The 41,539-nt window shown below is 61.3% G+C and carries 42 protein-coding genes and 1 pseudogene (1 of these 43 running past the window's edge); 20 read left to right on the top strand and 23 right to left on the bottom strand.

Annotated features, from left to right (window positions below; all coding sequences use genetic code 11):
- Both AB4Y85_RS15375 and AB4Y85_RS15370 read right to left on the bottom strand, forming a co-directional pair.
- Window positions 1-218 (bottom strand): annotated as a pseudogene (locus AB4Y85_RS15375) (methylmalonyl-CoA mutase); the annotation flags it as partial.
- 311 nt (window positions 219-529) lie between these two features.
- Complete coding sequence (locus AB4Y85_RS15370) at window positions 530-916, bottom strand: DUF2267 domain-containing protein (RefSeq protein WP_441985781.1); 387 nt, start codon at window positions 914-916, stop codon at window positions 530-532.
- 137 nt (window positions 917-1,053) lie between these two features.
- Between AB4Y85_RS15370 and AB4Y85_RS15365 the strand changes: the two genes are divergently transcribed.
- The 3 genes from AB4Y85_RS15365 to AB4Y85_RS15355 all read left to right on the top strand — a co-directional run bounded on the left by AB4Y85_RS15365 (window position 1,054) and on the right by AB4Y85_RS15355 (window position 5,030).
- Window positions 1,054-2,595: a helicase HerA-like domain-containing protein gene (locus tag AB4Y85_RS15365; protein ID WP_441985789.1), complete on the top strand. Its 1,542-nt coding sequence runs from the start codon at window positions 1,054-1,056 to the stop codon at window positions 2,593-2,595.
- Window positions 2,596-2,830: 235 nt separating this feature from the next.
- Window positions 2,831-3,574 (top strand): SGNH/GDSL hydrolase family protein, encoded by a 744-nt coding sequence (locus AB4Y85_RS15360; protein ID WP_441985780.1) that lies wholly within the window; start codon window positions 2,831-2,833, stop codon window positions 3,572-3,574.
- Between the two features lie 73 nt (window positions 3,575-3,647).
- On the top strand, window positions 3,648-5,030 hold the full coding sequence (locus AB4Y85_RS15355; protein WP_441985779.1) for a M20/M25/M40 family metallo-hydrolase: 1,383 nt from the start codon (window positions 3,648-3,650) through the stop codon (window positions 5,028-5,030).
- 89 nt (window positions 5,031-5,119) lie between these two features.
- On the opposite strand, the gene AB4Y85_RS15350 is transcribed toward AB4Y85_RS15355, so the two are convergent.
- A complete protein-coding gene (locus AB4Y85_RS15350; protein ID WP_441985778.1) occupies window positions 5,120-5,791 on the bottom strand; it encodes a haloacid dehalogenase type II in 672 nt (223 codons plus the stop codon).
- Between the two features lie 169 nt (window positions 5,792-5,960).
- Between AB4Y85_RS15350 and AB4Y85_RS15345 the strand changes: the two genes are divergently transcribed.
- Together AB4Y85_RS15345 and AB4Y85_RS15340 are read left to right on the top strand one after the other, a co-directional pair.
- A complete protein-coding gene (locus AB4Y85_RS15345) occupies window positions 5,961-6,836 on the top strand; it encodes a branched-chain amino acid aminotransferase (RefSeq protein ID WP_441985777.1) in 876 nt (291 codons plus the stop codon).
- Window positions 6,837-7,048: 212 nt separating this feature from the next.
- Window positions 7,049-7,810 (top strand): DUF1194 domain-containing protein, encoded by a 762-nt coding sequence (locus AB4Y85_RS15340; RefSeq protein ID WP_441985776.1) that lies wholly within the window; start codon window positions 7,049-7,051, stop codon window positions 7,808-7,810.
- Here the strand turns inward: AB4Y85_RS15340 and AB4Y85_RS15335 are convergent.
- From AB4Y85_RS15335 to AB4Y85_RS15325, 3 genes are read right to left on the bottom strand one after another with little or no spacing between them, the layout of a single operon-like run.
- Window positions 7,782-8,237: a hypothetical protein gene (locus tag AB4Y85_RS15335; protein WP_441985775.1), complete on the bottom strand. Its 456-nt coding sequence runs from the start codon at window positions 8,235-8,237 to the stop codon at window positions 7,782-7,784. The two genes, AB4Y85_RS15340 and AB4Y85_RS15335, sit on opposite strands and share 29 nt — an antisense overlap.
- A gap of 6 nt (window positions 8,238-8,243) precedes the next feature.
- The gene (gene murJ, locus AB4Y85_RS15330; protein WP_441985774.1) at window positions 8,244-9,770 is read right to left on the bottom strand and encodes a murein biosynthesis integral membrane protein MurJ; all 1,527 of its coding nucleotides are present in this window, start codon (window positions 9,768-9,770) and stop codon (window positions 8,244-8,246) included.
- A 3-nt stretch (window positions 9,771-9,773) separates the two neighbouring features.
- A complete protein-coding gene (locus AB4Y85_RS15325) occupies window positions 9,774-10,760 on the bottom strand; it encodes a glycosyltransferase family 2 protein (protein WP_441985773.1) in 987 nt (328 codons plus the stop codon).
- A gap of 93 nt (window positions 10,761-10,853) precedes the next feature.
- Here AB4Y85_RS15325 and AB4Y85_RS15320 point away from each other — a divergent pair, with 93 nt between their 5' ends.
- Window positions 10,854-11,699, top strand: a complete 846-nt coding sequence (locus AB4Y85_RS15320) for a ChbG/HpnK family deacetylase (protein WP_441985772.1) — start codon at window positions 10,854-10,856, stop codon at window positions 11,697-11,699.
- Between the two features lie 202 nt (window positions 11,700-11,901).
- Here AB4Y85_RS15320 and AB4Y85_RS15315 read toward each other — a convergent pair whose 3' ends face one another.
- Entirely contained in the window at window positions 11,902-12,501 is a 600-nt protein-coding gene (locus tag AB4Y85_RS15315; RefSeq protein ID WP_441985771.1) for a superoxide dismutase, read from the bottom strand.
- Window positions 12,502-12,685: 184 nt separating this feature from the next.
- On the opposite strand from AB4Y85_RS15315, the gene AB4Y85_RS15310 reads away from it, so the two are divergent.
- The gene (locus AB4Y85_RS15310) at window positions 12,686-13,675 is read left to right on the top strand and encodes a hypothetical protein (RefSeq protein ID WP_441985770.1); all 990 of its coding nucleotides are present in this window, start codon (window positions 12,686-12,688) and stop codon (window positions 13,673-13,675) included.
- On the opposite strand, the gene AB4Y85_RS15305 is transcribed toward AB4Y85_RS15310, so the two are convergent.
- Genes AB4Y85_RS15305 through AB4Y85_RS15295 form a run of 3 tightly spaced genes read right to left on the bottom strand, consistent with a single transcriptional unit; the run spans window position 13,668 to window position 18,771 of the window.
- Window positions 13,668-14,222, bottom strand: a complete 555-nt coding sequence (locus AB4Y85_RS15305; RefSeq protein ID WP_441985769.1) for a hydrolase — start codon at window positions 14,220-14,222, stop codon at window positions 13,668-13,670. The genes AB4Y85_RS15310 and AB4Y85_RS15305 overlap by 8 nt on opposite strands.
- A gap of 7 nt (window positions 14,223-14,229) precedes the next feature.
- Window positions 14,230-16,638: a PAS domain-containing protein gene (locus tag AB4Y85_RS15300; protein ID WP_441985768.1), complete on the bottom strand. Its 2,409-nt coding sequence runs from the start codon at window positions 16,636-16,638 to the stop codon at window positions 14,230-14,232.
- 21 nt (window positions 16,639-16,659) lie between these two features.
- A complete protein-coding gene (locus AB4Y85_RS15295; protein WP_441985767.1) occupies window positions 16,660-18,771 on the bottom strand; it encodes a S9 family peptidase in 2,112 nt (703 codons plus the stop codon).
- A 51-nt stretch (window positions 18,772-18,822) separates the two neighbouring features.
- Between AB4Y85_RS15295 and AB4Y85_RS15290 the strand changes: the two genes are divergently transcribed.
- The 3 genes from AB4Y85_RS15290 (at window position 18,823) to AB4Y85_RS15280 (ending at window position 21,124) form a co-directional block, all read left to right on the top strand.
- Window positions 18,823-18,996, top strand: coding sequence for a hypothetical protein (locus AB4Y85_RS15290; RefSeq protein ID WP_441985766.1), 174 nt, complete (start codon window positions 18,823-18,825; stop codon window positions 18,994-18,996).
- Between the two features lie 195 nt (window positions 18,997-19,191).
- Window positions 19,192-19,620 (top strand): MucR family transcriptional regulator, encoded by a 429-nt coding sequence (locus AB4Y85_RS15285; RefSeq protein ID WP_441985765.1) that lies wholly within the window; start codon window positions 19,192-19,194, stop codon window positions 19,618-19,620.
- A 541-nt stretch (window positions 19,621-20,161) separates the two neighbouring features.
- Window positions 20,162-21,124, top strand: a complete 963-nt coding sequence (locus AB4Y85_RS15280) for a DUF6456 domain-containing protein (protein WP_441985764.1) — start codon at window positions 20,162-20,164, stop codon at window positions 21,122-21,124.
- Between the two features lie 139 nt (window positions 21,125-21,263).
- Here the strand turns inward: AB4Y85_RS15280 and AB4Y85_RS15275 are convergent, their stop codons facing one another.
- Window positions 21,264-21,695, bottom strand: coding sequence for a SufE family protein (locus AB4Y85_RS15275; protein WP_441985763.1), 432 nt, complete (start codon window positions 21,693-21,695; stop codon window positions 21,264-21,266).
- A gap of 121 nt (window positions 21,696-21,816) precedes the next feature.
- On the bottom strand, window positions 21,817-22,137 hold the full coding sequence (locus AB4Y85_RS15270; protein WP_441985762.1) for a hypothetical protein: 321 nt from the start codon (window positions 22,135-22,137) through the stop codon (window positions 21,817-21,819).
- 366 nt (window positions 22,138-22,503) lie between these two features.
- Between AB4Y85_RS15270 and AB4Y85_RS15265 the strand changes: the two genes are divergently transcribed.
- Window positions 22,504-23,337, top strand: coding sequence for a peptidoglycan-binding domain-containing protein (locus tag AB4Y85_RS15265; RefSeq protein WP_441985761.1), 834 nt, complete (start codon window positions 22,504-22,506; stop codon window positions 23,335-23,337).
- Window positions 23,337-23,678, top strand: a complete 342-nt coding sequence (locus AB4Y85_RS15260; RefSeq protein ID WP_441985760.1) for a DUF1491 family protein — start codon at window positions 23,337-23,339, stop codon at window positions 23,676-23,678. Before AB4Y85_RS15265 ends, AB4Y85_RS15260 begins: the two co-directional genes overlap by 1 nt.
- Here AB4Y85_RS15260 and AB4Y85_RS15255 read toward each other — a convergent pair.
- Entirely contained in the window at window positions 23,675-24,685 is a 1,011-nt protein-coding gene (locus AB4Y85_RS15255) for a DUF2336 domain-containing protein (RefSeq protein ID WP_441985759.1), read from the bottom strand. The two genes, AB4Y85_RS15260 and AB4Y85_RS15255, sit on opposite strands and share 4 nt — an antisense overlap.
- A gap of 235 nt (window positions 24,686-24,920) precedes the next feature.
- Here AB4Y85_RS15255 and AB4Y85_RS15250 point away from each other — a divergent pair, with 235 nt between their 5' ends.
- Window positions 24,921-25,124, top strand: coding sequence for a hypothetical protein (locus tag AB4Y85_RS15250; RefSeq protein WP_441985758.1), 204 nt, complete (start codon window positions 24,921-24,923; stop codon window positions 25,122-25,124).
- 39 nt (window positions 25,125-25,163) lie between these two features.
- Here the strand turns inward: AB4Y85_RS15250 and AB4Y85_RS15245 are convergent, their stop codons facing one another.
- Genes AB4Y85_RS15245 through AB4Y85_RS15230 form a run of 4 tightly spaced genes read right to left on the bottom strand, consistent with a single transcriptional unit; the run spans window position 25,164 to window position 29,140 of the window.
- Window positions 25,164-25,667, bottom strand: a complete 504-nt coding sequence (locus tag AB4Y85_RS15245) for a GNAT family N-acetyltransferase (RefSeq protein WP_441985757.1) — start codon at window positions 25,665-25,667, stop codon at window positions 25,164-25,166.
- A gap of 7 nt (window positions 25,668-25,674) precedes the next feature.
- Window positions 25,675-26,238 (bottom strand): DUF1254 domain-containing protein, encoded by a 564-nt coding sequence (locus AB4Y85_RS15240; RefSeq protein ID WP_441985756.1) that lies wholly within the window; start codon window positions 26,236-26,238, stop codon window positions 25,675-25,677.
- Window positions 26,235-26,852 (bottom strand): DUF1214 domain-containing protein, encoded by a 618-nt coding sequence (locus AB4Y85_RS15235; RefSeq protein WP_441985755.1) that lies wholly within the window; start codon window positions 26,850-26,852, stop codon window positions 26,235-26,237. Before AB4Y85_RS15235 ends, AB4Y85_RS15240 begins: the two co-directional genes overlap by 4 nt.
- 47 nt (window positions 26,853-26,899) lie before the next feature.
- Entirely contained in the window at window positions 26,900-29,140 is a 2,241-nt protein-coding gene (locus AB4Y85_RS15230) for a transglycosylase domain-containing protein (RefSeq protein ID WP_441985754.1), read from the bottom strand.
- 215 nt (window positions 29,141-29,355) lie between these two features.
- On the opposite strand from AB4Y85_RS15230, the gene AB4Y85_RS15225 reads away from it, so the two are divergent.
- Window positions 29,356-29,850, top strand: a complete 495-nt coding sequence (locus tag AB4Y85_RS15225) for a YcgN family cysteine cluster protein (protein WP_441985753.1) — start codon at window positions 29,356-29,358, stop codon at window positions 29,848-29,850.
- A 9-nt stretch (window positions 29,851-29,859) separates the two neighbouring features.
- On the opposite strand, the gene AB4Y85_RS15220 is transcribed toward AB4Y85_RS15225, so the two are convergent.
- The 5 genes from AB4Y85_RS15220 to AB4Y85_RS15200 all read right to left on the bottom strand — a co-directional run bounded on the left by AB4Y85_RS15220 (window position 29,860) and on the right by AB4Y85_RS15200 (window position 35,065).
- Window positions 29,860-30,951, bottom strand: a complete 1,092-nt coding sequence (locus tag AB4Y85_RS15220; RefSeq protein WP_441985752.1) for an AI-2E family transporter — start codon at window positions 30,949-30,951, stop codon at window positions 29,860-29,862.
- Between the two features lie 376 nt (window positions 30,952-31,327).
- The gene (locus AB4Y85_RS15215; RefSeq protein ID WP_441985751.1) at window positions 31,328-31,897 is read right to left on the bottom strand and encodes a DUF2939 domain-containing protein; all 570 of its coding nucleotides are present in this window, start codon (window positions 31,895-31,897) and stop codon (window positions 31,328-31,330) included.
- Between the two features lie 181 nt (window positions 31,898-32,078).
- Complete coding sequence (locus AB4Y85_RS15210) at window positions 32,079-33,167, bottom strand: TRAP transporter substrate-binding protein (RefSeq protein ID WP_441985750.1); 1,089 nt, start codon at window positions 33,165-33,167, stop codon at window positions 32,079-32,081.
- A gap of 133 nt (window positions 33,168-33,300) precedes the next feature.
- Entirely contained in the window at window positions 33,301-34,779 is a 1,479-nt protein-coding gene (locus tag AB4Y85_RS15205; protein ID WP_441985749.1) for a PAS domain-containing sensor histidine kinase, read from the bottom strand.
- Window positions 34,780-34,906: 127 nt separating this feature from the next.
- Window positions 34,907-35,065, bottom strand: a complete 159-nt coding sequence (locus tag AB4Y85_RS15200) for a hypothetical protein (protein ID WP_441985748.1) — start codon at window positions 35,063-35,065, stop codon at window positions 34,907-34,909.
- Between the two features lie 153 nt (window positions 35,066-35,218).
- On the opposite strand from AB4Y85_RS15200, the gene AB4Y85_RS15195 reads away from it, so the two are divergent.
- From AB4Y85_RS15195 to AB4Y85_RS15175, 5 genes are all read left to right on the top strand, one after another.
- Window positions 35,219-36,241, top strand: coding sequence for an endonuclease/exonuclease/phosphatase family protein (locus tag AB4Y85_RS15195; protein ID WP_441985747.1), 1,023 nt, complete (start codon window positions 35,219-35,221; stop codon window positions 36,239-36,241).
- 473 nt (window positions 36,242-36,714) lie between these two features.
- Window positions 36,715-37,263, top strand: coding sequence for a hypothetical protein (locus AB4Y85_RS15190; RefSeq protein WP_441985746.1), 549 nt, complete (start codon window positions 36,715-36,717; stop codon window positions 37,261-37,263).
- A 58-nt stretch (window positions 37,264-37,321) separates the two neighbouring features.
- On the top strand, window positions 37,322-38,524 hold the full coding sequence (locus tag AB4Y85_RS15185) for a DNA-packaging protein (protein WP_441985745.1): 1,203 nt from the start codon (window positions 37,322-37,324) through the stop codon (window positions 38,522-38,524).
- A 117-nt stretch (window positions 38,525-38,641) separates the two neighbouring features.
- Window positions 38,642-38,953, top strand: a complete 312-nt coding sequence (locus AB4Y85_RS15180; RefSeq protein ID WP_441985744.1) for a putative quinol monooxygenase — start codon at window positions 38,642-38,644, stop codon at window positions 38,951-38,953.
- A gap of 321 nt (window positions 38,954-39,274) precedes the next feature.
- Window positions 39,275-40,432: a phage portal protein gene (locus AB4Y85_RS15175; protein ID WP_441985743.1), complete on the top strand. Its 1,158-nt coding sequence runs from the start codon at window positions 39,275-39,277 to the stop codon at window positions 40,430-40,432.
- Window positions 40,433-40,490: 58 nt separating this feature from the next.
- Here AB4Y85_RS15175 and AB4Y85_RS15170 read toward each other — a convergent pair whose 3' ends face one another.
- Window positions 40,491-41,300, bottom strand: a complete 810-nt coding sequence (locus tag AB4Y85_RS15170; protein WP_441985742.1) for a hypothetical protein — start codon at window positions 41,298-41,300, stop codon at window positions 40,491-40,493.
- 89 nt (window positions 41,301-41,389) lie between these two features.
- On the opposite strand from AB4Y85_RS15170, the gene AB4Y85_RS15165 reads away from it, so the two are divergent.
- A protein-coding gene (locus AB4Y85_RS15165; protein WP_441985741.1) for a hypothetical protein crosses the window boundary here: on the top strand, window positions 41,390-41,539 show its 5' portion. The gene runs 51 nt beyond the window's last position; 150 of the gene's 201 nt are visible here — the first part of the coding sequence; its start codon is at window positions 41,390-41,392; its stop codon lies off the right edge, out of view.

Here is a 41,539-nt window from a genome sequence, read left to right as displayed (position 1 = left end):
TCGACCCGCTGCGACACGCGCCAGCGGCCCGGCTCCTCCCGCGCGATCAGGCCGGCGCCTTCCGCCTTGGGATAAAGCGGCTGAAGCGCGATGCCGTCATGGGTGCGCCCGACGAGTTTCTTCGAGAAGTCCGCGCCCTTGAGCACGCCCTCGACAAGCGTCAGCCATTGCTCGCGCGTCGCGGCAGGAAAATCGGCGGCAAGAGACAGATCGTCCATCTTCATCCTCTGGCGGAGGGCAATTCGCGTTGCGCGGAAGATAGCGGGTGGGAGGGGGCGTGGGAATGCGCAAAAGGGCGGGGAACGGTGAATATGGCGCGTCATCCCGGACGGCGTAAGCCGATCCGGGATCGTTGGCAGGTAAGGTGCTTGAAACTCTCCCGTCATCACCAGCCTTGTGCCGGTGATACCGATGCCTTGAAACGTGGCGCTCTTCAGATCGGGATGGCCGGGACAAGCCCGGCCATGACGAGAACTATTCTGATCCCGGATTCTGCTGCGCAGCCCCGGGATGACGTTTGCGGATGGCCTCAGACGAACTGCGACAGGCCGGGGATGGAGCCCATGATCGCGCCCATCGTGTCCTCACCGGCCTTTTCGCGGCCATAGGCGAAGAGTTCCTTGCCCAGCGGCTGCATCTGGCCCATCGACACGCCGATGCCCATGAGCTGGCCGCCCAGCGCCATTACGCCGCCGCCCATGGAGCCCATCATGCCCATGAGGCCGCCGCCTCCACCGGCGCCGGAATTGCTCTCGGCAATCGCCTCTTGAGCGCCGGGAAGGGCATCGATGAGCTGGTTCACCTCGTTGGCAGGGCCCTCCTTCTGGAGGTAGCCGAGAATGAGCCCGATGGCTTTGCGGGCCGTAGCCTGATCGAGGCCTGTCTTCTGCGTCACGCGGGCGAGGAGCTCATCCATCTATATCTCCTGGTACTGGATGGGTGGAATGGTTTAGCTCTAAACTATATAATCGCCAAACCCCAAATAAAAAGTCTTCCAGTAGAAACTGGCGACAGGGCTTCTAAGATCCTTGAATAGGATTCGGGAGAGACGTGATGCTCGTGGACGGCAAGATCTTCATCGGCAAAGGCACCAAGCCGGAATATCTCGACTTGAGGCTCGCCAACCGACACGGCCTCGTCACCGGCGCGACGGGCACGGGCAAGACCGTGTCGTTGCAGGTGCTGGCGGAAGGCTTTTCCAGCGCGGGCGTCCCGGTTTTCGCAGCCGATATCAAGGGCGATCTCTCCGGCATGGCTGCTCCCGGCAACGGCAAGGAGCCCCTGGTCAAGCGAGCCGCCGAGATCGGCATCGAATACAAGCCCGACAAATTCCCCGTCGTGTTCTGGGACATCTTCGGCGAGCAGGGACATCGCGTCCGCGCGACGATCTCCGAAATGGGGCCGCTGCTCCTCTCCCGTCTTCTCGAACTCAACGACACGCAGGAAGGCGTGCTCAACATCGTCTTCCGCATCGCCGACGAGCAGGGTTTGCTGCTGCTCGACCTGAAGGATTTGCGCGCGCTGCTTCAGCTCGTCTCCGACAATGCCAGCGAACTCACGACGAGTTACGGCAATGTGTCGAAGGCCACCATCGGCACCATCCAGCGCCAGCTGCTCGTGCTTGAAAACCAGCAGGGCGACGAGTTTCTCGGTGAGCCTGCGCTCAACATCAAGGATTTGATGCGTAACGATCGCGACGGGCGCGGCGTGGTGAACATTCTGGCCGCCGACAAGCTCATGAGCAATCCGCGCCTCTACGCCACGTTCCTATTGTGGCTCATGTCGGAGCTGTTCGAGGAGCTGCCGGAAGTAGGCGATCTCGATCAGCCCAAACTCGTGTTCTTCTTCGACGAGGCGCATCTTCTGTTCAACGACGCCCCGAAGGCGCTTGTCGAGACGGTGGAGCGCGTCGTGCGCCTCATCCGCTCCAAGGGCGTCGGCGTCTATTTCATCACGCAGAACCCGATCGATGTGCCGGAGAGTGTTCTCGCGCAGCTCGGCAATCGGGTGCAGCATGCGCTTCGTGCCTATACGCCCCGCGAGCAGAAGGCGGTGCGCGTGGCGGCGCAGACATTCCGGCAGAACCCCGCCTTCGATACCGAAAAGGCGATCACCGAGCTCGGCGTCGGCGAGGCCCTGGTCTCGACACTCGAAGGCAACGGCACGCCCTCCATGGTGGAGCGCACGCTGATCGCGCCGCCCATGGCACAGGTCGGGCCCATCGAATTGTCGGAGCGACAGCAGATCCTGGCATCGAGCCCCATGAAGGGGAAATACGACCAGCCCATCGACCCAGAATCTGCCTACGAGATGCTGGCGAAGCGCGCCGAACAGGCGGCTGCCGAAGCCAAGGCGGCGGAAAGTGGGGGAGGAATCCTCGACATGATCGGCGGACTCTTCGGCACCGGCGGGCCGCAGCGGAAAGGCAGCCTGACCACGGGTCAACGCGTCACCCGCGAGGTCACGCGCACCATCGTCAACCAGACGGTCGGCAGCCTCGCTGCGGAGATCGGCAAATCCATCGGCGGTCGCCAGGGCGGCTCCATCGGCCGCGCCATTGTACGCGGGACGTTGGGCGGGTTGCTGCGGCGGTAGGGCGCTGTTCGTTTACAGGATGAAGCGACTGTCCTCTCACGTCATGGCCGGGCTTGTCTCGGCCATCGCGATGCGAAAAGCGCAGCGCCTCAATCCATCGGGATCACCGGCACAAGGCCGGTGATGACGTAAGAGTGCGACGAACGGCAAATTTCAGTTGCCATCAGCGGGCAGATTGTTAGGACCTTACGCTCAAAGGCGGCGATCCTGCGGCCTCGGGCTTGTCTTCAGTACCATGTCGTCTCGCGCTGCTGTTCTCTCATCCCAGACCAAGTCCAAGAGCGGCTTGCTCCTCGGCATCGCAGCCGCTCTCATCGTATGCAGCGGCGCGGCGTTCTGGATCGGGACCGAGACGCCGCGTGAGCTGACCTCCGAGGCCTATGCCGACCAGCGTCTGCCGCTCATCAATTCGCAGCTGAACGAGGCGAAGCCCGGCTTCATCTTCCTTTCGGGCGATTCCCATTCCGAGTTGCTGAACACGACCTACAGGCTGTGCGGCAGGGAGCTGGTGAATGGCGGCGTCAGCGGCGCGAAGGCCGAACTCTACCGCGACTTCGTCAACCGGCTCGCCTTAGACGCCGCGCCCGCTGCTGTGGTTTACTCCATCGGCACGAACAACCTGCTGCGCAAGAAGAAGCCCTTGTCGGCTGCGCCCACGCGCTCGTTCGAGGACAACGTGGCCCGCACGGTCGCAGCTTTCCGCAGGAAGGCCCCCCGCGTGATCGTTCTCGCGGTTCCGCCGATCAGCACGGAGTTGAAGGACAAGTTCGAGATCGCTGCGGTGAGTGCTTATTCTCAGGTCCTCCAGAGTGCCTGCAAGCGCGCGGGCTGCGAGGTCATCGACCCTTATGATTTCGCCCGCGAGTCTGACGGCAACACCGCGCGTCCGCAGGCGACCCGCGACGGCATCCACCTGTCCTCCTACCGCGCGGTCCACGAGCGGATGGAGCAACTCCTCTGCCCCGGCGGGACGCTCTGAGATAGGGGCTAGGCTTGCCAAGCGCGCTGATCGGGAGCATGGAGACCATGTTCCTCGAAGCGAGAAGTCTTTCATGTCCCAGCTCGACCAAGTCCTGTCCAAGATCGACGCCGATTCCGATGCCGCCCTGGAGCGCCTGTTCCAGTGGCTGAAGGTGCCTTCGATCTCTACCGATCCCGCCTATAAGGACCATTGCCGCAAAGCCGGCCAATGGCTTGTGGACGAGCTGAAGACCATGGGAATCGAGGCTTCCCTGCGCGAGACCGGCGGTCATCCCGCTGTTGTTGCTCACGCTAAGGGTGAGACGAAGCCGCATGTGCTGTTCTACGGCCATTATGACGTGCAGCCCGTCGATCCGCTGGAGATGTGGGGCCGTCCGCCCTTCGAGCCGGCCATCATCACTTTGCCGGATGGCCGCAAGGCCATCAGCGCCCGCGGTTCCGCCGACGACAAGGGCCAGGTCATGACCTTCGTGGAGGCCTGCCGCGCGTGGAAGGCCGTCACCGGCTCGCTGCCGATCAATATCACCTTCCTCGTCGAGGGCGCGGAGGAGGACGGCTCTAAATTCCTGCCTGAGTTCATCGAGGCCAACAAGGATGAGCTGAAGGCCGATGTCGCTCTTGTCTGCGATACCGGCATGTGGGACCAGGATACGCCGGCTATCACCTCATCGCTGCGCGGCATGGTCTATGAGGAAGTGATCGTGCGCTGCGCCGACCGCGACCTGCATTCCGGCTCCTTCGGCGGCGCGGCCCGCAATCCGATCCATGTGCTCTCGAAGATCATCGCCGCCATCCATGACGACAATGGCCGCATCACGATTCCGGGCTTTTATGATGGCGTTCCCGAGACGCCCACGCAGATCCTCGAGCAGTGGAAGGGCCTCAACCTGACGGAGGAGGATTTCCTCGGGCAGGTGGGCCTGAAGCATTCCGCCGGCGAGAAGGGCCGCATGCTCATTGAGCAGATTCAATCGCGCCCCACCTGCGATGTGAACGGCATCATCGGCGGCTATACGGGCGAAGGCACGAAGACCGTGATCGCGGCGGAAGCGAGCTGCAAGATCTCCTTCCGCCTCGTGGGCGATCAGGACCCCGCGAAGATCTCCGAGAACTTCCACGCCTTCGTGCGCGAGCGCATTCCCGCCGATTGCTCGGTGGAGTTCATCATGCACAAGGGATCGCGCGCGCTCGCCCTGCCGCACGACTTCCCGGCGCTCACCGTTGCGAAGGCGGCCTTGCACGACGAATGGAAGAAGGAGCCCATCGTCATCGGCATGGGCGGCTCGATCCCGGTCGGCGGCGATTTCAAGCGCACGCTCGGCCTCGACACGCTCTTCGTCGGCTTCGGTCTCGACGACGACCGCATCCACTCGCCGAACGAGAAATACGACCTCAAGAGCTTCCATAAGGGCACCCGCTCCTGGGCGCGCATTCTGGCGGCTTTGGCGAAGTAAATTCGCTCGTCTTCATCTGCGCATGTCACGGCCGGCACAAGGCCGGCCATGACGTCGAGAGTGAGAGAGGGGGGGGCCTGAAGGCTCCCTCACACCAGCTTGTCGAGCGACGCGATGATGGCGTGAGGTTCGAGTTCCGGATATTCATCCGGCATGTTGAACCGGTTCACCCAGATCGGAATGAGCCCGAAGGCGGCAGCTCCGGCGACGTCCCAGCGGTTCGCGGACACGAAGACGATTTCATCGGCGTTCAGGGACAGCGCATCGAGAGCGAGGTGATAGGCGTCGGGGCTGGTCTTGAACACCTTCGCAGCATCGACGGAGAGAACGGTGTCGAGGTCGCTCGCGAGACCCGCCGAATTGACGGCGGCGCTCAGCATGGCGTGGTCGCCGTTGGAGAGGATGCCGGTGCGAAGGCCTGCATTCCGGAGAGAGGCCAGGGCGGGCTTCACATCGCCATAGGCGTCGAGCGAGCGGTAGGAATCGAGGAGGAGGGGCCTGATCGAAAGATCCACGGTCGGGCAGCGGGCGATGGCGTAGTCCAGCGCCCGCTCGGTCAGCGACCAGAAAGTCTCGTATCGTTCGGCCAGGGACAAGACCCAGGAATATTCGAGCTGCTTGGCGCGCCAGATTTCCGAGAGGCGCGCCGCCTCGGGGCCGACCTGCGCCGAATGCCGGGCGACCGCGGAGTGAACATCGAACAAAGTACCGAAAGCGTCGAACACGACGGCCTTGGCGCGAATGGGAATGATGGCGGACATAGTGCCTTTAGCCCTGCATGCGAGGGGAAACCTACTTTCATTGAATCGATCATCCTCTTTCATGCATTTCATCACAAGTCTTCATGATGCCGATCCGGACGTCCAATTGACGCCAGCCGCGTGAAGGGATTCGATACGCGTACTTTTTGACCTGCAAGGATGAAGACAAGTGGCCTGGTATTCACAGACATGGAACTGGTTCAACGGTGAGTGGCACGAGGGCAATCCGTCCCTGATCGGACCGCGTTCCCATGTATCCTGGCTTGGATCGTCCGTTTTCGACGGGGCGCGGGTCTTCGAGGGCGTGATGCCCGACCTGGACCTGCATTGCGAGCGCGTGAACCGCTCCGCCCTGTCCATCGGCCTCAAGCCCACCATGGACCCCAAGGCCATCGCCGAGCTGGTCAGGGAAGGCGTGAAGAAGTTCGCACCCGGCACGGCGCTCTACGTGAAGCCCATGTACTGGGGCGAAGCCGAGGGCTTGGGCACGATCGCCCCCGATCCGGATTCCACCCAGTTCTGCCTCACCCTCTTCGAGGCGCCGATGCCAGTGCCCGGCGGCATGAGTGTGATGAAATCGAGCTTCCGCCGCCCGACGCTGGAATCCATGCCCACCGATTCGAAAGCCGGCGCCCTCTATCCCAACAATGCCCGCGTGCTCCGCGAGGCGAAGGAGAAGGGTTTCGACAACGCGCTCGTCTGCGATGCGCTCGGCAACGTGGCGGAGACGGCCACCTCCAATGTGTTCATGGCCAAGGACGGCGTGGTCTATACGCCGTTTCCGAACGGCACCTTCCTCAATGGCATCACCCGCCAGCGTGTGATCCAGCTGCTGCGCGACGACGACGCCAAGGTTGTCGAGAGCACCTTGCGCTACGAGGATTTCGCCAGTGCGGACGAGATCTTCATCTCGGGCAATTATTCCAAGGTGATGCCGGTCCTTCGCATCGACAGCCGCGATCTCCAGCCCGGCCCGTTCTACAGCCGTGCCCGTGAACTGTATTGGGCCTTCGCCCACGGAAAGATCGGAAGCAAGGCTGCTTGAGTTCTCCACGTCATGCCCGGGCTTGTCCCGGGCATCCCGATCAGAATAGCACTATGCTTCACCTTATCGGGATCACCGGCACAGGGCCGGTGATGACGTGAGTGGGCATGCAGTCCTCCCGCCTCTCAACCAAGTGTGATCCCGCCATAGGGCGGCGCTCGTCCACTCGCGCCCTAAATGGTTCCAGCATTGTGCCAAAGCTGGAGCCCGCGATGCGCCTGATCCTGACGAGCTTTCTCGCCTTGAACCTCCTGGCGGCGCCGGTCGCTGCGGAATCCGTCGATATCGAGCTCGTCTTCGCGGCGGATGGGTCCGGCTCAATCGACACCGACGAGCTGCGCCTCCAGCGCAAGGGCTGGGCCGATGCGCTGACGAGCCCGGAGGTCCTGGCGGGCATCGGGGACGGGCCCATCGGCGCCATCGCGGTGGCGTATATGGAATGGGGCGGACCGGATTCCCAGGTGCTCATCGTGGGCTGGCATGTGATCCAGGATGAGGCGAGCGCCAAGGTCTTCGCCGACAAGCTGCTGAGCGCGCCGCGTGGGGCCACCGGCTACAACTCGATCTCCAACGCCATCGATTTCTCCGTGAAGCTCGTCGAGAACAATGCCCATGAGGGCACCCGCAAGGTGATCGACGTATCGGGCGACGGTCCCAACATGAACGGGCGTTCGCTCGAAAGCGCGCGGGCGGATGCCCTGGCCAAGGGCTTTACCATCAACGCGCTGGCCATCCGCCGCCCCGGCAGCGGACGCCCTGGCGGGCCGGGCGGCATGTCGCTTGAGGATTACTACGGGCAGAACGTCATCGGCGGGCCGGGTTCGTTCGTGGAAATTGCCGACGAGACACGGCCTTTCGCCCTGGCCGCACGGCGCAAGCTTCTGACCGAGATCGCCGGAACGGGCGGCGGCGCAATTCAATACGCCGAGCATGAACTTAAACGCATTAGACCTCGAAAACGCTTATTCCAGTAGAGCCATATCCTTCGAGATCTTCAGCGAACCACGACTCCTCATGCCTTTTGAGGTGGAATTTAAGTTGCGTACTGGTCTCGTCTGTGGCGAGCAGAAGCAAGGCCGGGCGGTGAAATTTAGATCTCTTCCACTTCCTGATAAGCTTGGCTGCAAAAATGAAAGCGACTTGAAGATGATCTTCATTCTCTTCGCTATCAATGCGGATATCATTAACCCAGCACTCTATACCCGTGCTGTCATAGAGGTGTTTGGTGGCGCTCTTGACGTCTGATTTCGGTGCTCGCTTCTGAAAGGCTTTAAGGAAGCAATGATCTTCCCGCTCTACGAAGCCGGAATTGAGAATTTTGACCAGCTTTGGTGGAAGCTCATGCGTCAGCTCGAAGATTGCAGCCATCCTATCAAGCATGGCTTCATTGATCTTAGACATTCTTGATCACCTTCGCGCGAGCCTGATGCCTGCCGCCTTCATGCCGCCCAGCAGAACGATGCCATAGATCAACGCGCCGATGACGCCGATGATGCCGAGCGTGATCTCGTTGCGCCAAACCGGAAGAGATGCTGTCCAGCCCGCGATGGGAGCAGGCCCGAACCAGGCGAAGGCGGCGAGCAAAAGGCTCGCGATGGCGACCACGAGCGTGGTCTTGCCGAGAGAGCGGTTTGGCGCTGTCCATCCGCGGCGATAGGCGAGCACGAAAAGCAGGATCAGGTTCACCCACACGCCGATGGCCGTGCCGAGCGCAAGGCCGACGACGCCGTAGGTGCCCATCAATGCGACCTTCACGACGATATTGACGCCCACGGCCGTCAGCGAAGCGATCAGTGGCGTCGCGGTGTCCGAGCGGGCGTAGAAACTGGATACCGCCGAGCGGATCAGTACGGCAGCCGGAAGGCCGAGGCCGTAGGCGGCGAGCACAGCGCCTGCGCGCTGCGCCGCTTCAGCACTGAAGGCGCCGCGCTGGAAGAGGGCGGACATGATGAGGTCCGGCATCACGAGGAAGGCCACGAAGAAGGGTGCGGCCAGAGCCAGCGTCAGGCCGATTGTACGGTTCTGCGCGGCATAGGCGCCTGCTTCGTCGCCTGCTGCGATGCGCCGGCTCATCTCGGGCAGGAGCACGGTGCCTGCGGCGATACCGATCACACCGAGAGGGAGCTGATAGAGCCGGTCGGCGTAATAGAGCGAGGACACCGCGCCGGTCGGCAGGAAGGACGCGATGATCGTGTCCGCAAAGATCGCGAGCTGCACGCCGGCGGAGCCGATCACGGCAGGACCGAGAGCCTTGAAAAAGGTCTTCATCGGCTTGTCCATGCGCGGGCGCTCGATGGTGGGAGAGGCGGCGAGCTTCCTCGTGTCCCACCAAACGAGCACAAGTTGCAGCACACCGGAGATCGTGACGCCCCAGGCTGCAGCGTAGCCCGCATTCGGGAACAGAAACACGACGGCAAGCGCCACGACCATTGCAACGTTCAGCAGAACGGGTGCAGCGGCAGCGGCCCAGAACCGGTCATGCGCGTTCAGGATCGCCGAATAGATCGTGACGACCGTGATCATCAGCAGATAGGGAAACGTGATCCGCGTCAGCGAGACAGCGAGATCGAATTTCGCGGGATCGTCCACGAAACCGGGAGCGAGGAGCCTCACGATAAAGGGCATGGCGAAAAACGCCACGATCAGCAGCGCGATCTGGACGATCAGCATCAAGGTGGTGATGCGGCTTGCAAAGGATTTCGCGGCTTTTTCGCCGTCCGCTTCCAGCACCTGCGCGTAGGTGGGAAGGAAGGCGTTGTTGAATGCGCCCTCTCCGAAGATGGCGCGGAAATGATTGGGAATGCGGAAGGCGACGAAGAACGCGTCGGCGATCGGCCCAACGCCCATGACGGCGGCGATCACCACGTCGCGGATAAAGCCCGTGAGGCGCGAGATCAGAGTCCAGCCGCCGACGGAGAGAATCTTCCTGAACATCGATCAGACCCGGCGCATCAGATAGTTGTCGGGAACAAGGCCGGTCGAGACTTCCGCCGCGTTGCCTATGCGCTCCGACACCACATAGAGTGGGCGCCGTTTCACCTCGGCGAAGATGCGGCCCACATATTCGCCGATGATGCCGAGCGACATGAGCTGGATACCGGAGAAGAACATGATCGACACGATCAGGCTCGGGAAACCCGGCAGGTCGGTGCCGAAGAGCATCGTCCTGATCATGAAGAAGATGGCCGTGGCGATGGATAGAAACGAGATCAGGAAGCCGAGATAGGTCCACACGCGCAGAGGCACCGTCGAGAAGGCGGCGATGCCGTCGAAGGCGAAGCGGAAGAGCGTGCGGAAGCTCCACTTGGATTTTCCGTAGCGCCGCTCCTCCACTACGAAGGGCACGCCGGTGCCCTTGAAGCCGACCCAGGCATAAAGCCCTTTCGAGAAGCGGGCCTTCTCGCCCATCGTGCGCAGCACATCAACGCCCCGCCGGTCGATAAGCCGGAAATCGCCCGCACCTTCGGGCAGGCTGATTTCGCCGAAGCGCGAGAAGAGGCGGTAGAACAGATGGGCGAAGCCGCGTTTGGCCCGTGTCTCGTCCGAGCGGTCGGTACGCTGGCCGTAGACCATGTCGTAGCCCTCCTGCCAGCGCGCCACGAAGGCCTCGATCATTTCCGGCGGGTGCTGGAGGTCGGCATCCATGATGATCACCGCGTCGCCCCTGGCATGGTCGAGGCCGGCGGCGATGGCGATTTCCTTGCCGAAATTGCGGCTGAAGGAGACAGCGCCGAAGCGGGGATCCTCGCGGCTGACATTCCGGACGATCTCCAGGGTATCGTCGCGGCTGCCGTCATCGACGAAGACGACCTCCCAGGACAGGCCGATCCCGTCGAGCACCGGCACCAGACGTGCCCGCAGGGGCGCGATATTGGCGCTCTCGTTATGAACCGGGATGATCACGCTAAGCTTCGGCGACGCCACGGAGGAAACCCTTTGTTGTCGAGGGCATCAAGAGCCGAGTTTGCAACTTTCCTCAAGGGCTTTAGCGTGCGGCAAAGCTGATTTGGTGAGTGAATGAGTCCTTTCCGTAACGTCGTTCTTTGCGCCGATGACTATGGCCTCAGCGATAGCGTGAGCCGGGGCATCGTGGAATTGGCGCGAATGGGCCGCCTTTCCGCCACCGGTGCCATGACCAACATGCCCGGCTGGAGGCGGAACGTCGCCGCGTTGAAGCCTTTGCAAGATCGCATCGGCATCGGCCTCCATCTCAACCTCACCACGGGTGTGCCGTTGGGGCATATGCCTAATGTGGCGCCAAACGGGAAGTTTCCTTCCTTGGGAAGGCTGCTGGCGCAGGCTTTGAGGGGGCGACTCCCTGTCCATGAAATCCAGGAAGAAATCGCCCGCCAAATCGATGCGTTCACGGATGTCCATGGCAGGCCACCATCCTTCGTGGATGGGCATCAGCATGTACATATTCTGCCCGGTATCTGGCCCGCCTTGCTCATGGCGCTGACAGAGAGAGGCTATGCCAACCATGTCTGGTTGCGAAACCCGTCAGACCGTACCGCTTCAATTCTCCGTCGCCCCGTCGGTCGAAACAAGGCACTCCTCGTGAAGGGCCTTGCCCGAAGCTTCTCTCGGCATGCCTGGGCAGCGGGGTTCAGGATGAATGAAGGCTTCTCCGGATTTGCTCCGTTCGATCTCTCGATCCCACCTGAGCGCATCTTTGCAACGGCATTCTCCTTTTTGGGGCCGTCGCCTGTCGTGATGTGCCATCCGGGTTATGTGGACGATGAGCTGCGTGGGCTCGATCCAGCCGTCGAGAGCCGGTTGAAGGAGCTGGAATACCTGAAATCCGATACCTTCGGCGCGTTGCTGGAGGCGAGGGGTGTCAGGCTGGTTTCAGGGATTGACTGAGGGCGTAGCCCTCACCGTCATGGCCGGGCCTGTCCCGGCCATCCCGATTGTTTGAAACGTCGCGCTTTTCCAATCGGGATCACCGGCACAAGGCCGATGATGACATGGGGTGGCACCAGTGTCTCTAAATCAGACCCCCACGTACCCCACAAAACAAAACGGGCCTCCGAAGAGGCCCGCCTGAAACTCTATCGACGCCGCTTTACTTTGTTGTGGTCTCGAACATCTGTTCCACGTGTTCCCAGTTCACGAGGTTTTCCAGGAACGCCTTGAGGTAGTCGGGACGGCGGTTGCGGTAATCGATGTAGTAGGAATGCTCCCACACGTCGCAGCCGAGAATCGGCTGGGCGCCATGAACGAGCGGGTTCTCGCCGTTGGGGGTCTTCATGATCGCGAGCTTGCCATCCTTCACGGCAAGCCAGGCCCAGCCGGAGCCGAACTGGCCGACGCCGGCTTGGATGAAGTCTTCCTTGAACTTTTCGACGGAGCCGAGATCCTCGACGATCTTCTTCTCGAGCTTGCCGGGAAGCGCGCCGCCGCCATTGGGCTTCATCCACAGCCAGAAATGGATGTGGTTGTAGTGCTGGCCCGCATTGTTGAAGAGAGCTTGGTTCTTGCCGTAGGAGCCCTTCACGACCTCCTCGACGCTCTTGCCTTCGAATTCCGTGCCTTTCAGCAGATTGTTGCCGGTGTTGACATAAGCAGCGTGGTGCTTGTCGTGGTGAAACTCGAGGGTTTCCTTTGACATGTAGGGCTGCAGCGCATCATAGGCGTAAGGCAGTTCGGGCAGAGTGAACGACATCGGTGTCTCCTTCGGATTGAGCGACTTGAGGACCTACTCGAGGGTTAGTTAAAGCGCCGAGGGCCCAAGAGCAACGGCCACGCTGCGGACTTTTTTCTGCTCAAGCTTTTCAGCGGGTTGTCTTTCGCCTATAGAGGCATAGCTTTGCCTTGGAAAACTTTGGTTTGCGTATGATGGAGATGGCATGATCATCGCTCTTATGGCCCTCGCTTTTGCGATGATCGTCGGCGGATTACTGGCTGCTTTCTTCGGATGGGACATCGTTCTGATAGAACGTGGCTGGACCATGGTCATCGCCGGCAGCTTCACCGCTGCAAGTGGCGCGCTACTGCTTGGCATTACTGCGGTAGTGTCCAGACTTTCCCAGATCCAGTCTGAAATCGCGCGCCTGCAGCTCAGCCTCGATGAGGAAGCGGCGGTCGATGCCCCCGTGGGTCCCACCGGCATGTCGATGGCGGCCCTTTCGGGCGGTTTGCTCGCCGGCAAGATGTTCGGCCGCGGCGAGACGAAGGACGCGCAGGAGATCCAGGATGAGCAGAAGGACCTGCCGCTCTTCGATGACGACAAGCCTGAAGTTGTCGAAGTCGCAAGGTATCCGGAAGAGCCTGCACCGTCGCAGCCCCGCGAGCCCTTCATGCCGTTCCCGCCGAGAACCTCGCCTGAGGTTTCTGAATCCGAAGAGGATGCACCCGAGGTGAAGGTGCCCGATTTCCTCCTCGGCGACAGGTTGCGGGAGACCTACATGGAGTCCCGCACGCCGGAGACGGACATAGACCTTTACGAGGATCAGGCGGAGAAGGCTCCTGAAGAGAAGAGCGACGTCGAGGAGCGCGAGGAGATCGTCGTTTCAGTGGTCGAATCCGCTGTAGCGGTAGAACCCGCCGAACCCGATGAACCTGCCGCAATCCCCGAACCGGAGCGCGAGCCTGAACCCGTTCTGGACGCAGCCGCTCCTGAAGAGCCCGCCTCCGAACCGGAAGAGCAAGCCCCAGCTGAGCCCCGTCCGGCCACGATCATCGGCACCTACAATTCCGGCGACAACACATATGTGATGTTCTCGGATGGCTCCATCGAGGCGCAGACCCCGAGCGGCATTTTCCACTTCCAGTCCCTCGACGAATTGAAGGCCTTCATCGCGTCGGGCGGCGAGGGCGGTGGAACCGCCTCTATCTGATGAGCGGCGACAGGGCGCGGAAATCATCCGTACCGGCCCGCTCCATCCACTCGAACAGGATCATCTCCGTCGTAACCCAGTTACAGCCTGCGTGCAGCAATCGTGCGCAGGCTGCATTCACGCTGTGCTGCGAGCGGCTTGAGACCGCGTCGGCGACGACAAAAACGTTGAAGCCCGCATTCCTGAACGCGAGCGCGGTCTGCAGCACGCAGACATGAGCTTCGGCCCCGCAGATCACGAGCTGGTCACGCCCCTCGCCGCGCAAGGACGTGATGCGCTCCGCAATCGCCGCATTGCCGGCGGCGGAGAAAGTGATCTTCGGCACAACGACGGCCTCGGGAGGCAGCGCTTCCGCTATGGTATCCACCGTCGTGCCGAGGCCCTTGGGATATTGCTCGGTCGCCGTGACGGGCACGCCGAGCCTCCTTGCGGCCTTGAGAAGAATGCCCGTATTGGCAAGAACCTGATCGGCCTCCGCAATCGCCGGCATGAGGCGCGCTTGCACATCGACGACGACGAGTTGGGATCGGTGCGTGTTCAGGAGCATGGCAACCTCACTTATCCGGGTTGAAGAGGGGCGGCTCGCCGGGGATCGGCATCACCATGGTGAAGTTCAGGCCGTCCTCCTGGAAGTCCATCCTCACCTGTGCCTGCAGCTGCGTCGTCAGCACCCGCTGCAGCAGACGCGAGCCGAAGCCCTGTCGCGCCGGCGACATCACGCGCGGGCCGCCATTCTCCCGCCATGTGAAATGCAGCATCGGCAGCTCCGCACCCAGCTCGATGCGCCAGCGCACCTCCACCTGCCCGCCGAAGGTAGACAATGCCCCATGCTTGGCGGCATTGGTGGTCAGCTCGTGGATCGCCATGCCGATCGGCACGGCGGCTTCCGAGGGCAACTCGAGATGCGGGCCCTCAACGATGATGCGATTGCGGGTTTCGTCCTTATAAGGGCCAAGCTCGGTCTGCACGAGTTCTTCGAGCGCTGCCTTCTGCCATAGATCTTCGGTGAGAAGATTATGGGTGCGGGCGAGCGAGACGATGCGTCCGACGAAGCCTTGGTAAAACTCGTCGATGCTGCCTGCCGTCCGCGCTGTTGAACCGACGATGGCCTGGACGGTGGCGAGCGTGTTCTTGACGCGGTGATGCAGCTCGCGGATCAGGAGTTGCTGGCGTTCCTCGGCGTGCTTGCGATCCGTGATGTCCTGGATCACGCCGGATGTACCGAAATGCGTCCCGTCGGGGTGGTATGTGCCCTGGCCCTGTGCCGCGAGCCATACCTGTGCATAATCGTTGCGGCGTTGGATGCGGAATTCGATGTTGAAGATCGTATGGTTCTGAACAGCTCTGTCGAGGTCGGACAGCACGCGCGTCAGATCGCCAGGATAAGTGGCCTCATTCAGCTCCTTTCTCGTAAAAGGCGAGCCGGGCGGCAGGCCGACGATTTCGCATGCACGATCGGAAAGAAAAACGGCATCTGTTTCATAGTCTATGCGCCAGTCGCCCATCTGCGCAGCCTGTAGGGCCAGGCGTAGCTGCTGCTCGCTATTGCGCAGCGCCTCTTCAGTCATCTTGAGGTCGTGGATGTCGACGCTGGTGCCGACCCAGCCCTTGAACAGGCCATCGGCGCCGTGGACAGGTTCTCCCTGGATCAGGTGCCAGCGGTACTCGCCTTCGGAAGAGCGATAGCGAGCTTCGGTCACATAGGGCTTATGATTGCCCACGACATCGACGAGCTCTTGCGTCATCCGTTCCCAATCCTCGGGGTGGATGGCGAGTGTCCAGCTGTGGCCGAGCGCTTCTTCCGGCGCAAGGCCGGAATACTTCACCCAGCGCTCGTTCGTATAAGTGAGTTCCGTGTTCGGGTTGAGAATCCACACGAGCGCCGGGAGCGATTCCGCGATGATGTTGAAGCGTGCTTCCGTCTCGCGCAGCTCGCGCTTCGCCCGCGCCTTCTCGACGGCGACCCAGGTGCGTTCCGCGACGTCTTCAATCAAGGCGATCTCGTCGCCCGTCCACGCGCGCGGCTGCGATCCGCCGACATGAGCGAATGCGATCAGTTTTTCGCTTCTCAGAATTGGGGCGTTGATGCTCGTTCTCGTTTGATTGGCCGTCGCATACATCTCCTGCATATGCCGGTTGCTGACCCTGGGGTCGGTCTTCGTATCGTTGATAATGATGGTCTTGCCAGATGTGATGTCACGCCAGAGATCCTGCGGCAGGTTGTCGATCCGCTCGACATTATCCTGGTTGCTGAAGAGACCCTTGGACCATTCCAGAACGACAACCGTGATCCCTCGATCTTCATAGACTTCGTTGAAGCCCGCATAATCGACCTGAAGAAAATTGGAGAGATCCCTTGCTGCGATCTCCATGATCTGTGCGGGGTCGTCGAAATTTCCAATCTGGTCATTCAGATTCAGCAGGAATTCCTGGCGGCGCTGGGCGCGGTTGGCCTCTTCTTTCGCCTTCTCCCTGTCTGCTACATCCTGGATCACACCCATGAGGCGTATGGGCTCGCCGTCTTCATAAACGGCGCCGCCCCGCATCAGCACGCGCCCGATGCGGCCATCGGCGCGCATCACGCGGTGCTCGATCTGGAAATCCGTTTTCGTCCGCAGGGCATAGGAGATCGCCTGGTTGATGCGGTCCACATCGCCTGGGTGAAACATCTGCTGGAAATCGTCGTAGGTGAGAGCGGCGTCCAGGGGGAGCCCGAGATTGGCCTTGAAGTTCGGCGTGCCGGTCATGGCGCCGGAGGCGATGTCGCGCTCCCAGGCGCCGAGCTTGCCGATGTCGAGCGCCATGCGCAGCTTGCCGGTGCTCAGGCGCAGCGCCTGATCCACCTCGCCCAACTGCCGCTCCAATTCGGCAACGCGCTGCTTGTTATCACCTTTACGCGCCTTGTCCTCTTTCTGAGAGGGAGCGACATCGTTCGCAATCGGTGCGCTATCGCGTTTGGTCATCCAGACTTACTCTCAACGGCGTCAGCCCTGAAACCCATTGATGCTCTTGATGGCAAAGGCATAGGCCAAGGCCACTTCCTCCAATCGATCGAAACGTCCCGCCGCGCCCCCATGGCCCGCATCCATGTTGAGCCGCAGCAGAACCGGGCCGCCGCATTCCATGGTCGCCCGAAGCCGGGCCACCCACTTCGCCGGCTCCCAGTAGGTCACCCTCGGGTCCGTGAGACCTGCGAGCGCCAGAATCGCCGGATAGGCTTGCGGCTTAATGTTATCATAGGGCGAGTAAGATAAAATGGTACGGAAGGCAGCTTCGTCAGCTGCCGGATTACCCCATTCAGGCCATTCCGGCGGAGTGAGGGGCAACTCCGCATCGAGCATCGTGTTGAGCACGTCCACGAACGGGACCTCGGCGATGATGCCTGCGAACAGGTCCGGCGCCATGTTGGCGACCGCTCCCATGAGCATGCCGCCGGCGCTGCCGCCATGGGCCACGATGCGTCCGCGCGAGGTGTACCCCGCCTGGATCAACGCCTCGCCGGAGGCGATGAAATCCTTGAAGGTATTGGTCTTCTTCTCGCGCTTTCCATCGAGATACCAGCGCCAGCCTTTCTCCGTGCCGCCGCGGATATGGGCGACGGCATAGACGAAGCCCCTGTCGACCAGGGATAGGATGCCGGTGGAGAACCGCGCCGGCATGGACATGCCGTAGGAGCCGTAACCATAGAGCAGGCACGGTGCGTGCCCGTCGAGGGCGACTTCCTTCCGGTGCAGGATCGAGACCGGCACCTGCTCCCCGTCGGGCGCAGTGGCGAAGAGGCGGCGGGTGACGTAATCGGCGGGATTGTGGCCGCTCGGCACCTCCTGCCGCTTGCGGAGAATCCGTTCGCCGGTTCGCAGGTTGTAATCCGTGACCTCGTTCGGCGTGGTCATCGACGAATAGTGATAGCGGATCACGTCCGTGTCGAATTCGTAGCCGGGGGTGAAGCCCAGCGAATAGGCCTCCTCATCGAACGCGACGGCCGATTCCCGGCCGGTCGCGATCTCGCGCATGACCACGCGCGGATTGGCGTTCTCACGCTCCAGCCGCACCATGTAGCGGGCTAGGGCCACGACAGACAAAATCATGATTCCCGGCCTGTAGGGCACCAGATCCGTCCACTGGGCACGGCCGGGATTGGCCACCGGCGCGGTCATGATCTTGAAGTCCTCTGCGCCGTCCGCGTTGGTGAGGATGATCAGGCTCTCGCCGTGATGCTCCACATCGTATTGCAGTTGAGGCGTGCGGGCTTCCACGAGGCGTGGCGAGGCAGAGGAATCGTTTCTGTCGAGCAGCCAGACCTCGGAAGTCTCGTGGTCGCTCGCCTCGATCAGCACGAAAGCATCGGATTGGGTCACGCCGAGCTTCACGAAGAAGCCGGAGTCCTTCTCTTCGTAAATCACCTCGTCCTCGGCAGCCGGGGTGCCGATCCGATGGCGGCGCACCCGGACGGGGCGATGGTTCTCGTCGAGCTCCACATAATAGAAGGCGGCGCTGTCGTTGAGCCAGACGACTCCGCCGGACGTCTGCGGCACCTCGTCGGAAAGCTCCTGACCGGTCTGAAGGTCCCTGACCTTGATCGTGAAGTATTCGGAGCCTTTGATGTCCGCTCCCCAGGCGAGAAGCCGGTGGTCGGGGGAGTGATCGGCCCCGCCGAGATCGAAGAAGGCATGGCCCTCGGCCTCTTTGTCCCCATCCAGCATGATCGTCTCAGACCCGCCCTCGCGGGGCTGGCGGCAGACGAGAGGATGCTGGCCGCCATCACGGTAGCGGGTGAAATAGGCATATGGCCCGTCCGGCTGCGGAACGGAGGAATCGTCCTCCTTGATCCGCCCGCGCATCTCACTGACGAGTCGGGCCTGGAAATCTTCGGTGCCGGCGAAGGCGGAGGCCGTGTAGGCATTCTCCTGCTCCAGGCAGGCACGGATGGCCGGATCAAGGGCGGCTGGGTTTTTAAGCACTTCTTTCCAGTTTTCCGCCTTGAGCCAGGCATAATCGTCCCGAATCTCCGCACCGTGAAGCTGGAAGGTGTGGGGCCGCGCAGGGGTGACCGGCGCAACAGGGAGAGGGCTGAAAGACAGGCGCTCGAGCTTCATGGAACCATCCAAGGGGCAGGGCGGAGTATGCATAGATAACACGGATTTCCCATGGCAGGTTCGGGCCGCAAAAAGCCTTATTGGGCTCACCGCTTTCGTAAAATTGTCTTTTTAGCTACTTCTTCTGACGGAAATGATGCGAATTCAATGCTGCGCGGTAACGTCACGGATTCGCGCTTCACATTGGTTAAACCTGGGTTTATTGCATACGGAAAGTTGATGTGAAGTTCTCTAAAGTTTTCCTTGGGAACATCTTGTCTTCACGTCAAATTTGACATACGTGAACCGTCAAGCGCGATTTCTGTGCATGTACAGTGCGGTTCAAGAATGGGGCAAGCATTGCTTCAGCGATGACTGCTCAAAAGGCGCACTGAAAAGCTTTTGAGCTGCTCTTGCGGACCGGAAAGGAAGAAAATCAAAATGAGCGACAATATCGCTGCATCAAACTACATTGAGCTGGCTGCCGACATCGTGTCGGCCTATGTCAGCAACAATTCTGTTCCGTCAAGCGATCTGCCGACCCTGATCAGCGAAGTCCATACCGCTCTTCTGCGCGTCGGCGGCGGCACCGTCGAAGTTCCGGTCGAGGCTCCCAAGCCCGCCGTTCCCGTGAAGAAGTCGGTGACGCCGGATTACATCATCTGCCTCGAAGACGGAAAGAAGTTCAAGTCGCTGAAGCGCCACCTGCGCACGCAGTACAACATGACCCCCGAGCAGTACCGCGAGAAGTGGGCACTGCCGGTCGATTACCCGATGGTTGCCCCGAACTACGCCAAGGCCCGCTCCGAGCTGGCCAAGGAAATGGGCCTCGGCCAGCAGCGCCGCAAGCGCCGCTCCTCGCGCGGCTAAGCCGGGTTTCATTACTACAGAAATCAGCCGCCCTTCGGGGCGGCTTTTTCGTTTTGGGTTGGGCTTCGGGGTGCTGCGTATGTTTTTCCTTCGCCTAGAGGAGAAGGGAAGGGGCGCCTGACTGGATGAGAGCTTTGGAAGTAAAGCAGGGACTAACTTCTCCCATGTGGGAGAGGTCGACGTGCATCAGCGCGGCAGGTGAGGAAATGCCATATCCGGAGATGGCGGGCTCTTACCCTGCCCCTCTCCCACCCGGCAGAGTGGATGCGTTGTAGCAGCCGTAGTGCCGACTGAATGCAGCGCAGTGTTCTGACCTAACGGACACTACGGTCGTCTCGACGAGAGAGCGCCTATCAGACTCATTCCAGGACGCTCCAGAGCGCGCCTCGGCAACATGGCGTTTGTGAGCCAGATGCTTCGTGAACCCGAGTTATCCTCACTCTTATCAACAGTTTTGAATCTCGTTGACAGCTAGGAATAAGCGCCCAGTATCGGAGGAGAGGGGCTAAGACCTTTCTTTAATTATTTGCAGGAACAAAACATGAACAAAAATGAGAACAAGGAGGCCGGCCCGAAGGCTGTTGCAGCAAGGGTTTCGGCTTCCGGCGCCAAGGCGGCGCGCCGAAAACGGCAGGCGCATGGGCGCGTGACGAACTCCGCCGGATCGCCCGTTTCCGACTCGCTAGGCAGCGAGGCAAGGCGACTGCTCGACATTCTGGCGCAGTCCGAGACCCGCGTGCTAGTCGACCCCACGGATGAAGGCAGCGTGATTGTCCACAGGAAGCGCGCCGGCATCTCGGTGGGGGCAGGGCGCTTCGCGCGCGCCGTTGCCGAAACGCTGGTCCGGCAGGATCTCGCAGTTTGGGACAAGGAGGCTGGGCAGGGCGTGCTGAGTTTGAGTGCGGTGGGCCGATCTTATCTGCGTCGCGCCGGTTCGCCCGATGCAGAGACCGCCTTCTTCCAGCAGCACCGCGATGTTACGAGCGCTTCAGTTCATACCGATATGGGAACAAAACGTGTACGAATGGATGCCGATGAGAGCCCGCTCGATTGGCTGCGCCGACGGAAGGATCGCAATGGTGAGCCGATGATCGACGAGGCCGCCTATCAGGCCGGAGAGCGGTTGAGGACGGATATCATGCTGGCAGGCCTTCTGCCGGGAGTGACAGCCCGGTGGGACGCCATGCCCTCGAATGGCGGCCCCGCATCTCCTTCCGATGCCACGGACCGCATGGTCGCCGCGCGCCAGCGCATCCGCCATGCCTTCGATGCGGTCGGCTCCGATTTCGCCGATCTGCTCATGGATCTCTGCGGCTTCCTGAAAGGCCTGGAGCTGATCGAGCGGGAGCGGCAATGGCCGCAGCGTTCGGCCAAGATCGTCGTGCGTCTCGCCCTGGCGCGCCTCGCGGAGCATTACGGCATCGAAGCCGCAGCCAGCGGCCCGGCGGCCTCACGCGGTATCAGGACATGGCGGGCCGTGGTGATCGAGGGTGGACGGGCTTAGGAGAGACGCTCTGTTAGAGCGCTAGCCTAATCCAGTAACCGAAGTGGAATCTACAAGCATCCCTCTCCCGAGCGGGAGAGGGGCAGGGGTGAGGACCTGCCCTGTCCGGAAAGTGCATTCCCTCACCCGACGCGCAGCCTCACGAAACTGCGGCAGCCGCCTGTGCGTCCCGGCGGATGCGTTCCACCATCGAACGCACGCCGTTGGAGCGCTGGGGCGTCAGGTGTTCCGAAAGGCCGAGTTCCTTGAACAGGCCGAGCGCATCGGTGGCGACGGCCTCGGATGGGGTCTTGCCGTTATAAAGGGAGATCAGAAGCGCTACGAGACCGCGCACGATATGGGCATCGCTGTCGCCGCGCAGATGCATCACGGTTTTGCCCCCGGCGGAATCGTCGAGGCGGGTTTCGAGCCAGACCTGGCTGGCGCAGCCCTGCACCTTGTTGATGTCGCTATGCGCCTCGTCGGGCAAGGGCTCCATGAGCCGCCCGAGCTCGATCACATAGCGATAGCGCTCCTCCCAGTCGTCGAGAAGCTCGAAATTGGAAACGATCTCGTCAATGGCCGGCAGCATGGCAATCCCACTCTATCTGCCGGTCATATAGGAGGTGTCGCGACGTTTGGCGACATGCAGGGATTCGCATGGCGCATCTAATCGATCCCAAAAGCGCATAACCGCTGTTGGGTCCGATTCTTTAGCCCCGCGGCTTGTGCGCGCCTGCCTGCCTGTCCTCCGGCTGCAGGGTGTCCGTGGCCTTCGGTGCGGCGGGCGTGAAGCCCGAGGTGGTGAGGATCTTCTCGACCACGGCCTGCTTGGCGTTATCGGGCAGGGCCTGCCACATGGTCTCCAGATGTCCGGACGTTCCTTCCGCCGGGTGCGCGGCCGGAGCAGCCTGCTCCGTCGCTTTCGGGGCAAAGAAGGCCTGGAGCGGGTCTGGTCCTTCGCTCTTCTGCCGGACCGGCGAGTAATAGAAGATTGCGCCGACGATGAGGATGAAGCGGAGAATCGAGAACATTGGGCATAGGCCTGAAAACGGACGAAAGGTGATGCATCATAACGTCCAGATGGGGCGCCGCGTAGGCGAGTGGACAGGAACCTTCGAACAGGCTGAATCAAGCGTTAATGGTCCGCGCAAATGGCCCTCGGCTGTTAAGAACCTTGAATTGCCTAGGAAAACGGTCATGCAGCATTCAGATGTGCGGCTTAATCTGGGCCTGGACATGGGAATTCCGATCAGGCCTCTCATACGAGGTGTGCCGTGTTTTAGGGTTCGTTTAAGAGGGCTCTGCCAGGGTTTGAGGAATAAGAGAGGCCTCAGGGCTTGTCGCGCGATAAGCGCGCCCAATCATGAGATTGCCTTTTTGATGACAGGATGATGCTGGTGCGTGACGCTTTTGCTGCCGAGTCTGACGATGATTTCGATCTGCCCGCCGTCGTGCGGCGGAAGGCGCCGCCACGGACGCAGAAGCGAGCAGCCCGTCAGCCGAAGAAGGTAGGCGTCGCGGAGCGCGTGATCGGCCAGGCACTCAGCAATCCCGGCAAGGTTCTGGCGGCCCTGTTCCTCACTGGATGCTCCGGCGCCATCGCCTGGAACGCCCTGGCTCTGCAAAACGTGCGCCATCCGGCGCCTCTCTTCAATCATGCCGATCCGGCGCAATCCCCCGTTGCCGCAACGCCCGAGATGCTGCCGCCCGCCCGTCCGGGCATGGAGACGGCCGATGCGCAGACCATGTTGTCTCCAGAGCCGATGCACCAGGCAGCCGCTTCCCTGGAGACAACGCCCGCGCAGCCGGTCTCCGCTCCGCGTCCTCCGGCGCGTTCGGCCATGACGGACCTGATCCGCAACGGCGGCGTGCCACCTGCCGCCGCGCCGCAGCCCGCCACGCGTCCGCAGCAGAACGCGGCTGTCGCCGCGCCTGCACCGGCACGTGCTGCTACTGCACGTGATCCAATCGCGGACATGATCCGCCTCGGCGGGCCCGTGCCGACGCCGCCCGCCAATGTGGGACGCCAGGATCCCGGCGACATCGTCCTTGCCGGACAGCGTGCGCTCGCGCGTCTCGGCTACAGTGTGAAGGTCGATGGCATGATGGGGCCGGGGACGCGCCAAGCCATCGAGCGCTTCGAGCAGGACCGCAAACTTCCCGTCACGGGCGAGTTCAGCGGACGGACGATGCGCGAACTCTCCGCACAGTCCGGCATTGCGGTTCAGTAGTGGCGCGCCTTCGCTCCGATTTCTGGGTTTCCGCTTATTTGCGCCGTTGCGGGGTCGAAGGCGTCGAGTCCGCTTTGCGCAAGCGCGGATCGGCTGAGGCCGGTTCGATCTTCGTGAAGGTCGATCGTCTTGACGGCACGGCGAGCCTTTACGGCCCCGCGCCGCAATCCTTTGTCGAAGACAGCTCGGACCGCCTCTTCGCCCCGATCCTGCAGGACGTGACGCCCCTCGATGTGGAGGAGCGCATGGCGAAGGAGTTGCGCTTCGATTCCGACCTCTGGCTCGTCGAGGTTGACGACCGCAAGGGCCGTCACTTCCTCGATCTGGCGCCCGGCGTCTAAAGCACGCTTTTTCCCGACAAGGCACGCACCCCGAGGATCGCCTCGATCAGTGCGAGCGCAACCGGCCCCGATGCGTCACGCATTTCATGCACCATTGTGCGGATTGCGGAGAGCGGATGGGAGAGGGCCGGATGCAGCGTGAGGAAGATGGCGATTGCTTCTCTCCGCGGCACATCGAGTGCCTTGAGAGCGAGCGGGAGAAGCCGGTGGCGTCCGAGCTTCAGAACGCGCCATTGCGTCTGTTCCGGAAAACCGAACGACGCCGTAAGCAGCGCCTCGATCCGCGCGGCATCGCCGCATCTGGCTGCATCGAGCAAGGCATCGGCATCATGGCGTGCCGTCGTGAAAGTGATGGTTGCTTTCCTGCCCGCGACGGCATCGGCAACACGTTCCCGAATGTGCGCGCGGCGCGCATCGTTTGCCGTCAGGTAGAGCTGCGCCTCGTGCAGCAGCGACAGGTCCTCGCGCGCCAGCAGGATTTCCGCAAGCGCCGGGCGGTCGGTGGCGCGAGAGACGAGCGTGGCGAAGGCGGGCAGAGCCGGATTGAAGGCGGGATTGGCCGCGAGAGCGTCTTCGCTCGCAGCTTCGCGCAGCACGAGAATCCGCTCGGCCATCGTCGTGTCGAGACCGGGGCGCAAGGCGAGCTGCAAGCGCCCGCCCATCGAGGCGAGGAGTTTCTCGTCCGCGGCGTTGAACTTGCTTGCCGCATGCCGCTGCAAAACGACGCGGGCATCGGCCGACATGCGGGAGAGAGTGTCACGGACCGATTGCGGTGTGTCCTCGCAGGAGCCGAGAATGCGCGCGATATCGAGGAGGGTCGCGTGATCCGCCTTAGGCAGGAGACCGAGGGCAAGGGCTTCGAAGGTTTCGATGCTGTCGCGATCACGCGCGGGCGCGGCCACGAACATTTCCGCATTCAGCTTCAGGAGTGCGACGCAGGCTTCAGTCTCATCGAGATCCGGCTGTCCGAGTTCGGACCACAGATCAGGGTTTGCAGAGGATACCATACTCAACTCTTTCCATCGCTGCCCCGCGCCACCTTAGGATTGGTGTGTTAGCGCACCTTTAATGACCGCCGGCCTGGGGCAACGCGGAACAGAAGCGCAGCCGTGGCTGTTGATTTCATGTCAGGCAGGCTGAATTTCGGGGAAGCATCTGCCGCCGGAAACGGTCTGTTAACCATAAGCCATTTGTTGTGATCGAGTTGTTGGGGAATGAAGTGACGACTTAAAGGAGGATCTCATGCAGGACGTGTGGACCAGATCACCAGGCGTGGTGATCGCGTTTCCCGGGGTCTCGGAGCGGCCGCAGCGCCAGCAACCAGGCACGGGAGAGCCGCGAGGCGAGATCCTTCTCTTCACCGGCGTCCGCTACGAGCGGCCCGCTCCCAATCCCGGCCCCTCGCGACCCTTCGTGACCAACCGCCCCGGCCGTCGCCGCTCCTGAGCGATTAAGATTTCTTCCGCCGAGAACGCGCCGTTCGCGTCAGCTCTCGCTTTGCGTCAAATCCCGCACCATCAGGACTGCGTCCGGCCCGTAACTCTGGAGCTTGGACTCCAGGCCGGGGATGACGGTGACGCGAAAACCCAGCTTCTCCCAGAAGGGCTGGGAGCCATTCACCGCTACCAGTGACAAATTCGAAAATCCGTTTTTTCCGGCATGGCGGCCCAGCCAATCTCCGATTTCCATCGCATGGCCCTTGCCCCGCGCCTCCGGCAGCAGGGCCACATCATGCACGTAATAGGTCGTGGCATCGGGCGGCACTTGCTCCAAGCGTGAGTTCAGTGCCGGCGGCTTGCCATAGTGCCAGGGATGGGTCAGCGCATAGCCGATGAGATTGCCATCGACTTCGAGCACGGCGCAGCCTTGCGGATAGAGCTTAAATCGCTCGGCGAAGACACGCGGCTCTTCCGGATGCTCGACATGGATCGTATCGGCAAGGATCTGCACTTCTGCCAGATCCCCGCTTGTCATGGGGCGCCAGGGCATGGAGTGCCTACTCGTCCTGCTCGGTGATGCAGGAGACAGCTTTCGCTGCGTCTTCGGCCTGTTGGCGCTGGCTGGCGCTGGGCGCCGTCACGCGCACGATCACGAAGCCCCGCTGCTCAGGGGCGACGATGCGCACATCCCGGGAGGGATCGTTCTCGTCTTCCGCCGCGCGCGCTTCATCGAGCTGGCGGGCGGTCATGGCGACGATCTCCAGTTCACCGCGCACGGCAGCACGGTCGGTGACCGCGAAGAACACGCCGCCGGACTCCTCATGAAATGAGAACGAGAGAAGGTTCGGGCCTGTCTGGCTCGTTACACGCATGGGGCCGTTACGCAGATCGAACGCGCAGGCAGCGACCGCAACGGCGGGATCGGGCAGGGGCATCCAGGTATCCCCGCCGCCCGGCGCACTGATGATTTGGGCCTGGTCGGCGGTGAGCGTCGGGAGAATTTTCGTGAAAGCATCCTGATCGGCGAGGTGAGGGCTCGCGAGGATCGAGGCGATATGAACGCCTGCGGCCAGAACGAGGCCGGCCAGGGTCGCGATGATCACGCGGCTCAAATTGGTCATGATCCGCATCCCACGCGCTGGATGGTGGGGAATTCGGCTTCCTCGAGGCTGCCGAGCGCGCCTTGCGGATCGTAGAGGCGCATGACGATGTTGAAAGAGCCGGATGAGGGAAGCTGGAGCCAGTTGCCGTCCTGCAGGCTGCGCGAGAGCACGATGCTGAATCCGTCCTGCCCGTCGCGGATGATCTCCGCCGAGGTGAAGCCGCTGCGTCCGAGTGGGGTTACCGGCAGGCGCCCGTCCCGATCATAGAGCGTCACGGTCCAGAGCCGCGCGCCGGGGGCGACGGTGCCGATGCGATAGGTGCAGGCGGAATCGAGATCGCGGCCTTCGCTGTCCGTCATGGCAGTGAATCCGAGACCTTCGCCGGTGGCGAGCGGCACCTCGCCGCGCCGGGCCAGAATGGCCCGCATATACGGGTCGGCATCTGGCGAGCCCATGGTCGGCCATGCTTTCCAGGGGCCGAGACGGATGCTGCCGAAGGGCGGATCGTTTTTGAGAACCCAATAGGCCGAGCCGAGCCCCAGCCCTAGAGCGAGCATAAGCGAATAGACGATAAGGAGGGCGGTGGGGATTCTGGCGGTCACGGGCTTATACGCAAGCGAAGGGGCGCGCATGGAAGCTGCCTCGGAGGCATTCGTCAATATGGCCGGGCTGCTCATCCCTAAGGCATTGCGACTTGGCGGGGGCGATCCTGGCGAGCACGATCCGCGCCGGAAGTATCGACCGATCCGGTCGTGCCGGGCTGCGCCGTGCTGCTTGAGGCCGAAAGCGGGCGCTCTGCCGCCTTGAAGAGCGAGCCGATATTGCCCAGCACCTCATAGGATTTGCGGGAAAGGGTGCCCGCCAGGAAGGCCTGGTTCGGCCCCTGCGCCTGATCGGCCGCCAGCTTGCCCGCAGATGCGACCCGAGCATAGGCATTGGAATCGACGCCGGGGATCGGGCGGATTTCCAGGTTCTGGTGGGCGGCGGCCATGATGTCGTGCCAGGTCTGCGCGGGCAATGTACCGCCGGTCATGTTGTTCATGGGCTTGGAATCGTCGTTGCCGAACCAGACGCCCGCCACGAGATTGCCCGTATAGCCCACGAACCACGCGTCCTTATAACCGTTGGTGGTGCCGGTCTTGCCCGCAACAGGGATGCCCTCGAGCGCGGCACGCTTGCCCGTGCCTTCCGTGGTCACCTTGTTGAGCATGAAGTTCATGTCGTTGACGACGCGGGTCTCCAGCACCTGCTTGGGCGGCGTGTCGCGGTCGTGACGATAGATGATGTCGCCGGCGGAATTGCGCACCTCCCAGGCGGCGTAGGGGTCGGCCCGCTTGCCACCATTGGCGAAGACCGCATAGGAGGCTGCCATATCGATCACCGTCACCTCGGCGGCGCCGATGGGCAGCGAGCTCGAATCCGTGAGTGGGTGGGTGAGGCCCATGCGCTTGGCGGTATCGACGATGATCGCGCGTCCGGCCTTGGCGTTGCCCTTGCCGATTTCGAGCGACATGATCACGGGAATCGAGTTGATGGAACGCGCCAGGGCCGAGACGAGCGGCATGGAGCCCGAGAAGGAGCGGCCATAGTTCTGTGGGCACCAATTGCCGAGACAGACGGGCCGGTCCACCACGATCGAGCTGGGCTTCAGCTTAGGGTTGGTGGTCAAGGCGGCCGCATAGACGAAGGGCTTGAACGAGGAGCCCGGTTGACGCAGGCCGCCTGTGGCACGGTTGAACTGGCTCTGTCCGTAATCCCGGCCGCCGACGATGGTGCGCACGGCCCCGTCCACATCCATGACGACGAGCGCGCCCTGACCCGCCCGGTACTGGCGGCCATGCTGGCGCAGAATATCTTCCAGGGCCTGCTCGGAATGGCGCTGGAGAGCGGTGTCGAGAGGCGTCTTGACGGTGAGAACGCGCTCGGTGCCGAACTTCTTGTCGGCGGCAAGGCGCTTCACCTGATCGTAGGCCCAGTCGAGGTAGAAATCGGGCGTGGTCTCGCGGGTCCGATTGACCGGGGTCGCAGGATTACGGCGGGCCGTCTGGATCTGGCCCTCGGTAGCAAAGCCGGAATCGACCATGTTGACCAGAACCTGGTTGGCACGGGCACGGGCGGCCGGTAGGTTCACGTGAGGGGCGTATTTGGTAGGCGCCTTGAACAGACCGGCCAGCATGGCGGATTCGGCCAGGGTCAGGTCCTTGGCGGGCTTGCCGAAATAGTAATCGGCCGCGGCCACGACGCCGTGGGTGCCGCCGCCCATATAAGCGCGGTCGAGATAAAGCTTGAGGATCTCGTCCTTGGTCAGATGATATTCGAGCCAGATAGCGAGGAACGCTTCCTTGATCTTGCGTTCCAGCGAGCGCTCGTTCGTGAGGAACAGGTTCTTGGCCAATTGCTGGGTGATCGAGGAGCCGCCCTGCATGACGCCTCCGCCCTGGGCATTGACCACGAGGGCGCGGAAGGTGCCGATGGGATCGATGCCCCAATGTTCGTAGAAGCGACGGTCTTCCGTGGCCAACGCGGCCTTGATCATGTGATCAGGGAAGTCCTCAAGCTTGTAGGAATCGTCCAGGTGAAGCCCGCGGCGTCCGACTTCCTGGCCGTAGCGGTCGAGGAAGGTGACGGCGAGGTCCTGGGTCTTCAGCCAATCGTCTTCCGTTTCGCGGAAGGCGGGCAGGGCGAGCGCCAACATGACCACGGCACCGGCCGTGCCGAGAGTCGTCGCTTCGCTGGTGAGGTCGAGAATGACCCTGATCGGCCCGCGAAACCGCAGGCATTTCATCTTTTCCGAGTAGGATTCGTAGGCCGAGCCAAGACCGCGCTTGCTCTGAAACAGGAACGAATTGAGCCATGCGTCCAGCCAGAGCGCGGCACGCTTGATCCGTGTCGGGAAAGAAATCGGTGAATGCTGGCTCACGGTAGTCCCTTAAGGGCAGGTCAGTTGGCCTGATACGCCTTGTTTATGGTCGTTGATTTCCCTAACGGCAACAATACAACGCGGCCACGGTTATTATCAACAACTCACGAACAGGTTGCTTGGTTCATATAGGCCTGTGGGTAAGCTCGAAAAGGTTCACAGGATGTGCGACATAGCACCCTTAAACAGCCTCAAACGGAGCTCAGAGAGCCCGCATGTCCCATTCTTCAATGATTTTTCGTTCCGAACCCGAGGAGCTGCCTTTCTGGCGTGCCAAAACCCTTGAGGCCATGAGCCTCCAGGAATGGGAAAGCCTGTGCGACGGCTGCGGGCGCTGCTGCCTCGTCAAGCTCGAGGACGAGGACACCAGCGAGGTCCTCTACACGGATGTGGGCTGTACGCTTCTTGACGGCGAGACCTGCCGCTGCCGCGATTACCCCAACCGCCAAGCCAAGGTGCCCGATTGCGTACGCCTGACGCCGGATGCGGTGCAGAGCATCTCCTGGCTGCCCGAAACCTGCGGCTATCGGCTCATTGCCGAGGGCAGGGACCTCTATTGGTGGCACCATCTGGTTTCCGGCGATCCCGACACCGTGCATGCGGCGGGCATCTCCGTCCGCGACCGCGTGGCAGGGCCCGAGGAGGAGTTCACCATCGCCGAGCTGCTTGAACGCCTCGTGGACTGGCCGATGAGGGATGTGGAGGCCTGATTTCAACCGTCACGGCTTGGCTTTTTCCTGTGCCGCTTCCTCAGCCTCTTTCTCGCCCGGTACCGAGGTGTCCTCGCCCAGCGTCTCGCGGACATACAGCTTCTTCACCAGCACATAGGTCACGACGGCAAGCGGGAATCCGAAGACGAGGCCGAGCGCACCGAACAGGATGCTCGCGACCAGGATAGCGAAGAGGGCCAGGGCGGGCGGGACGCTGACCATACTGCGCGCTACCAGCGGGAAGATCACGTTGCCCTCAAGCTGTTGAATGATGATCATCGCGACGATGGTCCAGAGCGCCGTTTCCCCGCTGATGCTGAAGGCGAACAGCACGGCAGGCAAGGCGCCGAGAATCGGCCCGAGGAAGGGAATGAAATCGGCCAGGCCCGCGATCAGCCCAAGCGCGTAAGGCGAGGGCAGGCCGATAAACCAGAAGGCCAGGGTCGACAACACGGCGACGCAGCTCATGGCGATGAGCTGCGAGACAAGCCAGAGCTTGAGGGCCTGTCCAGAGGCGTCGAGCGAGCTTTCCACGCGCTCATGGTGGTGCATGGGGAACAGCTTGACGAGACCCTGCTTGTAGAGCCGAGGCGAAGCCGCGATGTAGATGCCGGCGATCACGACCAGGAAGAAGTCGGCCAAGCCGCTCACGATGGCGCCGCCGATGCCGGCGATGCGGGACGCCAAGCCGCCGCTTGGCAGCTTATCGAGCATTTCGTTGATGTCGTCGGAGACCGTACCGAAGCCCAAGTTTTTCGTGAAGTTGTCGATCACGGAAGGCAGGCGCTCGACCACGGTTGAGAACTGGGAGCGCATCTGCGTTCCGAAGAGGGCAATCAATCCGACGGCGAGAACGAAAATGATGAGCGTCGCAACCGTCAGGCTCCACCGTTCCGGCACCCGGACGTAGCGGGTGAGCAGCTCGGCAAGGGCATGGAGGATGAGTGCCACGAGAATGGCGCCGAAGGCCAGCAGGAGAACGTCCGCGAGCTTCCAGAGCAGCAGCACGAACACGATGAGTCCGAGGACGATCAGTGTCTTGCGAACGAATTCCGCATCTCCCATGAACCCCCGGAAAGAAGCGCGGCCATCATCGATCATCCCATACCCCTCTCATCAGCGGGATAATAGAAACGGCGAAGCTAGGTTCCTTAAAGGTGGCGCGCGAGCTGGTTGAACGTGGCTGTTGACTTGTCCCGCCAGTGTTGCAGGCGCGTGCAAAAGAACAAGGAACGTAAAATGCCGACGGAAGTTGTCGTGACAGAGGAGGGTAGTGTAATGACCTCGAATGTCATCTGTTTTCTTTTAGGTACGGTGTTTCCGTTGGCTGCTGTCGGCTGGATAATTGCTCAATAATGTCAAGTATTCGCGTATTGAGCACTTACTCGCGTATAGTCGTATGGCAGATTCATGCGTTGAACCCATAAAAAACCCGCCGACATAAGTGGCGGGTTTTTTATGGGCTGAAGCATGAAAGCTAGCGGGATGCGATGGCTGCTCTCTTCGCCAGTTCATCACGCAAGTGAGCCGGGAGCTCGATGCCGCTCAGGCGCCACGTGGCGTTGCGAAGCCGCATAGTGACGCGAAACTGCTTATCTTTGGAGACGTCCGCGGGTAGCGGGATCGTCATGACGCGGAAGCCTTCACCCTCGGATCTGATGAAGGTCTGCCAAGCCTGTTTGAGCGACCTGAGATCCGCCCCCAGATCCATGCGAAGGGGAGGCACGGTTTCGCCGGAGCCGACAGTGGCCTGATGCGGCCAGCCATCCTCCAGAAGATCCATGAGCGCCTGCGGTGTGACGAGTTCCTCGATCACCGGATTGAGGACGGCCGCACCGGCCTGCGTCGCGAAATCGTGCTCGACCTCACCAAAATCCTCGTGCTTCAGGTATTCGCGAAGGATCTGCCGCGAGAGGGAGGTGCGGAGGGCGTTGAAGTTCACCCGTTCCGTAATGCGACCAAGATCCCTGGCCTCGACAGCATTGCCGAGGTCGTAAAGAGCGACGAAGGGCGAGACCATGAAGATGGCCCATACCAAAAACAGCAAAAAAGAAATCCTGAGCGTCCAGCGCATGGAAACGACAATCCTTCGATAGGCAGCCTCCGCTCGAGTTCGAGCGATTTTCTGTTTCGAGTGGGGTTGCCGGGGAGCGCTTTATTTGAGGATTGTCGTCTCACGAAAAAAGGGCGACCTTTTGGCCGCCCTTTTCCAGATCATGATGAACCGATCAGCCGCGAGCGCGGGCGCGGATCATGAATGTATCGAAGGCGTATTCGGCCACTTGGAACCACAGGTACTCTTCGTTCCGGAATGCACGGATCGAGTCGATGACCTTCTTGAAGTCGGCGTTCTTGGCCGAGACTTCGTCATAGACTTCGTTGCTCGCCTTGTAGGCTGCTTCCAAGATCTCCTGGGAGAACGGACGCAGCTGCGTGCCGGAGCCGAGCAGGCGGCGAAGAGCGGCCGGGTTGCGGGCGTCGTACTTGGCCAGCATGTCGTTGTTGGCGTAGCCGGCGGCTGCGGTCAGGATGGCCTGATACGATTTCGGGAGTTCTTTCCACTTCGCATTATTGATGAAAAGATGGATGGACGGGCCCCCTTCCCAGAAGCCGGGATAATAGTAATACGGCGCGACTTTCGAGAAGCCGAGCTTCTCGTCGTCGTAGGGACCGACCCACTCGGCGGCGTCGATGGTGCCGCGCTCGAGCGACGGATAAATGTCGCCGCCAGGAATCTGCTGCGGCACTGCGCCGAGCTTGGAGAGGACCATGCCGGCGATGCCGGCGATGCGCATCTTCAGGCCCTTCAGGTCTTCGACGGTCTTGATTTCCTTACGGAACCAGCCGCCCATCTGCACGCCCGTGTTACCGGCGGGCATGCCGTAGAGGTTATGCTTGGCATAGAACTCGTTCAGCATGTCATTGCCGCCGCCGTGATAGAGCCAGGCATTCATCTGGCGGGCGTTGAGGCCGAAGGGGGCAGCGGTGCCCAGCGCGAAGGTCGGGTCCTTGCCGAAATAATAGTAGGAGCAGGTGTGGCCCATCTCGATAGTGCCGTTGCCGACCGCATCGGCCACCTGCGGCGTGCCGACGATTTCGCCGGCGGCGAAGGGCTGGATGGTGAACTTGCCGTCCGTGGCCTCGGACACGTATTTCGCGATCACCTCGGCAGCGCCATAGATGGTATCGAGCGATTTCGGGAAGCCGGATTGCAGGCGCCACTTCAGTTCAGGCATCGACTGGGCAATGGCGGGCGCGGCGACGGCCGTGGAAGCGGCACCGACTGTTGCAGCCTGTAAAAACTGACGACGTTTCATAAAATTGTTTCCTCTCTGGGTCGTGACTTTGTCACTTGGGCTTATTGACACTAAAACCGGCCCTGCTCGCAAGGCGCTTCGCGACATTATCGACCAAAGATCTATGGAGCTTGGGAGATTTTCTTAAAGGTGCTCAGGGAAGAGGCACATCAATCGTGCATACGACACCCGAGGGTTCGTAGACGATCTGCACCACCCCGCTCAGCTCCCGGGCGAGGCCGTCCTGAATCAGCCGCGAGCCGAACCCCTTTCGCGTGGGCGCTGCGACCGGCGGCCCGCCCCGCTCCTCCCAGCGGAGGATAAGCCGCTGGCCGGTGGAGCAGGTCATCGTTTTCCAGGAAATGAGAACCTGTCCGGCAGGCACGCTCAATGCCCCATACTTCAGGGCATTCGTACTGAGCTCGTGCAAAGCCATGGACAGGCTGAGGGCCATGGGCGGCGCAATACGAAGTTCCGGACCATCGGTCTCGATCCTCTTGGCCTCCTCGGGATCCCCACGATAGGGGGCGCAGGCTTGAGCGATCAGATCGGTGAGGTTCGCGCTCTCCCAGTTCTCGCGGGTGAGCACGTCGTGGCCGCGCGCCAAGGCGAAGAGGCGCGCCTCGAACGCGCTGCGAGCCGCCGTCAGCTCCTCCTTGTGCCGGAAGCTGGGGCGATGGAAGCTCTGGGCGGCCAGGGACTGCACGGTGGCGAGAGTGTTCTTCACCCGGTGGTTCAACTCGTTGATCAGCAGGCGCAGATGCTCTTCCGCGCGTTTGTGATCGGTGATGTCGAGCTGGAGGCCATCCCAAACATAATAGCCGTTGGGCATCTGGCGGGGCGTGATCGTCACCCGGTGCCAGCGGACTTCGCCGGTTTTGGCATGCACGATCTCGAATTCGAAGGTGAACGCCTTGCGCTCCCGGTAGCAGGCATATTCCTCCGCGAGCATTCGTTCGCGATACTGCGGCAGGACGAGATTGTAGAGGAGGGCGGGGCTGGCCTGCACATCCTCAGCCGGAACTCCGGTTAGTTGCTCGCAGGTCTTGGAGAGATAGATCAGCTTGCGGTCCTGATACTCGCAGGTATCGCTCAGTTGGTAGACCATGCAGCCTGGCACATTGTCGGCAAGTGAGCTGAGCCGTGCTTCGCTCTCGCGCAGCTCTTCCTCCGCGCGGCGGCGCTCCGTCCAGTCGCGGAAGCTGATGCCGAGGCCTTCGTTATAAGGGAAGACGTGTAGCTCCAGAAAGCGCCCGGCGACACCGACGGCCTCCGCCTCGAAGGAAGCGGAGCGCCCTGAAGCGAAGACTTCCTCGTACTGGCGGCGCAGGCCCGTTCCTTCCGAGCCCGGGAATATCTCCCAGATATTGCGGCCAAGCATCTCTTCCCGGGGAAGGCCGAAATAAGTCTCCGCTGCCTTGTTGATGTAGGTGAAGCACCAATCCTGACTGAGTGAATAGAATGCGTCGCCGATGCCTTCGAGGAGCGTCGAGAGCCGGGTCTCGACCTTCGCTTCCACGGATTGTGTCAGGGCCTGCTGCAAAGCCTCCTCAATCGGCGCGGGTCCACTTCCGGACTTGGCCGGAACGACCAGATCGGGTGCGATCGCGAGCGCTGAGCGGGACATCATCATGGATGGCAATATAATCATGTTGCAAAACTAGTGCAATTGCGGGCTTTCCCTAATGGGCGCTAAGTTTTTTGGGAAGCGGAGAAGGTCTAACGGAGGCGTATTGCAGGATGGCTCTTGCCTCCAGGCCTTATCCTTTCGGCTCGCTGTAAACTTCAGCAGCGCAGACGAGCATGAACATGGCGATGACGCCGGCCAATTCTGCAATGTTCGTAGCAATGGACGGATTGTCGCTCACGTAGAAAAGCGCGCCCGTGGCGAGCGCGATAATGGTAGCCCAAGTGATCATGGGCCGTCTCCCGGCATGTGTTTGTGCGGATCTATAACGCCAAGGTAGCGGGAAAGTTCCTAAGGTCTCCTGAAAATCAGTAGAAAAATATTCACATTGCGATCTCTTTGGACGTGAGGGCGTTACCCCGACGCTGTGAGGGGGAGAGCGCCCATGCCGCGCGTCGCCAGCCGGATTGTGGAGAGGCTTCCATGCCCGCCCGAGGCATTGCTGGAAGAGGCGCGCAAATCGCCGAAGGATCCCGCATCCCATGCCGCCTTTTTCGATCGTATCGCGGCCTTCGGCATGGTCGAGATGGAAAGCAGCCCGGAGCAGCGGTCTTCGACCGGAGCATTGCGTCTCGCGTCCTTCAATGCGGAGCGGCTGACGGTTCCGGATGCGGTCTCGTCTCTGCTGATGCGAGAGGGAATCGATGTCGCGCTTCTCTGCGAGGCCGATAGCGGTATGGCCCGTTCGGGTAACATCCATACAATACGTGCGCTGAGCGCAGCGCTCGGCATGGGCTATGCCTTCGGGGCCGAGTTCGTGGAGCTCGACTTGGGCGATGCGGGGGAGATGCGGCGGCACCAGGGGCGGCGGAATGCCTGTAGCCTTCACGGCAATGCCATCGTCAGCCGATTCCGGATCGAGGAGGCGCATCTCATCCGGCTTGAAACCGGTGGTTTATGGTTTGGAGGAATCGACGGCGCGCAGCATCGAGTCGGCGGACGAATCGCACTCGCTGCGCGGATCGCCGCGCCGCATCCCCTGTGGGTGGTCAGCACCCATTTGGAAAGCAAGACGGATTCCCTGGATCGGCAAAGGCAGGTGAGAACGCTTCTGCAGGTTCTGAAAGAGCTTGCCGGAGATGCGGCCTGCATCATCGGAGGAGATTTCAACACGAAGGACCTGCCGAGAGGGGAAGGGGACCGGCAGCGGGCGACCGATATGCCGGAGGTCAGCGAGCCGCTCTTCAACGATCTGCGGGAGGCCGGCTTCGGGTGGCAGGGTTCGAACACGGCTCAAGCCACCCAGCGGAATGGGCCGTGGAAGACGCATGAGCAGCCCTTTGGAAAGCTCGACTGGATTTTCGTGCGTGGGGTCAAGGTCACGAACCCTACGACTGTTTCGGCCGTCGATGAGAACGGCAAGGCTCTCTCCGACCATGACATGCCAAAAGTGGATGTATCGCTTTGAGGAGTGGCGCATGCGCGCCTCATTAAAGATCAAATGGCAACGTTCCTGAATAACCTACATGAATGGGTAGGTATAGAGGAGCGGATGTTTCAATGTTAAGCTGTATTTGAAAGAGAATATTGCATAGCAATAACTCGGAAATACTATTGCGAGGTGACGGAAGTTGCTCGTTTATTGCTAAAATGTTCCGATTATGATCGCCAATATGCGCTATCTTATTCGTGTGAATTTCCATTATTGGGAACCTATGGAGAACTCTGAAAAGGCCTGAGTGGGGCAGCTCCATGAGGATCGGCGCGCAAGGAATTTCGGGCGCCAGTAACATTGTTCGAAATCGCGCTTGACAGCGCAACGCTGATAGAGTACAAAACAAGAACGCTGACGAAGTGTGAATGAAGCCCCGCCCGGCATTCATTCGAACAATACCTCCACCGCTCAAGTGCCGCTTGAGCGGTTTTTTTATTGAGGTGCCCATGTTTCCCAGGATCGAAATCCCTGACGAGAAGCGGGAGCAGGCCTATCTCTATTACACCGGCCATCCCAAGCTCGGCTTGAAGGATATCGAAGCCTATCTCGGCGTCGGCGCGAGCACCTTTGTTCGCTTGAGACAGCGCTGGGGTTGGCTGCCACGCCATGCCGCGCTCGCTCAGAACGAGTTGAGCAAGGCCTCGAACGATTCAGTCGAGGCCCTTGCCGGAAGCGCGGCAGCCGCGACGTCCCTACGGGAAGCGGCGCGGTCTCTGGCCCGGGCCACACGAACACAGATCAACGCTCTCATGGACAAGCAACGCAGCGAAGGCATGGAGGATCACGACAAGATAGCCCGGACGCTGGCCTCTTATGCCAAGACGTTGTCGACCGCGCGTGCACTCCTGGAGCAGGAAGGTGCAAGGCTCGATGAAACCGAGCAGCAAGATGAAAACCCCCGCAGCCTCCACGAGCTCCGCGACGAGCTTGCTCGCCATCTTGAGCGGGTTATCGCGGAAGAGGAAGCTCGAGGAAGCGACGGCCTCCTTATCTAAGAAGGAACTGGAACAGCTTATTCGCTATTGGCCCATCCAATGCCGCGTCGAGCAGCGGATGCCGGGTCTCAGCCGCCGCCATGACCCCTGGTCCCTCTGGCTCGTGCTCGGCGGGCGAGGGGCGGGCAAGACCCGCACGGGCTCCGAATGGGTGCGTGGCATCGCTTTGGGCGAACCCGGTTTCGCGAACGAGCCGCATCGGCGCATCGCATTGATCGGCGAAACCTTCTCCGATGCGCGCAACGTGATGGTGGAGGGCCCCGCCGGAATCCTGGCGGTGCATGAGCGCGGCGAACGCCCCACCTGGTCGCCGTCCCTGCGCAAGCTCGAATGGCGAAACGGCGCGGTGGCGCATGTGTTCTCGGCGGAAGATCCCGACTCCCTGCGCGGTCCTCAATTCGAGGCCGCCTGGGCGGACGAACTCGCGAAATGGAAGCACGTGAATGAAACCTGGGACATGCTGCAATTCGGACTGCGCCTCGGACGCCATCCGCGCCAGATGGTAACGACGACGCCACGTCCGATCCCGCTGCTCAAGCGCTTCCTCGCGGACCCGTCGGTCGCGGTTTCGCGCGCAAAGACATCCGACAACGCCGCCAATCTGGCGCCAGCCTTTCTGGAGACGGTCGTCGGACGCTATGCCGGCACGCGTCTGGGACGGCAGGAGCTCGATGGCGACATCATCGAGGATCGTCCCGATGCGCTCTGGACGCGCGACATGATAGAAGCTTGCCGAACGGATTTGGCGCCGCCTCTGATGCGCATCGTCGTCGCCGTCGATCCGCCCGCCAGTTCATCGAAGCGGGCCGATGCCTGCGGCATCGTTGCTGCTGGTATCGACGACGGCGGCACGGCCTATGTGCTGGAGGATGCGACGGCGTCAGGCTTGAAGCCGCCGGAATGGGCGGCGAAGGCCGTCGCGCTATATCGCCGCCTGCAGGCGGATGCACTGATCGTGGAGACGAACCAGGGCGGCGAGATGGCGACCGGCGTGATCCGCGAGGTCGATCCGTCCGTGCCGGTCGCGAGCGTGCGCGCCACGCGCGGAAAATATCTGCGCGCCGAGCCGGTTTCGGTTCTCTATGCGCAGGGCCGCGTGCGCCATGTGAGCGCGCTGCCCGACCTCGAAGACGAGCTCTGCGACTTCGGCCCCGGCGGTCTTACCTCCGGGCGTTCGCCCGACCGCATGGATGCGCTCGTCTGGGCGCTTACCGAACTGATGCTGCGGGACCGAAAAGAGCCGCGCGTGCGGATGCTATAGCCTTCCGGCACGGCGGTTTTCGTTTCACAACGGCGTCTATACGATCTAGACTTCGCGCGTCGTACCCAGTGCAGCGCTGGCCTGATGCCAGTCACTCCTTCATCAAGGAGGCCCACCATGTATGCACGACTGACGACGTTCCGCGTGAAGCCTGACAAGTTTGAAGACATGCGTCGGTGGCGCGAGGCCAACGAAGCCAGGATCTATGCCCAACCCAACCTTCGGGAGTGGATTGGGATGATGGACGACAAGGGTGAGTTTTTCGTCGTCGCTCTCTTCGACGATGAAAAGAAGGCCAAGGATGCCATGCCCCATGTCCGCACCTTGTGGAGCGACATAGCACCCATGATCGAGGGTGAGCCGACACTCAGATTTCTCGAGGTCGTCGGCGCCAAGAATGCCGCCCTGAGCGGTGTCGTTGCAGCCTGATAAGGCCGGGACGGGAAACATTGGTCGCGCCAGCCGAACTGGGGAACCAGCTCGACTGGCGCGTGAATGTCGCCGGATGGCCCGCAACATCTCAAGATTACGCCGCGCTCGATGAAGGTCCAATGACGATCGATCGCGGATTGCACGCTTCTTCGGCATGCCACGAGGAAATCCTCGGCATGTGACCAGGAAGCGTGCGCTTTTCTCCGGCTGCTTTTCTGTGGCCTTTAATCACTCGCCATCGCTTAGAGCATCGTGCGCAAAAGTGGCCCCGATTTTGCGCACGATGTTCTGATCCGATGCTGTAGGCAGGAGCCTTTCATGCTGACCAAGTTGACCCGTTGGTTTCAGGCGCCGCCTGAAGCCAAGGCTTCGCGCGCGCATTCGGCGGTCGCGTTCTATTTCGACGGACGCGCCGTTTGGACGCCGCGCGACTACGGCGCTCTGGCCCGCGAGGGATTTCAGAAGAACGCCATCGTGCATCGCGCCGTGCGGCTGGTTGCGGAAGCCGCCGCCTCCCTGCCTCTGACCTTGAGGCAGGAGGGGCGGGATCTCTCCGCGCATCCGCTGCTGTCGCTGCTGAGCCGCCCCAACCCACGAGAAGGCGGGCAGCGTTTTCTCGAGAGCGTCTATGGACATCTGATGGTGTCCGGCAACGCCTATGTGGAGGCCGTCGGCATCGATGGCGCGCCCGCCGAACTGCACGCCCTGCGGCCCGACCGCATGCGCGTGGTGCCAGGTGCCGACGGATGGCCGGCCGCGTATGAATATGCGGTTGGTAGTGAGGTGGTGCGTTTCGCGATGGGGCAGGGCGAAATGATGCCACCGATCCTGCATCTCACCCTGTTTCATCCGGCGGATGATCATTACGGCCTGTCGCCCATGGAAGCGGCCGCGACCGCGCTCGACATCCACAACGCGGCGGGCGCCTGGAACAAGGCGCTGCTCGACAACGCGGCGCGTCCTTCCGGCGCTCTCGTCGTCGGCGGCACGGCGCTCACCGATGCGCAGTTCAGCCGGCTGAAGGAGGAGTTGGAGACCAACTACCAGGGAGCGACCAATGCGGGCCGCCCGCTGCTCCTCGAAGGCGGCCTCGACTGGAAGCCGCTCTCGCTGTCGCCGAAGGAAATGGATTTCGTGGAGGCCAAAGCCGCCGCCGCGCGCGAGATCGCGCTCGCTTTCGGCGTGCCGCCGCTGCTGCTGGGACTTCCCGGCGACAGCACTCACGCCAATTACGCGGAAGCCAACCGTGCCTTCTATCGCCAGACCATCATCCCGCTGGTGAAGCGCACGACGGAAGCCCTCGCGCAATGGCTCGCCCCCGGCTTCGGCGATGCACTGCAGCTGGAGCCCGACCTCGACTCCATCGAAGCGCTGGCCGATGAGCGCGAAAGCTTGTGGCGACGCGTGTCGGCAGCGCCGTTCCTGAGCGATAACGAAAAGCGCGAGGCGGTGGGGTATGGACTCAAAAGTCGTTAAAGTGAGAGCGCCATCGAAGGCATGATAACCTATGCGTAAGTTCTTTTACTTGGTCAACTCATTGATTAACGCTGACCTCGTAAGCTAGCCGCTTAATTTCTGCTGTAATCAATGTTAGAGCAGTGTCGGCTAAACCTAAAAGCGACAAGGCTTGGTCAAGAGTCAGTTGAGCTTCTGGATGGATAATTGGATTTCTGAAAAGCTGTCTGATCTGATCGATTACATAAATTATTTTGGGATCAGGCGACCCATACTTCTGCATCAGAGTTAGATAGGAATTCCAGTTCCGCGCTGTCTTCTTAGGTTCTTTGCCGGCTACGACGAGCTTATAGTAACGGCGTAAAACACCTTCGATAGCCCTGAACAAGTGGAAAGCAGCGGCTGTAGGTGCTTCGAGGGCTAAACAGCGCGTTGCCTGTTGCAGATCATATCGCTCTTCATCGATAAGAGCGTTCCTAACGTCTTCTGAGAAATGTCGAGTTCCATCCATAACGAACATGCGCACGCTATAGGCGCGCTTTGGCAAAAGATAGAAGACAGGCAAGACGGTTAGTTCTTGTTGTAGGATTGTACTCAAGCGAGTCGCAGTTTCATAAATCCTTTCTTTAGCATCTAAGATTGCTTTCAAACGAGCGTCGGCATCAAGTTCAAGTATACGGTGTATTTCTTGAAAAAGATGAATGATAATCGGTCTGCTAGTGTCAAGTTGAATTGGGAGCTGCTGTCGTTCTTCTACGAGCCACCAGAGATGAAATCTTGCATGCGTTAATATTTCGACGGCAGAGGACGGATCGTCTAACTTTTCAGCTTTTAGCGCGTCTAACGCGACTCCAAGTCTTGTGAACCAACCTAAGTCAATCTGCTGCATAAGTATCTCTGAACGTTAAATTCATGGGTACTTAGCATGCGCATGTAGCAAAGCTCTGCAAGTAGCATTGTCTATTTTTGGAACAAACAATGAACATTGCCGATAAGATCGCCGAGGCTGTGATCAGCCGGGGCGATCTGGCTCACCTCGCCCTGTTCGTCTGGGCGAGTGGGGCATCCGCATTGCTCGCCATGACTCTTCGCGACCTTTTCGCGGCCAACCGCCGCTTCGATGAATTC

The sequence above is a fragment of the Microvirga sp. 2YAF29 genome, from assembly GCF_052114605.1.
Taxonomy (GTDB): domain Bacteria; phylum Pseudomonadota; class Alphaproteobacteria; order Rhizobiales; family Beijerinckiaceae; genus Microvirga.
This window is presented reverse-complemented; position numbering and strand designations above follow the sequence as displayed.

What these genes read in the sequence shown, in the direction of transcription:
- AB4Y85_RS15255 (WP_441985759.1), bottom strand. Translation starts at nt 24,685, where the DNA reads ATGGTATCCTCTGCAAACCCTGATCTGTGGTCCGAACTCGGACAGCCG.
- AB4Y85_RS15365 (WP_441985789.1), top strand. Translation starts at nt 1,054, where the DNA reads ATGCTCGTGGACGGCAAGATCTTCATCGGCAAAGGCACCAAGCCGGAA.
- AB4Y85_RS15275 (WP_441985763.1), bottom strand. Translation starts at nt 21,695, where the DNA reads ATGCTGCCGGCCATTGACGAGATCGTTTCCAATTTCGAGCTTCTCGAC.
- AB4Y85_RS15305 (WP_441985769.1), bottom strand. Translation starts at nt 14,222, where the DNA reads ATGCTCCTGAACACGCACCGATCCCAACTCGTCGTCGTCGATGTGCAA.
- AB4Y85_RS15315 (WP_441985771.1), bottom strand. Translation starts at nt 12,501, where the DNA reads ATGTCGTTCACTCTGCCCGAACTGCCTTACGCCTATGATGCGCTGCAG.
- AB4Y85_RS15360 (WP_441985780.1), top strand. Translation starts at nt 2,831, where the DNA reads ATGTCGTCTCGCGCTGCTGTTCTCTCATCCCAGACCAAGTCCAAGAGC.
- AB4Y85_RS15220 (WP_441985752.1), bottom strand. Translation starts at nt 30,951, where the DNA reads ATGATCGATGATGGCCGCGCTTCTTTCCGGGGGTTCATGGGAGATGCG.
- AB4Y85_RS15245 (WP_441985757.1), bottom strand. Translation starts at nt 25,667, where the DNA reads ATGCCCTGGCGCCCCATGACAAGCGGGGATCTGGCAGAAGTGCAGATC.
- AB4Y85_RS15250 (WP_441985758.1), top strand. Translation starts at nt 24,921, where the DNA reads ATGCAGGACGTGTGGACCAGATCACCAGGCGTGGTGATCGCGTTTCCC.
- AB4Y85_RS15170 (WP_441985742.1), bottom strand. Translation starts at nt 41,300, where the DNA reads ATGCAGCAGATTGACTTAGGTTGGTTCACAAGACTTGGAGTCGCGTTA.
- AB4Y85_RS15225 (WP_441985753.1), top strand. Translation starts at nt 29,356, where the DNA reads ATGTCCCATTCTTCAATGATTTTTCGTTCCGAACCCGAGGAGCTGCCT.
- AB4Y85_RS15280 (WP_441985764.1), top strand. Translation starts at nt 20,162, where the DNA reads ATGAACAAAAATGAGAACAAGGAGGCCGGCCCGAAGGCTGTTGCAGCA.
- AB4Y85_RS15195 (WP_441985747.1), top strand. Translation starts at nt 35,219, where the DNA reads ATGCCGCGCGTCGCCAGCCGGATTGTGGAGAGGCTTCCATGCCCGCCC.
- AB4Y85_RS15185 (WP_441985745.1), top strand. Translation starts at nt 37,322, where the DNA reads ATGCCGGGTCTCAGCCGCCGCCATGACCCCTGGTCCCTCTGGCTCGTG.
- AB4Y85_RS15240 (WP_441985756.1), bottom strand. Translation starts at nt 26,238, where the DNA reads ATGACCAATTTGAGCCGCGTGATCATCGCGACCCTGGCCGGCCTCGTT.
- AB4Y85_RS15190 (WP_441985746.1), top strand. Translation starts at nt 36,715, where the DNA reads ATGTTTCCCAGGATCGAAATCCCTGACGAGAAGCGGGAGCAGGCCTAT.
- AB4Y85_RS15175 (WP_441985743.1), top strand. Translation starts at nt 39,275, where the DNA reads ATGCTGACCAAGTTGACCCGTTGGTTTCAGGCGCCGCCTGAAGCCAAG.
- AB4Y85_RS15210 (WP_441985750.1), bottom strand. Translation starts at nt 33,167, where the DNA reads ATGAAACGTCGTCAGTTTTTACAGGCTGCAACAGTCGGTGCCGCTTCC.
- AB4Y85_RS15290 (WP_441985766.1), top strand. Translation starts at nt 18,823, where the DNA reads ATGGCAGGTTCGGGCCGCAAAAAGCCTTATTGGGCTCACCGCTTTCGT.
- AB4Y85_RS15370 (WP_441985781.1), bottom strand. Translation starts at nt 916, where the DNA reads ATGGATGAGCTCCTCGCCCGCGTGACGCAGAAGACAGGCCTCGATCAG.
- AB4Y85_RS15350 (WP_441985778.1), bottom strand. Translation starts at nt 5,791, where the DNA reads ATGTCCGCCATCATTCCCATTCGCGCCAAGGCCGTCGTGTTCGACGCT.
- AB4Y85_RS15335 (WP_441985775.1), bottom strand. Translation starts at nt 8,237, where the DNA reads ATGTCTAAGATCAATGAAGCCATGCTTGATAGGATGGCTGCAATCTTC.
- murJ (WP_441985774.1), bottom strand. Translation starts at nt 9,770, where the DNA reads ATGTTCAGGAAGATTCTCTCCGTCGGCGGCTGGACTCTGATCTCGCGC.
- AB4Y85_RS15340 (WP_441985776.1), top strand. Translation starts at nt 7,049, where the DNA reads ATGCGCCTGATCCTGACGAGCTTTCTCGCCTTGAACCTCCTGGCGGCG.
- AB4Y85_RS15355 (WP_441985779.1), top strand. Translation starts at nt 3,648, where the DNA reads ATGTCCCAGCTCGACCAAGTCCTGTCCAAGATCGACGCCGATTCCGAT.
- AB4Y85_RS15180 (WP_441985744.1), top strand. Translation starts at nt 38,642, where the DNA reads ATGTATGCACGACTGACGACGTTCCGCGTGAAGCCTGACAAGTTTGAA.
- AB4Y85_RS15295 (WP_441985767.1), bottom strand. Translation starts at nt 18,771, where the DNA reads ATGAAGCTCGAGCGCCTGTCTTTCAGCCCTCTCCCTGTTGCGCCGGTC.
- AB4Y85_RS15310 (WP_441985770.1), top strand. Translation starts at nt 12,686, where the DNA reads ATGATCATCGCTCTTATGGCCCTCGCTTTTGCGATGATCGTCGGCGGA.
- AB4Y85_RS15200 (WP_441985748.1), bottom strand. Translation starts at nt 35,065, where the DNA reads ATGATCACTTGGGCTACCATTATCGCGCTCGCCACGGGCGCGCTTTTC.
- AB4Y85_RS15235 (WP_441985755.1), bottom strand. Translation starts at nt 26,852, where the DNA reads ATGCGCGCCCCTTCGCTTGCGTATAAGCCCGTGACCGCCAGAATCCCC.
- AB4Y85_RS15285 (WP_441985765.1), top strand. Translation starts at nt 19,192, where the DNA reads ATGAGCGACAATATCGCTGCATCAAACTACATTGAGCTGGCTGCCGAC.
- AB4Y85_RS15300 (WP_441985768.1), bottom strand. Translation starts at nt 16,638, where the DNA reads ATGACCAAACGCGATAGCGCACCGATTGCGAACGATGTCGCTCCCTCT.
- AB4Y85_RS15320 (WP_441985772.1), top strand. Translation starts at nt 10,854, where the DNA reads ATGAGTCCTTTCCGTAACGTCGTTCTTTGCGCCGATGACTATGGCCTC.
- AB4Y85_RS15205 (WP_441985749.1), bottom strand. Translation starts at nt 34,779, where the DNA reads ATGATGATGTCCCGCTCAGCGCTCGCGATCGCACCCGATCTGGTCGTT.
- AB4Y85_RS15270 (WP_441985762.1), bottom strand. Translation starts at nt 22,137, where the DNA reads ATGTTCTCGATTCTCCGCTTCATCCTCATCGTCGGCGCAATCTTCTAT.